At 67.1% G+C, this 55,765-nt stretch carries 54 protein-coding genes and 3 tRNA genes (1 of these 57 cut by a window edge); 43 read left to right on the top strand and 14 right to left on the bottom strand.

What is annotated here, in order from left to right; genetic code table 11:
- Positions 1–200, bottom strand: partial view of a hypothetical protein gene (locus B0W80_RS19215; RefSeq protein ID WP_077000759.1) — the beginning only. Its footprint begins 385 nt before the window's first position; only the first 200 of its 585 coding nucleotides appear in the window; it begins with the start codon at positions 198–200; the stop codon falls past the left edge of the window.
- Positions 201–281: 81 nt separating this feature from the next.
- On the opposite strand from B0W80_RS19215, the gene tagH reads away from it, so the two are divergent.
- Both tagH and B0W80_RS19205 read left to right on the top strand, forming a co-directional pair.
- Positions 282–1,946, top strand: coding sequence for a type VI secretion system-associated FHA domain protein TagH (gene tagH / locus B0W80_RS19210; RefSeq protein ID WP_077000758.1), 1,665 nt, complete (start codon positions 282–284; stop codon positions 1,944–1,946).
- A gap of 41 nt (positions 1,947–1,987) precedes the next feature.
- The gene (locus B0W80_RS19205; RefSeq protein WP_077000757.1) at positions 1,988–2,764 is read left to right on the top strand and encodes a PP2C family serine/threonine-protein phosphatase; all 777 of its coding nucleotides are present in this window, start codon (positions 1,988–1,990) and stop codon (positions 2,762–2,764) included.
- Positions 2,765–2,939: 175 nt separating this feature from the next.
- Here B0W80_RS19205 and B0W80_RS19200 read toward each other — a convergent pair whose 3' ends face one another.
- From B0W80_RS19200 to tssA, 4 genes are all read right to left on the bottom strand, one after another.
- On the bottom strand, positions 2,940–3,425 hold the full coding sequence (locus B0W80_RS19200) for a type VI secretion system tube protein Hcp (protein WP_077000756.1): 486 nt from the start codon (positions 3,423–3,425) through the stop codon (positions 2,940–2,942).
- Positions 3,426–3,572: 147 nt separating this feature from the next.
- On the bottom strand, positions 3,573–5,060 hold the full coding sequence (tssC, locus tag B0W80_RS19195; RefSeq protein ID WP_077000755.1) for a type VI secretion system contractile sheath large subunit: 1,488 nt from the start codon (positions 5,058–5,060) through the stop codon (positions 3,573–3,575).
- 46 nt (positions 5,061–5,106) lie between these two features.
- Entirely contained in the window at positions 5,107–5,625 is a 519-nt protein-coding gene (gene tssB / locus B0W80_RS19190) for a type VI secretion system contractile sheath small subunit (protein WP_077000754.1), read from the bottom strand.
- Positions 5,626–5,695: 70 nt separating this feature from the next.
- A complete protein-coding gene (gene tssA / locus B0W80_RS19185) occupies positions 5,696–6,736 on the bottom strand; it encodes a type VI secretion system protein TssA (RefSeq protein ID WP_077000753.1) in 1,041 nt (346 codons plus the stop codon).
- Positions 6,737–6,882: 146 nt separating this feature from the next.
- Between tssA and tssJ the strand changes: the two genes are divergently transcribed.
- The gene (tssJ, locus tag B0W80_RS19180) at positions 6,883–7,413 is read left to right on the top strand and encodes a type VI secretion system lipoprotein TssJ (RefSeq protein WP_077000752.1); all 531 of its coding nucleotides are present in this window, start codon (positions 6,883–6,885) and stop codon (positions 7,411–7,413) included.
- Between the two features lie 12 nt (positions 7,414–7,425).
- Here the strand turns inward: tssJ and B0W80_RS19175 are convergent, their stop codons facing one another.
- On the bottom strand, positions 7,426–8,502 hold the full coding sequence (locus B0W80_RS19175) for a type VI secretion protein IcmF/TssM N-terminal domain-containing protein (RefSeq protein ID WP_077000751.1): 1,077 nt from the start codon (positions 8,500–8,502) through the stop codon (positions 7,426–7,428).
- 21 nt (positions 8,503–8,523) lie between these two features.
- A complete protein-coding gene (locus B0W80_RS19170) occupies positions 8,524–9,852 on the bottom strand; it encodes a DotU family type IV/VI secretion system protein (protein WP_077000750.1) in 1,329 nt (442 codons plus the stop codon).
- A 255-nt stretch (positions 9,853–10,107) separates the two neighbouring features.
- Here B0W80_RS19170 and B0W80_RS19165 point away from each other — a divergent pair, with 255 nt between their 5' ends.
- Both B0W80_RS19165 and B0W80_RS19155 read left to right on the top strand, forming a co-directional pair.
- A complete protein-coding gene (locus B0W80_RS19165; RefSeq protein WP_077000749.1) occupies positions 10,108–10,788 on the top strand; it encodes a response regulator transcription factor in 681 nt (226 codons plus the stop codon).
- Positions 10,789–11,009: 221 nt separating this feature from the next.
- Positions 11,010–11,891, top strand: a complete 882-nt coding sequence (locus B0W80_RS19155; protein ID WP_143684692.1) for a response regulator transcription factor — start codon at positions 11,010–11,012, stop codon at positions 11,889–11,891.
- Here the strand turns inward: B0W80_RS19155 and B0W80_RS19150 are convergent.
- From B0W80_RS19150 to B0W80_RS19120, 6 genes are all read right to left on the bottom strand, one after another.
- Positions 11,888–13,717, bottom strand: coding sequence for a HAMP domain-containing sensor histidine kinase (locus tag B0W80_RS19150; protein ID WP_143684691.1), 1,830 nt, complete (start codon positions 13,715–13,717; stop codon positions 11,888–11,890). The two genes, B0W80_RS19155 and B0W80_RS19150, sit on opposite strands and share 4 nt — an antisense overlap.
- Positions 13,718–13,930: 213 nt before the next feature.
- Complete coding sequence (locus B0W80_RS19140; RefSeq protein WP_077000744.1) at positions 13,931–14,743, bottom strand: response regulator transcription factor; 813 nt, start codon at positions 14,741–14,743, stop codon at positions 13,931–13,933.
- Positions 14,744–15,003: 260 nt separating this feature from the next.
- A complete protein-coding gene (locus B0W80_RS19135; protein ID WP_143684690.1) occupies positions 15,004–15,837 on the bottom strand; it encodes a hypothetical protein in 834 nt (277 codons plus the stop codon).
- An 11-nt stretch (positions 15,838–15,848) separates the two neighbouring features.
- Positions 15,849–16,400: an acyl-homoserine-lactone synthase gene (locus B0W80_RS19130; protein WP_077000742.1), complete on the bottom strand. Its 552-nt coding sequence runs from the start codon at positions 16,398–16,400 to the stop codon at positions 15,849–15,851.
- Positions 16,401–16,489: 89 nt separating this feature from the next.
- Entirely contained in the window at positions 16,490–16,918 is a 429-nt protein-coding gene (locus B0W80_RS19125; protein ID WP_077000741.1) for a DUF4902 domain-containing protein, read from the bottom strand.
- 63 nt (positions 16,919–16,981) lie between these two features.
- Complete coding sequence (locus B0W80_RS19120) at positions 16,982–17,695, bottom strand: autoinducer binding domain-containing protein (protein WP_077000740.1); 714 nt, start codon at positions 17,693–17,695, stop codon at positions 16,982–16,984.
- Between the two features lie 99 nt (positions 17,696–17,794).
- On the opposite strand from B0W80_RS19120, the gene B0W80_RS19115 reads away from it, so the two are divergent.
- From B0W80_RS19115 to B0W80_RS19095, 5 genes are all read left to right on the top strand, one after another.
- On the top strand, positions 17,795–18,499 hold the full coding sequence (locus B0W80_RS19115; RefSeq protein ID WP_077000739.1) for a phosphoglycolate phosphatase: 705 nt from the start codon (positions 17,795–17,797) through the stop codon (positions 18,497–18,499).
- 93 nt (positions 18,500–18,592) lie between these two features.
- Complete coding sequence (locus tag B0W80_RS19110) at positions 18,593–19,666, top strand: NAD/NADP-dependent octopine/nopaline dehydrogenase family protein (RefSeq protein WP_077000738.1); 1,074 nt, start codon at positions 18,593–18,595, stop codon at positions 19,664–19,666.
- Entirely contained in the window at positions 19,656–20,660 is a 1,005-nt protein-coding gene (locus tag B0W80_RS19105; RefSeq protein WP_077000737.1) for a 3-hydroxybutyryl-CoA dehydrogenase, read from the top strand. The genes B0W80_RS19110 and B0W80_RS19105 overlap by 11 nt, the downstream gene beginning before the upstream one ends.
- Positions 20,657–21,460: an alpha/beta fold hydrolase gene (locus tag B0W80_RS19100; RefSeq protein WP_077000736.1), complete on the top strand. Its 804-nt coding sequence runs from the start codon at positions 20,657–20,659 to the stop codon at positions 21,458–21,460. Before B0W80_RS19105 ends, B0W80_RS19100 begins: the two co-directional genes overlap by 4 nt.
- On the top strand, positions 21,457–22,326 hold the full coding sequence (locus B0W80_RS19095; RefSeq protein ID WP_077000735.1) for a zinc-binding alcohol dehydrogenase family protein: 870 nt from the start codon (positions 21,457–21,459) through the stop codon (positions 22,324–22,326). Before B0W80_RS19100 ends, B0W80_RS19095 begins: the two co-directional genes overlap by 4 nt.
- Positions 22,327–22,374: 48 nt before the next feature.
- Here B0W80_RS19095 and B0W80_RS19090 read toward each other — a convergent pair whose 3' ends face one another.
- A complete protein-coding gene (locus B0W80_RS19090; RefSeq protein WP_077000734.1) occupies positions 22,375–22,860 on the bottom strand; it encodes a MarR family winged helix-turn-helix transcriptional regulator in 486 nt (161 codons plus the stop codon).
- A gap of 138 nt (positions 22,861–22,998) precedes the next feature.
- Between B0W80_RS19090 and B0W80_RS19085 the strand changes: the two genes are divergently transcribed.
- From B0W80_RS19085 to B0W80_RS18925, 33 genes are all read left to right on the top strand, one after another.
- Positions 22,999–25,182, top strand: a complete 2,184-nt coding sequence (locus B0W80_RS19085) for an indolepyruvate ferredoxin oxidoreductase subunit alpha (RefSeq protein ID WP_077000733.1) — start codon at positions 22,999–23,001, stop codon at positions 25,180–25,182.
- 4 nt (positions 25,183–25,186) lie between these two features.
- Positions 25,187–26,686 carry an indolepyruvate oxidoreductase subunit beta family protein gene (locus B0W80_RS19080; protein ID WP_077000732.1) on the top strand — a complete coding sequence of 500 codons (1,500 nt, stop codon included), beginning with the start codon at positions 25,187–25,189 and terminating at the stop codon, positions 26,684–26,686.
- A gap of 58 nt (positions 26,687–26,744) precedes the next feature.
- Positions 26,745–27,728 carry a PDR/VanB family oxidoreductase gene (locus B0W80_RS19075; RefSeq protein WP_077000731.1) on the top strand — a complete coding sequence of 328 codons (984 nt, stop codon included), beginning with the start codon at positions 26,745–26,747 and terminating at the stop codon, positions 27,726–27,728.
- A gap of 13 nt (positions 27,729–27,741) precedes the next feature.
- Positions 27,742–29,055 carry an aromatic ring-hydroxylating dioxygenase subunit alpha gene (locus B0W80_RS19070; RefSeq protein WP_077000730.1) on the top strand — a complete coding sequence of 438 codons (1,314 nt, stop codon included), beginning with the start codon at positions 27,742–27,744 and terminating at the stop codon, positions 29,053–29,055.
- A complete protein-coding gene (locus B0W80_RS19065; protein WP_077000729.1) occupies positions 29,055–29,537 on the top strand; it encodes an aromatic-ring-hydroxylating dioxygenase subunit beta in 483 nt (160 codons plus the stop codon). Before B0W80_RS19070 ends, B0W80_RS19065 begins: the two co-directional genes overlap by 1 nt.
- On the top strand, positions 29,537–31,162 hold the full coding sequence (locus tag B0W80_RS19060; protein ID WP_077000728.1) for an AMP-binding protein: 1,626 nt from the start codon (positions 29,537–29,539) through the stop codon (positions 31,160–31,162). The genes B0W80_RS19065 and B0W80_RS19060 overlap by 1 nt, the downstream gene beginning before the upstream one ends.
- Positions 31,159–32,334 carry a thiolase family protein gene (locus B0W80_RS19055; protein ID WP_077000727.1) on the top strand — a complete coding sequence of 392 codons (1,176 nt, stop codon included), beginning with the start codon at positions 31,159–31,161 and terminating at the stop codon, positions 32,332–32,334. The genes B0W80_RS19060 and B0W80_RS19055 overlap by 4 nt, the downstream gene beginning before the upstream one ends.
- Positions 32,331–33,581, top strand: coding sequence for an SDR family NAD(P)-dependent oxidoreductase (locus B0W80_RS19050; protein ID WP_077000726.1), 1,251 nt, complete (start codon positions 32,331–32,333; stop codon positions 33,579–33,581). The genes B0W80_RS19055 and B0W80_RS19050 overlap by 4 nt, the downstream gene beginning before the upstream one ends.
- 4 nt (positions 33,582–33,585) lie before the next feature.
- Entirely contained in the window at positions 33,586–34,398 is an 813-nt protein-coding gene (locus B0W80_RS19045) for a cyclase family protein (RefSeq protein WP_077000725.1), read from the top strand.
- Positions 34,395–35,126, top strand: coding sequence for an SDR family oxidoreductase (locus B0W80_RS19040; RefSeq protein WP_077000724.1), 732 nt, complete (start codon positions 34,395–34,397; stop codon positions 35,124–35,126). Before B0W80_RS19045 ends, B0W80_RS19040 begins: the two co-directional genes overlap by 4 nt.
- 159 nt (positions 35,127–35,285) lie before the next feature.
- The gene (locus B0W80_RS19035) at positions 35,286–36,434 is read left to right on the top strand and encodes an ABC transporter substrate-binding protein (RefSeq protein WP_077000723.1); all 1,149 of its coding nucleotides are present in this window, start codon (positions 35,286–35,288) and stop codon (positions 36,432–36,434) included.
- A gap of 123 nt (positions 36,435–36,557) precedes the next feature.
- Positions 36,558–37,703, top strand: a complete 1,146-nt coding sequence (locus B0W80_RS19030) for an ABC transporter substrate-binding protein (protein ID WP_077000722.1) — start codon at positions 36,558–36,560, stop codon at positions 37,701–37,703.
- 28 nt (positions 37,704–37,731) lie between these two features.
- Positions 37,732–39,048 (top strand): aromatic ring-hydroxylating dioxygenase subunit alpha, encoded by a 1,317-nt coding sequence (locus B0W80_RS19025; RefSeq protein WP_077000721.1) that lies wholly within the window; start codon positions 37,732–37,734, stop codon positions 39,046–39,048.
- Complete coding sequence (locus B0W80_RS19020) at positions 39,045–39,509, top strand: aromatic-ring-hydroxylating dioxygenase subunit beta (RefSeq protein WP_077000720.1); 465 nt, start codon at positions 39,045–39,047, stop codon at positions 39,507–39,509. The genes B0W80_RS19025 and B0W80_RS19020 overlap by 4 nt, the downstream gene beginning before the upstream one ends.
- A gap of 26 nt (positions 39,510–39,535) precedes the next feature.
- The gene (locus B0W80_RS19015) at positions 39,536–40,696 is read left to right on the top strand and encodes an ABC transporter substrate-binding protein (protein WP_077000719.1); all 1,161 of its coding nucleotides are present in this window, start codon (positions 39,536–39,538) and stop codon (positions 40,694–40,696) included.
- A 55-nt stretch (positions 40,697–40,751) separates the two neighbouring features.
- On the top strand, positions 40,752–41,807 hold the full coding sequence (locus B0W80_RS19010; RefSeq protein ID WP_077000718.1) for a branched-chain amino acid ABC transporter permease: 1,056 nt from the start codon (positions 40,752–40,754) through the stop codon (positions 41,805–41,807).
- Between the two features lie 122 nt (positions 41,808–41,929).
- Positions 41,930–43,645 (top strand): ATP-binding cassette domain-containing protein, encoded by a 1,716-nt coding sequence (locus B0W80_RS19005; RefSeq protein ID WP_256856624.1) that lies wholly within the window; start codon positions 41,930–41,932, stop codon positions 43,643–43,645.
- Positions 43,642–44,373 (top strand): ABC transporter ATP-binding protein, encoded by a 732-nt coding sequence (locus tag B0W80_RS19000; protein ID WP_077000717.1) that lies wholly within the window; start codon positions 43,642–43,644, stop codon positions 44,371–44,373. Before B0W80_RS19005 ends, B0W80_RS19000 begins: the two co-directional genes overlap by 4 nt.
- Positions 44,363–45,970, top strand: a complete 1,608-nt coding sequence (locus B0W80_RS18995; RefSeq protein ID WP_077000716.1) for an ATP-dependent acyl-CoA ligase — start codon at positions 44,363–44,365, stop codon at positions 45,968–45,970. Before B0W80_RS19000 ends, B0W80_RS18995 begins: the two co-directional genes overlap by 11 nt.
- 5 nt (positions 45,971–45,975) lie before the next feature.
- The gene (locus B0W80_RS18990) at positions 45,976–46,743 is read left to right on the top strand and encodes an SDR family NAD(P)-dependent oxidoreductase (RefSeq protein ID WP_077000715.1); all 768 of its coding nucleotides are present in this window, start codon (positions 45,976–45,978) and stop codon (positions 46,741–46,743) included.
- A gap of 71 nt (positions 46,744–46,814) precedes the next feature.
- A complete protein-coding gene (locus B0W80_RS18985; protein WP_077000714.1) occupies positions 46,815–47,591 on the top strand; it encodes an SDR family NAD(P)-dependent oxidoreductase in 777 nt (258 codons plus the stop codon).
- Positions 47,588–48,097, top strand: a complete 510-nt coding sequence (locus tag B0W80_RS18980; protein ID WP_077000713.1) for a MarR family winged helix-turn-helix transcriptional regulator — start codon at positions 47,588–47,590, stop codon at positions 48,095–48,097. Before B0W80_RS18985 ends, B0W80_RS18980 begins: the two co-directional genes overlap by 4 nt.
- Before the next feature lie 269 nt (positions 48,098–48,366).
- Complete coding sequence (gene trpE / locus B0W80_RS18975; RefSeq protein WP_077000712.1) at positions 48,367–49,869, top strand: anthranilate synthase component I; 1,503 nt, start codon at positions 48,367–48,369, stop codon at positions 49,867–49,869.
- A complete protein-coding gene (locus B0W80_RS18970) occupies positions 49,866–50,258 on the top strand; it encodes a GxxExxY protein (protein WP_077000711.1) in 393 nt (130 codons plus the stop codon). The genes trpE and B0W80_RS18970 overlap by 4 nt, the downstream gene beginning before the upstream one ends.
- Positions 50,255–50,839 carry an aminodeoxychorismate/anthranilate synthase component II gene (locus B0W80_RS18965; RefSeq protein WP_077000710.1) on the top strand — a complete coding sequence of 195 codons (585 nt, stop codon included), beginning with the start codon at positions 50,255–50,257 and terminating at the stop codon, positions 50,837–50,839. The genes B0W80_RS18970 and B0W80_RS18965 overlap by 4 nt, the downstream gene beginning before the upstream one ends.
- A 7-nt stretch (positions 50,840–50,846) precedes the next feature.
- Positions 50,847–51,905, top strand: a complete 1,059-nt coding sequence (gene ltaE / locus B0W80_RS18960) for a low-specificity L-threonine aldolase (RefSeq protein ID WP_077000709.1) — start codon at positions 50,847–50,849, stop codon at positions 51,903–51,905.
- Positions 51,906–51,921: 16 nt separating this feature from the next.
- Positions 51,922–52,584 (top strand): LysE family translocator, encoded by a 663-nt coding sequence (locus B0W80_RS18955; protein ID WP_077000708.1) that lies wholly within the window; start codon positions 51,922–51,924, stop codon positions 52,582–52,584.
- Between the two features lie 43 nt (positions 52,585–52,627).
- Positions 52,628–53,650, top strand: a complete 1,023-nt coding sequence (gene trpD, locus B0W80_RS18950; RefSeq protein WP_077000707.1) for an anthranilate phosphoribosyltransferase — start codon at positions 52,628–52,630, stop codon at positions 53,648–53,650.
- A gap of 14 nt (positions 53,651–53,664) precedes the next feature.
- Entirely contained in the window at positions 53,665–54,465 is an 801-nt protein-coding gene (gene trpC / locus B0W80_RS18945; protein ID WP_077000706.1) for an indole-3-glycerol phosphate synthase TrpC, read from the top strand.
- The gene (locus B0W80_RS18940) at positions 54,462–55,166 is read left to right on the top strand and encodes a uracil-DNA glycosylase (RefSeq protein ID WP_077000705.1); all 705 of its coding nucleotides are present in this window, start codon (positions 54,462–54,464) and stop codon (positions 55,164–55,166) included. Before trpC ends, B0W80_RS18940 begins: the two co-directional genes overlap by 4 nt.
- A gap of 136 nt (positions 55,167–55,302) precedes the next feature.
- A tRNA-Tyr gene (locus tag B0W80_RS18935) sits at positions 55,303–55,388 on the top strand.
- Between the two features lie 118 nt (positions 55,389–55,506).
- Positions 55,507–55,580 (top strand) — tRNA-Gly (locus B0W80_RS18930).
- Between the two features lie 40 nt (positions 55,581–55,620).
- Positions 55,621–55,695: transfer RNA gene (locus B0W80_RS18925), tRNA-Thr, on the top strand.
- Positions 55,696–55,765 lie beyond the last annotated feature (70 nt).

Raw genomic sequence — 55,765 nt, 5'->3', positions numbered from 1 at the left:
TCGTCGCCCGACTGCGGCAGCAGGCCGGGCAGCAGGGCGGGGTTCATGCCGGCGATCTCGCGTGCGAGCGCTGCGTCGACCAGTTCGACGAGCTTCGGGTTCGGCGTGTCGCCGGGTTGCTCGGGCGTGCGTCCGGTGCAGGCGGAAAGGTAGGCAGCGAGCATCGCCAGGATCATGATGTGGGCCTTGCCATTCAGCATGGGAGATCGAAGCATGGCAGCCATTAGACGATCGATCGGGGCCTGGTCTCAAGCACTGCCGCGCGCGCAGGGAGGTATTTCGTGATTCGTATCGCCGTCGTATCGCACCAGGGGGCGCCGGCCCCGCGCAGCCTGGCCGCGCAGTTCGGCGCCGATGGCGGCACCATCGGCCGCGCCGCCACCAATGCGCTGGTGCTCGACGATCCGGAGCGCACCGTGTCACGCGTGCATGCGCAGGTGCTGTGCCGCGACGGGCGCTTCTTCGTCATCGATCGCGGCAGCAATCCGATGCTGTGCAACGGGCGTCCGCTGGGTGCGGGGCAGGAGGCGGCCTTGTCCCAGGGCGACCGGCTGGTGATCGGCGGGTTCGAACTGGCGGTGGAGGCTGCATCGGCGCAGTCGGCTGCGCGGCCGATGGGCGCGGCGTCGGCACCGGCGCGAGCACCGGCGCCGATCCCGACCGACGACGATCCGTTCGCGGACCTCATGGCCGGCCTCGGCCCCGCGGCACCCGCGCCGTCGCCCGCAGCGCCGGCCATGGCGCCTTCGATGGCGCCGACACCGGCCGGACCCTTCGCCGATCCGCTCGGCACTGGGGGCGTCATGTCCGCGTCGGCGGACGATCCTTTCGCGGACCTGCTCGGTCCGGCGCCGACGCCTGCGCCGGCGGCGTCATCGTCATCTTCATCGTCATCCGCGCGCGGCCTGCCGCTGGACGACTTCTCCGATCTCGGCATCGGATCGTCGTCCTCGAAAGGGCCCGGCATCGACGAGCTGTTCGGCATCGGTGCGACCAAGGGCGGCGATCCGCTCGCGCAATCGCCGCTGGGCGATCCGATGCGGCAGCCGAACACCGCGTCGGTGTCCGATCCGATGGCCGCGCTGCAGAGCGCGCCGCCGCCGGTCGTGGCGCCGCGTGGCGACCATCTGCAGATCGGAAACTTCGCGTACACGCCGCCGCGCGAGGTGGCAGCGCCGGCCGCACCGCGCTTCGACGACATGACGGGCGAGCCGGTCGCGGCGCCGGTGGCGGTGCAGGTGGCGATACCGGTGCCCGTGCCCGTGCCCGTGCCGGTGCCAGCGGCGGCAGCGCCCGTGTCGGTGTCCGTGTCCGTCACCGCGCCGGTGGCCGCGCCTGCCGTCGGCGGCGCTGCAGCCGACGCGCTGCTGGCCGCCTTCCTGCGGGGTCTTGGCACCACGTACCAGGCACCGGAACGCCTCACGCCCGAACTCATGGAGCGCATCGGCGTGCTGCTGCGTTCGTCGACCGAGGGAACGCTGCAATTGCTGCTGGCACGGCAGACGCTCAAGCGCGAGGTGCGTGCCGAGGTCACGATGATCGCGGCCCAGGCCAACAACCCGCTGAAGTTCTCGCCCACGGCCGAGGTCGCGTTGTCGCACCTGCTCGGCCCCGGCATGCGCGGCTTCATGCCGGCCGAGGCGGCGATGCGCGACGCCTTCGACGACCTGCGCGCGCACGAGTTCGGCGTGATGGTCGGCATGCGCGCCGCGCTCGCGCACGTGATCGAGCGCTTCGCACCCGACGAGCTTGAGAAGCGGATCGCGGCGAAGTCGGCGCTCGACAGCCTGTTCACGTCCAACCGCAAGGCCAAGCTCTGGGACCAGTTCGTCGCGCTCTATGCCGGCATCGCCGCCGAGGCGGAAGACGACTTCCACACGCTGTTCGGCAAGGCCTTCCTGGAGGCCTACGACGCGCAGATGCAGCGGCTGAAGACCGGCAATTGAGCGACACCGAAGCGACACGGAACACCAACGGGAGAGGGAACGTGGAAATCGAGATCGTCACCTTGTCGAGGCAGGGCGGCCGCAGCTACAACGAAGACGTGTTCGGGCAATGGAACGACGGGCATTTCGTCGCCTGCCTGGTGGCCGATGGTGCGGGCGGGCATGGCGGCGGAGACGTGGCGGCGGCCATCGTCCGCAGCAGCGTGCTCGAAGGCTTCGCAGCCCGGCCTGGGCTCGATGCGGGACTGCTGCGCGCACTGATGGAGCGCGCGAACCATGCCATCGTGGCGCGCCAGGCCGAGGGCGGCAAGCTCGCGGCGATGCGTTCGACGGCCGTGGTGGCGGCGATCGACCTGCTCGGGCACCAGGTAGCCTGGGTGCACAGCGGCGACAGCCGCGCCTACCTGTTCCGCGGCGGCGCGCTGGTCGCGCGCACCATCGACCACAGCCTGGTTCAGCAGATGGTGGCCGGCGGCATGATCGACGAGGAGGGCGCGCGGCTGCATCCGCAGCGCAACATGCTGCTGTCGGCACTCGGCTCCGAGCAGGACATGCCCGAGATCACCGTGTCAGCCGCGATTCCACTGGCGGTCGGCGATGCGATGCTGCTGTGCAGCGACGGCATCTGGGAGCCGCTCGGCGACGAGGTGTTGCGCGAGACGCTGCAGGCATCGCACACCCCCACCCAGTGGGTCGAACGACTCGACGCCGAGGTCAAGGCCCGCGCCAAGCCGGGCCATGACAATTACACGGCGCTGGCGCTGTGGGCTCGCGAAGATGATGAGACGACGAGGCCGATGCCGCCTGGCGCGCCCTGAGTCGAAACAATGAAGCGCCGAAGACCTTGAGAGTCTGCGGCGCCGTTCATGCTTCCTTGCCAAGCGCAGCGAGGGCCGTTCGGGAAACGCCGCGGAACCGGCTTTGCCGGGCCGCCGGTGTTGCCCCCTCGAGGGGGGAGGTGGCTACACGAAGTGAGCAAGCAACGGGGGTGGTTTAACCATACGGGACGTTTTCCGCGATGTTCCACGCGGCCGTCTTTACACCTTCGCCGCCGCCCTTCTTCGTCTGCGGGTCGTACTCGAACTTCACCTTGGCGAAGTTCAGCGTGACGTTCTCGGTCAGGCGGTCTTCGCCGCCGCTGCCGCCGGTGCTGACGCTGGTCACGATGAGGTCTTCCATCGTGATCTTGACGTACTCGAGCGGGTCGTCGCCGGCCTTGCGCACCACCAGCGTGGCCTTGTCGTAATGGGTGCCTTTGCAGCAGGCCAGCAGCAGCGCATGGGAGGCGGAATCGACGTACTTGGTGAAGGACAGGTCCTGCACATTGACCTTGCCGGCGCCGCCGCCTTGACCGACGTGCGTGGTGCCGCTCTGGGACGCGCCCCAGCTCCAGGCAAGGACGTCGATGTCCTTCTTGTGCTTGCTGTCGACCGATTCGCCGTCGACGGTACCGATCTTGATGAACATGTCTACTGCCATGGTGAACACCTTTCAGTTGGTGGTGGGTGAGAGATCCGGGGCTGCTTCGCGCACCGGCGCGGCAGCTGCCAGGAGAACGATGAAGGCCCTGCTTTTTTCAATCGGCTCGCAGGCTTTTCGAGTGGTTCTGGTGTCGTACTGGTCGTCTTATTTCTTGCCCGACGGCAGCTTCGACACCAGGCGCAGCGAAACGGTCAGGCCTTCGAGCTGGTAGTGCGGGCGCAGGAAGAACTTGGAGCTGTAGTAGCCCGGGTTGCCTTCCACTTCCTCGACCACCACTTCGGCTGCGGCCAGCGGCTTGCGGGCCTTGGTTTCTTCCGACGAGGTGGACGGGTCGCCGTCGACGTAGTTGGTGATCCACTTGTTGAGCCAGCGCTCCATGTCCGCCTTTTCCTTGAAGCTGCCGATCTTGTCGCGCACGATGCACTTGAGGTAATGCGCGAAGCGGTTGCAGGCGAACAGGTAGGGCAGGCGGGCCGCCAGGTTGGCGTTGGCAGTGGCGTCGGGGTCGTCGTACTCGGCGGGCTTGTGCAGCGACTGGGCGCCGATGAAGGCGGCGAAGTCGGAGTTCTTGCGGTGGATGAGCGACAGCAGCCCGGCCTTGGACAGCTCGGCCTCGCGGCGATCGCTGATGGCGATCTCGGTCGGGCACTTCTGGTCGACGCCGCCGTCGTCGCTCGGGAAGGTGTGCAGCGGCAGGTTCTCGACCGCGCCGCCCGACTCGATGCCGCGGATGCGCGAGCCCCAGCCGTAGAGCTTGTACGAGCGGTTGATGTTGGTGGCCATCGCGTAGGCCGCGTTGGCCCAGCTGTACTTGCTGTGGTCGGCGCCGGAGACGTCTTCCTCGAAGTCGAACTCTTCCACCGGATTGGTCTTGGCGCCGTAGGGCGTGCGGGCCAGGAAGCGCGGCATGCACAGGCCGATGTATTTGGAGTCGTCGGAATCGCGCAGGCTGCGCCAGCCGGCGTATTCGGGCGTGGAGAAGATCTTGGTCAGGTCGCGCGGGTTCGCGAGCTCCTGCCACGACTCCATCTGCATCAGGTTCGAGCTGGCGCCGGTGATGAAGGGCGCGTGGGCCGACGCCGCGATCTTGGCCATCTCGCCGAGCAGTTCCACGTCGGGCGGGCTCTGGTCGAAGTGGTAGTCGCCGACGATGGCGCCGAAGGGCTCGCCGCCGAACTGGCCGTATTCCTGCTCGTAGACCTTCTTGAACATCGGGCTCTGGTCCCAGGCCGCGCCCTTGAACTTCTTGAGCGTCTTGTGCAACTCCTTCTTGGAGACGTCCATGACGCGAATCTTGAGGTTCTCGTCGGTCTCGGTGTTGTTCACCATGTAGTGCAGGCCGCGCCACGCGCTTTCGAGCTGCTGGAACTCGGCGTTGTGCAGGATCTTGTTGACCTGCTCGGTGAGCTTGCGGTCGATCGCGGCGATCATGGCCTGGATCGACTGCGTGACGTCCTTGCCGATGACCTGCGTGTTGGCCAGCGCCTGCTGCGCCAGCGTGAGAACCGCGGCTTCGACGGCGCTCTTGGCCTCGTCGCTGCGGGGCTTGAATTCCTTCTGCAGGAGCGACGCGAAGTCGCTTCCTTCGTAGGCAACGTCCTTGAGTGCGCTCTGCTCGAGTGCTTCGGCCATGGTGCTATCTCCTCGTGTTCGGTGAAATGGACGTTCGGATCAACGTTCAGGCGGCCGGCGCGCCGCCTTCGTCCGCCGGCTTGGCGCTGGAGGCCAGCGTCTTCAGCAGCTCGGGGTTGTCGAGCACCTTGGCCAGCAGTTCCTCGGCACCGCCCTTGCCGTCCATGTAGGTGACCAGGTTCGACAGCTGGTTGCGGGCTTCGAGCAGCTTGTTGAGCGCGTCGACCTTGCGGGCGACGGCCGCGGGCGAGAAGTCGTCCATGTTCTCGAAGGTGATGTCGACCTTGAGCTCGCCTTCGCCGGTGAGCGTGTTGGGCACCGAGAAGGCTGCGCGCGGCTTCATGGCCTTCATGCGCGAGTCGAAGTTGTCGACGTCGAACTCGAGGAACTTGCGGTCCGCCACCGGTGCCAGCGGATCGGCCGGCTTGCCCGAGAGGTCGGCCAGCACACCCATCACGAAGGGCAGCTGGACCTTCTTCTCCGCGCCGTACAGCTCCACGTCGTATTCGATCTGGACCCGTGGCGCCCGATTGCGGGCGATGAACTTCTGGCTGCTCTTGGACATGGAAGGACTCCTTGGGGGGTGGAATGTCGATGGATGCGGGTGCGGGTGCGAAGGAGGGTCGGCGAATGCCTTATTCGCTCGACGCCTGCCTGCCGGTCACGGTCTCGATGGTGTCGAGCGCGTTCGGTGCGAGGTCGGCCATGATCTCGAGGAAGCTCACGCCGATCAGCTTCTTGGCGCGTGCGATCAGGAGCGGTGCCGGGTTGCCGGGCTCGGACTGCTCGAGGTAGCGGATCACGCGGTCCAGTGTCTGCAGCACGTCCTGGCGGCTGCGCAGTTCGCCGGGCGCGGCGGCCCGCGCAGGGGCGCCGCCCGAGGCCGATGCCTCGGAGCCGTCGCCTTCGCCTGCCGCATCCCCGCCCGATTCGGGCGCGCCGGCCACGGCCGCGCAGGCCTTCTGCACCACCAGGCCGATGGCGCGCACGCGGGACAGGTCGATGGCGCCGATACGGCCGCTGCGTTCGTCGAGCAGAGACTGCAGCGCGGCGACACGTGCCGGAACGTCCATGGCGGTGCGCAGCAGCCCGGGCGACTCGGCATGGATCTCCTCGAGGCCGCCCTGGATCTGCGACAGCGACAGCGTGGCCTCGTTGCCCATCGGTGCCATGGCGTTGTAGGCGATGGCGATGTCGCGCACCCGGATCGGCCCGATGCCGCGCGCCACGCCGAGCGAAGCGTCGTACAGGTCGCGCAGCACCATGCCCTCGTCGGCCAGCGGCGCGAGTGCATTCAGGCGCATGGTGGGGTCGTTGTCGTCGTCGGCATCCAGCTTTGGATGTATGCCGTCCCAGTAGTTGCCAAGCAGGCCAGACAGCAGTTGCACGCCGAGCACGAAGCCGGGGAGGCCCTGCTTGCGCGTGCTGGCGCGCAGCAGCAGCACGGCCGGCCGGACGTCCTTGCTGCGCGTGAGCAGGGCCTGCGACTGCTCGGCGACCTCGCGCCATTCGGGATCGACGGCGGCAATGACGGTGTCGCCGAACTGCTGCTCGGGCTTGCCCTGTGCCGCCGTCTCCAGCGCGGTGAAGGCCAGGTCGTACTCCAGGTCGTCGCCGCACGGCGAGGCTTCGCTGACGGGAGCCAGCAGTTCGTCGACGAGTTCGGTTGTCAGCATGTGGCCTGTTCGAATGGGATAGGGTCTGCTGGCACCTTCGTCCGGGTGCGTCCTCCCCACCCGGCCGTCCGGCTGATTCATGTTCGGCAGACCCTGCTGATAATCAAAGATGCCCCCAGACGGGTCAATGCAACGAAGGGAATAGCATGAGCAAGCCGGGTACAAGCCGTTCGTCCTATGGACGCCTTCGCGCGGGCGGGCGTCGTCGCGCGCTGCAGGGCCTCGGCCTGATGGCCGCGGGCTTGCTGCTCGCCGGTTGCGCCAAGCCGCCACCGCCCCCGCTCCCACCGGTCACCACGCCGGTGGCCATGACGCTGGTGGCGGGCGCCGATGCCAATCCGGACGCGCGCGGCAGGGCCTCGCCGCTCACCGTGCGCGTGTATGCACTGAAGACCAGCGCCGCGTTCGAATCGGCCGACTTCTTCTCGCTGTTCGAAAAAGACCAGGCGACCCTGGGCGGCGAAATGGCGCAGCGCGAGGAAATGCTGCTGCGCCCTGGCGACAGCAAGAAGCTCGACATGGTGCTGGCTGCCGACATCAAGGCCATCGGCGTGATGGCCGCCTACCGCGACCTGGACCGCGCGCGCTGGCGCGAGGTGCGCCCGGTCGAGCCCGGCAAGCCGCTGGTGCTGACCACCAGCTTCGGCGCGCGCCAGATCCGCATCGAGACGAAGTAGGCAGGCCGCGCGCTACCTCGCCAGTGGCTGGTCGGCTGGCAGGAAGCGTTGGAACAGGTCGGCGACGAAAGCCGCCTCGGCCGTGTCGGCCGGCGCTGCGACCAGGTAGAGGCCGCGCCAGCGCGCATGGCCCTGGTTCGAGCCGGGGCCGAAGAGTTGCTCCACGGCGTGGCGCAGCCCGGGCTGCAAGGCGCGCACCTGCTCGATGAAGGCGTGAATGGCCTCGCGGCGCGCCGACCCTGCATGCTGCCGCAGCAGGCTCATGCGCAGCGCATGCAATCGCTGCACCAGTGGCTCGAATATCACGTCGGGGCGAGTCGACGCCGAGTCGCCGTGTGGGACGCGATGGCCCAGGGCCTGGGCAAGCACGGCATCGGGCAGCGCGCTGCGCAGCGCGGCATAACCCGGCAGCCGCTCGAGCCCGGTGACCAGCAGGTAGACCGGCAGCTGCTGCAGGCGCAAAAATGCCACGACCTCGTCGACACGCCGACGCAGGCGTTGCGCATCGGCGAGCAACTGCGACCCATCGCCCAGCAGGGACGCCGCACCGATGCACACGGCGATGCCGTTGAGCGGCAAGCGCTCGCGCTGGTCGGCCAGGGCCAGCATGGCGTGGAGCCAGAGCCCGCGCTGAAGCGGCGTCGCGGGCTCCCGCAGCGCGGCGGGAAGAGTCTCGATGGCCACCATCGCCGGCAGCAGGTGCCAGCGCCAGAAGGCCGTGGTGTCGGTCGATGCAGCTGCACCGGCGTCGCCGTTGCGCGCTGCCGTCAGCAGCGCCGGGAGCCCCGCATCCTCATGGCCGATGAGCAGCACCCAGGGCAGGTCGTACAGCGGCTGATGCAGTCCGCGCAGCGGCGCCGCACGAAGCAGCGCTTCACGGGCGTGCTGTGCGGCCGCACGGGTCGCGATGAAGGCAGCCTGGTCTTCCGCGTTCGCTGAAAGGCCCAGCGCTTCGATGCGGCGCTGCAGCAGGCGCAGGCGCGGTATGTGGCGCGACCCGAGCATGAACCACCACAGTGCCAGCAGCCCGGCCAGGCAGATGCCGAGCAGGATTCCGTAATGCGTGGGCAGCGGATGCGGGGCATTCATCGAATCGACGTGTCGGCCTCTTCAGCGCGAGACCGTTTCGAGAAAGAGGAAATCGGCAACCGGCCGTCCTGCAGACTCGCTGGATGCCAGTGCCTCGCGCAGGCGTTGCAGATAGGCCGAGGCCAGCTCGAACGGCGGGGCGCCGGCCGTTTCGCGCAAGGGAATCGTCGAGGAGAGCGCGGTGATCAGCACGGCGCCGAAAGGGGGACTCACGAGCCAGCTCGACGGAATGTCGTCGCCCAGTTCGATCGTCTCGCCCGCTCGCAACCGTGCCGCGCTGCGGTTCGCATCCAGGTGCATGACGGCGCCGTCGGCGGTGTAGTAGTCGACACGCACGTAGCCTTCCTCGTCGGCCTGGCTGAGTCGCACCACCACCGCGTCGCCTTCGCGCAGGCGCGCGTCGTGCGCACTCGGCACGCTGAGCTTCAGCGGTTGCCGCAGGGTCTGATTGCGGGCGCGATAGGGTTTGAGAATGGCGACCACCTCGCAATGGGGCCAGACGCGCAGACGCAGGTCGAAGCTGGAGGCATTCACGCCGGGCATGGCGCGAACCTCGCGCTCGACGCGTCCGATGTCGTCGGGCGTGGGGACGAAGCCGCTGACGCGCACTGTGCCGTCGGGCGCCGGCAAGGCCAGCAGGTCTGCGCAGGTGATGGATTGCAATCGCTGCTCGACCTGCTGCGCGAGCGTGGGGGACGGCTGGCGCGGGCCGCCGAGCATGGCCCACAGCAGGTACACCACGGGAATCAGCAATGCGAGTGCGCCGGCCGCGCGCAGCAAGGCGCGTTCGCGCCGCTCGGGCACGCGCGGGCCCGGCGGGTCGGCCACGCCGTAGGGCTGCGGTGTGATGCGTTCTTCGGCCAGCGTCTCGAACGTCAGCGGCGGCACCGGCAACTGGCGCCCGTGGAGATCCTTCAGCTTGCCGAGTTCGCCGCCGTCGCCCTCTTCGAAGTAGTACTGGCCCTTGAAGCCATGGGCCAGCGCGTGCCAGTAGACCTCGCGAACCTCGCCGTCGTCCGGCCGCAGCGCCGACAGGTGATGGAAGAACTCGCTTTGAGCGTTGTTGGAATTGAAGAGCTGCGCCTGCAGCGGCTGCAGGCCGCTGCCGCTCCAGGCCGGGTGGCGCGCAATCAACTCGTCGAGCCAGGCCACGGTGGCGAAGGATGCCGACTCGATGTGCCCGTCCGAACTGCCCACCGTGCGCGCCGCGGTGCGCGCCTGCTCGAGCAGCAGCAGCGCCTGGCGCTGGGCCGCATCCGGCGCATGGGTGGGGCGACCCGCGGCAATCGATGCATCCAGCTCGAGGCCGAACGAGAACAACGCGCTGAAGCAGTCGAACAGCCGAGCCATGAAGCGACCGCGCTATCGCCTGCTGACGCCGGGAGCCCTGGGATTGCGCCTGCTGCAGTGGCACATGCCGATGTCCCCGTGGAGCGTTGAAGGTCGGATCGATTCTTTCAATGCCCCTTGGGCCTCGCCATACCGCTTGGGAACTATGTCGTTCGGGGAGCCGGGGAGCCTTGCTGCGCATGGCGATCGACGTTATCTTTGGTGCTACTCGCCGAGTTCATCGCTCTGCTACGCTTAATTCTTTTGGGGCCTGTCATGAAAATCCTGATCGCCGACGACCACCGGCTCGTCATCGAGGCGGTCAAAGCCAAGCTGGCGGAGATCGAGCCCGGCATCGAGTTCGTGCTGGCGATGAGCGTCGACGAACTGCTCGCCAGCGCATCCGACGACATCGATCTGGCCATGATCGACCTGAACATGCCCGGTGCCGAAGGCCAGGCGCATGTCGAAGAGATGCGGCGCCGCCATCCGGCCGTGCCGGTCATCGTGCTGTCGGGATACGAAGACCCGGCCGTCATGCGCGCCGCGCTGGAGCGTGGCGTGCTGGGCTTCATTCCAAAAGCTTATTCGCCGGAGGTCATGCTGTCGGCCGTGCGCCTGGTGCTGGCCGGCGGCGTCTACGTGCCGCCGATGCTGCTGTCGGCCGTGCCGCCCGGGGTCACCGCCGGCGCGCCTCCCGGGGCCGGCGAAGCGGCACAACGCGCTTCTACCGCCGCCACGGCGCAAACGCTCGAGCACCTGCGCAGTGTGCTGACCGACAGGCAGGTCGAGGTGCTGCAGCTGCTGTCGCAGGGCAAGCCGAACAAGCTGATCGGGCGCGCGCTCGGCATCAGCGAAGGCACGGTGAAGATCCATCTCGCGGCCATCTTCCGCGCGCTCAACGTGCGCAACCGCACCGAGGCCGTGGTGGCGGCGCAGTCGCTGACCGAGGCCTGAGCCTGCCGCACCTGTCGGGTTGCGCGCCGTGGGCGACACGGGCGGCGCAGTGACCTTCGCCCCCTCTGCGGGGCGAGTCTGTCAAGAAGTTCACCATCCTGGCTCCCGCCGGGTTTGATCCTGATCAATTGTCGCGACGCCGCCAAGCGGCCAAGGGCGCTCGGCACCATGGCAAGCCTTAAGTCTTACCACTGTGCAGTGCGACCGAGAAGGCCTGAGCCATGGCTTCCCTGAGCGCCCCGCCATCCTTGGAGCTCCGTGACATGCCAGATGGAACCCACTTGCGCCGCCGCGTTGTCGTGATCGACCCCGTCCTTCGTACCCGTGAGCATCTTCGCCGCGCGGTCCGGGCACTCGGACATGCACCGCTGGTCTTCAACGAGTTGGAAGAACTGCTCACCCTGCGCGAGGGGCTGACGCGATGTTCGATCCTCTGCCTCGGTGTTCCGCACGATCAGTCGCAGGTCCACTCCTGGGTTCGCGTCGCCCGATCCGTGGTGGGCGCCGACGTGCCGGTGCTCTTCATCACGCGAGACAACCCCATGAAGGCGCCCGGCGTGCTCCGGTGCACCGAGCGAGACCTCCTGATCGCCGCCCCGGTCTGCTTCGCAGACGTCCACGAAGGGCTGAAGTCATTCCTGATCCAGCACGGCATCCCCACCGATCCTGCGGGCCTCACTTGGGGCGGCTACCGATTCGTACCCTCCCGGGAGTCCGTCGCGTTCGACGACACCGAGATCCACATGCGCCCGATGGACTTCGAGATTGCCCTCGAGCTCTTCCACAACATCAACAGCGTGCTGTCGCGCGAGTGGCTGCGGTCCATGTCGGCAGGTCTGTCACCCGAGACCGGTGGCCGCTGGCTCGATGCTGCCGTGTCGCGCCTGCGTTCGCAGCTCGTGCTGGGTGCGTTCGAAGGCTGCGAATGGCAACTCAGCACGATCCGATACGGCGGCTTCAAGCTCAGTCGCGTGCAGGGCAAAAAGACTGCCAAGCTGATCCTGCTTCCGGACGCGCGTCCGCAGCGTCCGCCTTCCGCCGCGATCCGCGAGTTGCCTGTGACGCCGCAGCGCCTGTTGATGTCGCCCGCCGCTCCGACCTAATCCGCATCGAGCGCCGCGTCGTCGGGGCCGAGCGGCAGGCCGATCAGGAAAGTCGTCCCTGCCATCTCTGCGCTCATGATGTCGAGCCAGCCACCGTGCCGTGCAATGACGGTTCGGACGATCGCCATGCCCACGCCCCAGCCATGGCCCGCCTCCGGATTGGCGCCGCCGTTCGCCCTGCGCACCCCATCTGTTTTCTGTTCTTCTACGGCCATCAGTTTGTCGAGCTTTGCTGCATCCATGCCGCTGCCTTCGTCCTGCACCGAGATCAGCATCTCGCCATGAGGCGAGTCGGTGTCCGGATTCGATTCGACGCAGATGTAGATCGTGCCACCGACAGGGCTGTGGCGAATGGCGTTGCTCAGCAAATTCGAGAGCCCGCGCGTGATCAACGAGGGGTCGGCCCAGAGTGATCGCTCCGCCGTGCCCAGGCGTGGCACGACCGTCACTTTCCGGGCCTTGGCGGCGGACCAGATCGAATCGATTGCATCCAGCACCACGGCGCCCGCCACGGTCGACTGGAAGCTGTACACCTGGGTCTCTGCCTCGAGCATGTCCATGAAGCTTTCAGTCAGGTTGATGGTGCGGCGTGCCTCGCGGCCGATGCCATCGAACATGAGCTTCAGATCGCCGTCGGAGCCACCATCGAGATGCAGCGCGAGCATGCTGAGAATCGACACCTGCGGGCTGCGAACGTCATGCGACAAAAAGCTGAACCACTGTTCGCGCTCGCGCTGCGCCCGGCGTTCCGTCGTGATGTCGTTGAGCACCACGACCCAGGCCCGCGATGAAGTACCCGCGGCCTCCGACGCATCCAGCGAAACGGCGCGCAGGGTGAAGATGCTGCCCTGTTCGGTGGTGAATTCATGGCCCAAGGCCCTGTCCCAGATCGTCCGGGGCCGGGCCTGCGCCAGGTGTGCAGGCTCGATCTCGGTTTTGCGCAGCCCGGCGATCAGCTCCGGCAAGTTCGCGCCCTGGAGTCGGTCGGTGCCACTGTCCGGCTGGCTCGGTTGGGTGTCTCCTGGTGCCGATGGAATCGGCGCCAACAGTGTCTGAGCGGCCGCGTTGCTCTGGCTGACGACACCGTTGTCACGGCATATCAACACCGGGACCGGCAGCATCCACATGCCTTGGGTCAGCAGCGCTTGCAGCCGTGTCAGCCGTTCGATCGCCAGGTCCAGCATGTTGGTTCGGCGCGCCACCGAGTCCAGCGTCGGCGGCCGAGCTGACAGCGGTGGCTCGAAAGCGCCGGCCGGCACGGCGTTCAAGCGTTCCGCGCGCTCGCGGAAGAACAGCAGCAACGCGTTCATGCGCCGCCAACTCCACAACACGTAGGCTGCCACGATCCCGCACAGCGGCGAAGCCAAAGGCAGCGCGACGCCGAACTGCTTCACCACCGCATAGCTGATCCCGCTGCAGACCGCCGTAGCCGCAAGGGTCCAAGCCACCGAGTGGCTGCCATTGATCAGGAACAGCAGCAGCGCAGCCCAGACGGGCAGCGAGATCCATAGAACCCTGAGCATGCCGGTCGACAACTCGACGGCGTGGCCAGCGTGGTCAGCGTGGCCGGCGGGGTCAGAGTGGCCAGCGGGGTCAAGGTTTGCGCGCTCGGCATCCCAGCCGGGGGTCGTGTGGGCTTGGGTGTCGTTGGCTCGTCCCGAGAGCATTCGCTCGGCGATGGCGGCATTGGCCTCCAACAGGCCAGGCTGTCTGTCCAACCACACCATGGCGGACGGCAGCAGCAACAACATCAGTATCCATTCGATCAGGTACCGACGCTGCAGCCAATGCTTGGACTCCTCTTTGAGCTCGGTCTTTTTTTTCAAGAAGAAGCACCTAAAGTTGCTGCTGCGAAGGCGGCAATGCCACCTCTTCCTCCGTCTCGGGCGGCAGAGTCACGCGAGCCCCGAGGAAGTATGGGCTGTGGTTCGACGCGTTGTCCAGCGAGTATTCCGTTTGCGCTTGCACTTGCGCCTGTGCCTGTGCCTGTGCCTGTGCCTGTGCCTGTGCCTGTGCTTGTTTCGTGAGCCGCGCCCGATCTAGGCGAAGGTGTCGCCATCGACGTTGTGGGAGGGCTCGAAGTCGCTGGCTTCGTTCTGGTTCGCGCTGCTGGTCGGCACCTGGTCATCGGCGTCGATGACTTGTTCCAGCCGGTAACCGCGGCCGTAGACGGTTTGAAGGCGCAGGCCGCTGGCGCTGTGCAAGCCCAACTTGCTGCGCAGACGATAAATGTGGCTGTCCAGTGCGCGCGATGGCATCTCGTTGCCGTGGACGCCCAGCTTTTCGAGCAGGTAGGTGCGGGAGACCGGATGCCCCATGTGGCGGAACAGCGCCAGGGCGAGCCGGAATTCCCTGTCGGTGAGAGGAATGCGTGTGGTGGAGCCGTCGGCGTCTTTGAAATGCACGCAGAGGTTCGGCTGATCGAAGCGCCAGTTGCCGAAACGCTCCTGCTCCGACGACGCCATGAGGTGAGGTTTTCGAGCCAGGAGCCGGCGGATCCGCGCACAGAGCTCCATCGTTCGGAAGGGCTTCACCACATAGTCGTCGGCACCGATGCCCAGTGCGCCGGCCACGTCGCGTTCAGCGCTGCGCGAACTCAGCATGATGACCGGCACATCGCTCTTCTGGAAGTTGCGGAGCCAGTGGAGCAATTCCACCCCATCCAGATCCGGCACATTCCAGTCGAGCACCAGGATGTCGAAAGTCTCTTGCCGCAGCGACTTTCGCAGTGCCTCGCCCTTGTCGAAGGGTACGCAACTGACGGCTTCGTCGCCGTTGTCGAGTCCTCGCTTCAGCGCGTGCACTAGGTAGCCCATTTGGGTCGGATCGTCGTCGAGTACAGCGATGCGCATGGTGAGTTTCTCGTGCTCGGAAGATGGGCGGATTCTTCCTCTTTTTTCAGGCATGAATCTCGTAAATTGTCGCGGAGAGATTCTTTGGGGATGGTCGGCGCGAGATTTCTCACGCCGGAAGTCGGTGGATCGGCCCGTGCCTGGATGGCTGTTCTCTGGAATTGACCGCGCGGTCAGGAGCGCGCGGCGCGCGGCTCGTCGAGTTCCGTCTTTTCCGGACGTAGTCGAGGTCGCGGCGCGCTGCGGGCTTGCGGTCGTCGTCAGACAGGTCGGTTGTAGTGGCTCAGCTCATTGGCCCGTGCACCGACGAGGTCCATGAACGGCTGGCAGGTGCGCTCGTAGTGACCTTCCTTGCCGATCATCGCGCCTTCAGCGTGACCCAATGCGTCGTAGATGTTGCGCGCCAAGCGAATTGAACTGGTCTGTTGATGGCCTGCAGCCTCGAGCAGCCGATTCAGGTTGAAATGTTGCTTGAGCAAATGGGCTTCGGTCCGGCCGAACGCGGATCGGACCTGACCCTTCGGGTCGTCGACTTCCGACAAGCGACAGAGCCGGTCGATCAAGGCGCGATGAAGTTGTTCACTGCGCTCGAATAGCATGGATACCGTTTCTGCGTGCGCGTGGCAAGCTTCACGCGCCACATAAACGGCCGGAGGGATGGCGTCAAAAGCATCCGTCGCAGCGCCTTGAATGGTCCGCAATACGTCAAGGCGATAAAAGTCGATCGATGCTTGCAATGCGCGCCGGATCGACTCGTCGAGCGTCGGCTGCGGATGATCCAGAAATCTGTCCGGCACACCGACCATCAATGCCTGATTGTTGCGAAACAGGCGCTGCAGTCGATGGAGGTAGGTCTGCGCGGAGGTGATCGCTCCGCGATTCAGGTTGCCAATGCTGTCGGCGATCTGGATCAGGATTCGGTGGATCATGCGCGCGTTCTCATGTGCCTTCTCGAGTCTGGCGCGGTGCTTCCGGTCGCCGTCGTCGGGCAGTCGAACCATCAGGTCGCACAGGCGAGCGACGCAGTGGGTCACAGGACGCATGGCGTCGTTCACCATACGTGATGGGCGATTTGGTTGGTAGCCGTTTTTCATGGGTGCTTCCCTTACTTGCTTGGTTGAAGTTCGATCCAGCAGGCCAGCACTGGTTGTCCGTCGACAACCTGTGGCGGGCCGGCGCGGTAGACGCAGTAGCCGGCGTTGCGGAGTAGCCGTTCGACCCCCAAGGCCGTAACCATGATGAGCCGGCTAGCTCCCTGCCTGAGAGCGCAATCCTGGACAGCACGCAACAGCTCTAGTGCCGTGGTGGAAAGGTGTCCTGAAGGCACACGTGACTGGCAGCCGACGGCTGCAAAGCGAGACAGTTCCCAAACTTCTGCGGACTTGGGCGGACGGGCGTCGCCCATCAGATGAGGGAAGACCTCGTCAAGCAGGTAAGGGCGCAACGTCGGCAGGAGTCTGGCGACTCCGACCAGCTTGCCGTGGTTTCGCGCTAAGACGTAGATGGTGTCCGGTCTGTCGAACTGGTCGAGTTCCAGTCCGGCTCGTGTCGGGACATCCCAACCAAGCGTTTCGACGAAGACTTTGTGTCTATATTGGCCGAGCCCGACAAATTGGGCTTCGGAAAGGCATTGAGAGGTTCCTGCAGTGAACTCCACCCTGGCTCCATTTCGTTGGTTGGAATGGACGCCATTTCACCCGCGCCTCGGCGGCATGTAACTAGCAAGGTTTGTAGGTTAAGAAAAGATCAGGATTCGGAGGCTCCGGCATACCTGATGCGCAAAGCCTCGCAGGCCGGCCCGGACCAAGCCAACGTGTCGATCCAACTGCCGAGGCATTCCAGGCTGCGTTGCCAAGGAAGATCCTGACGGTCGCCCCCGACCAGCAACAGGTTTGTAAAGGGTAGACCGACGCGATGCCAGCGGATAAGTCCGCCCGCGCAGCCGATCTCCCAGTCCCAACCCAGGGTTACGACCGTGCGATCTCCGTCGGTCCACTCCGTGTAGCCGCGGATATTCGTAAGCTGTCCGCAGTCGTGGAGCCGATCTTCAAAAGGGTCTTCATGAAGCCCCGAAACAAGGTGAACGGGACGAAGCGTGCGCAGTGCCTGCATCGGGACTCGCAGGAGGCCATCTGGGGACCGGATCGTCGCTTTGTCGGCAGCAGGTGTTGTCATCGAATGGATTCCGGATCTCGTGGGCGCGAATGCTCCGAGCCCGGTGGCAATGCGCCGGGCAACTCAGTTCAGCAGGCCGAGCAGAGCTGCCTTGACCGCGGCAGCAGTCTTGTTGGTAGCGTCAAGCTTTTCCAGTACATGGCGCACATGAAAATTGACCGTGTGTGAGGTAAGCGAGAGGATGTCAGCGACCTCCGAAGCGGTCTTGCCGTCTGCGGTCCACTTGAGCACCTCCGTCTCGCGACTCGTGAGGTCAAGGGACTGCTTGTCAAAAATCTTGGAGGAAAGCGCGCGCGTCATCGACGCGTGCGCAATGGAGACGAGCCATTGCATCCGCTCCCCTTTGGCCGTGAGTTCGCTCACGTCGAGCTTCTCTTGCGCCCGCGACAAGGTCAGCATGCCGAAAGAGCCGCCAAAATCAATGCTTGACTGAGCCCATCCCACGCGAACCCCAAACGAGCGGACCTCATCCCACAAGTCGGGCGTCTCGGCAAACACCGAGTCGGTCCATATGAGGGGGGCCGTGCTGCGCTGACCGTGCAGGACTGTGGGGTCGACGGCGACGTACCCGGCGTCACGGTAGCGCTCGGCCCAACCGCTTGGATAGTTGAAGTTCATAAACACCTTGGGCGAGACCAGTGGCACCGTGCAGCGAAGCCCGTAGCTGCAATATTCGAAGCCCAGCCTTCGTGCCTCCACGACGATCTTGTCGAAGATCGCCTGCTCATCCAGCGGAAGGCTAAGAATGCTCAGCAACTCCTCCTGCCAATTCTTCATTTGATTTTTCCCCGATGATTGGATCGCGGCGAGTGTGCCAGAACACCCCAACATGTAACAAGGGGTTCGGCGGCAGCCGATGCCAACCCTGGAGCTCCAGTGCAACTTCGCAACGCAACACCCTCCCGCGCCTTCAAGTTCCAAGCCGCCATCGTCGACCTCGACGGCACCATGGTCGACACGCTCGGCGACTTCATCGTGGCGCTCGATCGCATGCTCGGTGAACTGGCGCTGCCAAGCATCGCGGCCGACACCATCGTCGAGATGATCGGCAAAGGTTCGGAGCATCTGATCCGCTCGGTACTGCGGCACGTGCGCGATGGGCAAGAGGCCGACGACGCTCTTTTCAATCGCGCGTGGGACCGCTACGTGCACCACTACCTGGCCATCAACGGCCAGCATGCCGAGGTGTATGCCGGCGTCGTCGCCGGACTCGCAGCATTGAGGGCGCAAGGGCTTCGACTGGCCTGCCTCACCAACAAGCCCACTGCATTCGCGCGTCCACTCCTGGCAGCGAAAGGACTCGACGTTTACTTCGAGCACATCTTCGGCGGCGAGGCATTCGAGCGAAAGAAGCCCGATCCGCTGCCGCTGCTGAAGACATGCGAGGCGCTCGGCACGCAGCCTTCGTGCACGCTGATGATCGGCGACTCGAGCAACGACGCGCAGGCCGCACGTGCTGCCGGCTGCCCGATCGTGCTGGTCAGCTATGGCTACAACCACGGCCGACCCATTCGCGAAGTGGACGCCGATGGCTACGTGGACTCATTGGCCGAAGTCGCGGGCGCACTCGGCACGGGTTGACGATAGTTGACAGACGAATTGATGAAAAGTAATGTAATGTCGAGCCCGCCGAATTGATCGGCGGCCCCGCGGCCCTCATTACCTTTCATCACCATGAACATCGCGATCCTGGGTGGCGGCCATGGCTGCTACGCTGCAGCCGCCGACCTTTCCGAAGCCGGTCATTCGGTGCGACTCTGGCGGCGGGATGCCGACGCACTGGCGTCCGTGCGCCAGGCGGGCTCCATTCGATTGAAGGATGCGAAGGGCGCGCGCGACGTGCCGATTGCGCTGGCCACGGCCGACATCGGCGAAGCGCTTCGCGGCGCGGCGCTGATCGTGATTCCCTCGCCGGCCATCGCGCAGGAAGACATCGCACGCGCCATGGCGCCGCACCTCGTCGACGGGCAGGTCGTCTTCCTTCCACCCGGTACCTTCGGCAGTTACGTGATGGCCCGCATCGTCAAGGCCTCGGGCAACCACGCCGACGTGGCCTGGGCGGAGACGGGCACGCTGCCCTACCTGGCGCGCAAGCATGGCGATCGCGAAGTCAACGTGACCATTCGTGCGATCCGCTTGCCCACAGGCGTGTACCCGGCGCGCAAGGCGACCGAGGCGCTGGAGGTGATCCGCCAGGCTTACCCCAGCGTGCATGGCTGTGGCGATGCACTGTCGGGCGCATTGATGAACGCCGGGCCGGTCATCCATCCGCCGCTGATGGTGATGAACGCGGCGCCGCTGCAGCACTTCGAGCGATGGGACATCCACAACGAAGGCACGCAGCGCGCGGTACGCGACGTGACCGATCGACTCGACCAGGAGCGCATCGCGGTGCGCGAAGCCTTCGGCCAGGGCGCACCGCACTATCCGCTGGCCGACCATTACAACAACGACCAGTGGATGTACGGCGACGCACACAAGCAACTGGTGAAGTCCGGCGACTGGCGCGAGAACATCGACCTGTACGCACATCGCTATATCACCGAGGACACCGAGTTGGGCTTGGCCTTCCTGGCCTCGGCTGCGCGGCATGCGGGCGTGGATGCGCCGATCGGGCATGGGCTGTTGGCCATCGTCGGCGGATTCCTCGGTCGCGATTTGCGCAAGGGGCCACGCACCTTCGAGGCGCTGGGCCTGGCCGAGCTCACCCGCGACCAACTGAACAAGAGGCTGCACGATGGCGAATGATGCCAAGCCCCCGCGCTTTGCGGCCGTCGGCGCAGGGCGCATGGGGCGCGGCATCGCGATCGCATTCGCGTACGCGGGCCATCGCATCGCGCTGGTCGACTTGCGCGTGCGCAGCGACGAGGCATGGCAGAAGCTGCGTGACGAGGTTCGCGCGGAAGTCGACGCAAGCCTCGCGGGTCTTGCCCAGCTCGGCGTGCTCGAAGCGGCGCAGGTGCCGTCGATCGCCGTGCGCGTCGAACTCGTGCGCTTGGACGAGGCACCGCGCGCGCTGTCGGGCGCCGAGCTGGTGTTCGAAGGCGTGCCCGAAACGATGGACGCCAAGCGCGATGCCTTCGAGCACATCAACCGCCATTGCAGGGATGACGCGATCCTCACATCGACCACCAGCAGCATCCTCGTCACGCAGATCGCGGCACTGGTCAAGAAGCCCGAGCGCTTTCTGAACATGCACTGGCTCAACCCCGCGTACGTGATTCCAGTGGTGGAGCTCAGCACGCACGCGGGCACCGACGCCGCGGTGCTGGCGCGCACGAAGGCGCTGATGGAGCAGATCGGCAAGCTCCCCGTGGTCTGCGGGCCCACGCCCGGCTACATCGTGCCGCGCCTGCAAGCGCTGGTGATGAACGAGGCCGCGCGCATGGTGGAGGAGGGCGCTGCCACCGCGGAAGAGATCGACAAGGCCACGCGCTACGGCCTGGGTCTGCGCTTCGCTGCGCTCGGCGTCGTGGAGTTCATCGACTTCGGCGGCGCGGACATCCTGCACCATGCCAGCCGCGAGATGTCGGCATCGATCGACCCGGCGCGCTATGCCGCACCGGCCATCCTCGACCGGATGATGGCTTCGGGCCAACTGGGGCTGAAGAGCGGCAGCGGCTTCTACGACTATGCCGATCGCGACCTTGGCGCTTACCGCCGCGACGTGCTCGCGCGCACGCTCGGCATGCTCAGGCACGCGGGCCTGTGGCGGCCGCCGGCCGACGAGACGCAGCCATGAACAAGATTCGCCGTGCCTTCGCGGATCTGTCGGTCGGGCAGGTTCACTATGCGAGCTGCGGCGACCCGCGTGCCGAGACGGTGCTGTTGCTGCATCAATCGCCGCGCAGCTGGGCCGAGTACCGCCAGGTGCTTCCATTGCTCGGCCGGCGCTTCCGCGCCGTCGCCATGGACACGGCCGGCTTCGGCGATTCCGAAGACGGGGGTGTGCCGGCGAGCATCGAACAATGGGCGCGCATTGCCATCGAACTGCTCGATGCACTGGGCATTTCACGTGCGCATGTGGTGGGACACCATACGGGCGGCGTCATTGCAATCGAATTGGCGAGTGCATTTGCGAAGCGCGTGCATGGATTGGTGCTGTCTTCGACGCCTTACACGGATGAAGCGTTTCGGCGTGCACGTGCCGAACGACCGCCGATCGACGAAGTGGAAATGAGCAATGACGGCAGTCACCTCGCGGCGTTGTGGGGCAAGCGCCAGGGCTTCTATCCCCGCGACCGGCCCGAATTGCTCGAAGCCTTCGTGCTCGACGCGCTCAAGGTCAGCAGCCGCATGGAAGAAGGCCACCGCGCCGTGGCCTCCTACCGCATGGAGGATCGCGTCGCCAAGGTGCGGCAGCCCACGCTGATCCTGCGCGCGACCGACGATCCGTTCGCCGCGCCGCATGCGGCCGAGTTTCTGGCGCATGTTCCGCATGCCCGCATCGTCGACATCGCCGGCGGCATGGTGCCCTTGCCCGACCAGATGCCGGCGGCCTTTGCCACGGCGGTGCTCGACTTTCTGGACGCATTGCCATGAAGGCAGTGCGCATCGCCGGCTTCGACGCGCCGCCGCAACTGGTCGACTTGCCAGACCCGCAGCCGCGCATCGGCCGCACGCTGGTGCGCATGGAGGCCGCCACGGTCGGCCACATCGACCGCACGGTGTGGAGCGGCAACTTTCTGCGGCATCCGCCCCTGCCCTACGTGCCGGGCGTCGAGGCCGCGGGCACCGTGGTCGCGAGCCGCTTCCATGCGCCCGGGCAGCGTGTCTGGGTGCGCGGCAGCGGCCTGGGCACTCAGGAGAACGGCACCTGGTGCGAGCTGATCGATGCGCCCGACGAGGCCGTCGGCCTCTTGCCCGAGGGCATCGACATGGCCCTGGGTTCGGCCTTCTTCTCGCCCTGCACCTCGGCCTGGGTCGCACTGCACGATGTGGCGAAGCTGCGGACCGGCGAGCGTGTGCTGGTGACCGGTTCGACCGGCGCCGTCGGGTCGATGACGGTGCAACTGGCGCGCGACGCCGGTGCCGTCGTCACGACGCAGATCGAAGAAGCCGCGCAGCAGCATGTGGATCTGCTCGTCGACACCGTGGGCGGATCGGTGCTGGAATCGGCCTTGCCCCACATTGCGCCTGGCGGCCGCGTCGTGCTCGTGGGATATACGGCCGGCAATCTGCTGCCCTTGAACATCGCCCATTTCCTGCAGCGGGACGTGGCACTGTTGCCACTCAACATGTTCAGGCGCGAGCCGGCAGGACGTGCTGCGGTGCCAGAACTGCTCGCGCGCCTGGCGGACGGCCGGTTGACGCTCGAGGTCAAGCGCTTCGGCCTGGCAGAGGCTGCCGTCGCGCTGGGGTGGATCGCGCAACGCGGACATCGCGGCCGCGCCGTGCTGGTGCCTTGACGCTGACGCGCGCCGCCGCTGCGGTACCGGCTGCCGAGCGCCAGGCGGCTACTCGTCTTCCCCGTCGTCGCTGTCCTGCGGCGCGTTGGCGTGGAGCTCGATCATCTGGCGCAGCGTGGTCTTCAGCTCCTCGGCACGCAGCAGGCCGAAGGGTTCCAGCACACGCAATTCGTGCTCGCGGGCCAACTCCATCAACTGCTCCACCGTCTTCGCGCCTTTGCGCGTGATGCGCACCAGCGTGATGCGGCGGTCACTGTCGTGGGGCAGCCGCTCGACCTGACCCTTCGACTCCATGCGGTCCAGGAGGCGTGTCACCGTGGGCTGCTTGGTCACCGTCACCTGCGCCAGCTGCCCGATGCTGATCGGGTCGCCGCCCGCCAGCGACGCCATCACCCGCCATTCCGACACCGAAAAGCCGTGCTGCCGGGCCACCGCGTGGAACTCCGACGAGATCAACTGGCTGGCCTGGGCGAGCAGCGCCGGCAGGTAGTCGTCGACGAAGCGCAGCGACTTCTTAGAAGCGTTCGATGGCATGAGACGTCCCCGGAGCAGTGGCAGGCACGCGGCTTGCGTGTCTAGGGTAATTCATGATTGTGGATACATTCACTTGTGAACATTATAGGAACCACACGATGAGGCGGCCCATCGCCGTCACGGGAAAGAAACGACATCATGGCTGAACGATCATTCGTTGAGGAGGTCAAGAAGCTCCGACTTTCGGAGGGAGAGCTTTTTCGAGGCGAGGGCATCCTGGCGGTGACCAAGGCGCTGCTCGAATCCGGCGTCTCCTACGTGGCCGGCTACCAGGGCGCGCCCATCTCGCATTTGATGGACGTGCTGGCCGACGCCCAGGACATTCTGGCCGAACAGGGCATCCGCTTCGAAAACAGCGCGAGCGAGGCGACGGCGGCCGCCACCCTGGCGGCATCGGTCAACTACCCGCTGCGCGGCGCCGTCACCTTCAAGGCGACCGTCGGCACCAACGTCGCGTCCGATGCGCTGGCCAACCTGGCATCGGGCGGCGTGACCGGCGGCGCGCTGATCATCGTCGGCGAGGACTACGGCGAGGGCTCGTCGATCATGCAGGAGCGCAGCCATGCCTTCGCGATGAAATCGCAGATCTGGCTGCTCGACCCGCGGCCCAACCTGCCCTCGATCGTCGAGGCGGTGAAGGTGGGCTTCGAACTCTCCGAGGCCAGCCACACGCCCGTGATGCTGCAGCTGCGCATCCGCGCCTGCCATGTGCACGGCCAGTTCGTCGCCGGCGCCAACCGGCGCGCCGACTTCACGCTCAAGGATGCGCTGGAGAACCCGCAACGCGACGTCAGCCGCATCGTGCTGCCGCCCGCGAGCTTCGTGCACGAACAAGAGAAGGTGAAGGAGCGCTGGCCCGCCGCGGTGCGCTTCATCGAAGAGCGAGGGCTCAACGAGTTCTTTTCCGAAGACGCCGACGACATCGGCATCATCGTCCAGGGCGGCAGCTACAACACGCTGCTGCGCGCGCTCGAGCGCCTGGGCCTGGCCGATGTGTACGGCAACACGCAGGTGCCGCTGTACGTGATGAACGTCGCCTACCCGCTGGTCGACAACGAAGTGCTGCGCTTCTGCAAAGGCAAGCGCGCCGTGATGGTGGTGGAAGAAGGCCAGCCCAACTTCGTCGAGCAGAACCTCGCCACCATCCTGCGCCAGGCTGGCTCCACCACTGCGCTGCACGGCAAGGACATGCTGCCGGTCGCCGGCGAATACACCGCGGCCGAATTGCTGAAGGGCGTGCGTGCCTTCGCCGAGCGCTACGAGCGGCTGGCGCCGCTGCCCGTGCCCGCGCCGGTGCGCAAGATCATTCCGCTCAAGGAAGTCGCGGCCATCGGCGTCGATGCCGCGCCCGAGCCCGCCTTGCCGTTGGGCGACAGCGTGCATGCGCGGCCGCCCGGCTTCTGCACCGGCTGCCCCGAGCGTCCCATCTTCAGTGCGATGAAGCTGGTCGAGCGCGAACTCGGCCCGCACCACGTGAGCGCGGACATCGGCTGCCACCTGTTTTCCATTCTTCCGCCCTTCAACATCGGCAACACCACCATGGGCTACGGCCTCGGTGGCGCCGGCGCAGCAGCACTCAATGCACCGGCCGGCAAGCGTGCGATCTCGATGATGGGCGACGGCGGCTTCTGGCACAACGGCCTGACCAGCGGCGTGGCCAACGCCGTGTTCAACCAGAGCGACAACCTGACCATCGTGGTCGACAACAACTACACATCGGCCACCGGTGGGCAGGACATCCTGTCGTCGAAGGCGCGCAACGCCACGCGCAGCACCGGCCACGCGATCGAGCGAGCCGTGCGCGGCGTCGGCGTGGAGTGGATCAGGACCATGCGCCGCACCTACGACGTGGCCGGCATGCGCGATGTGATCAAGGAAGCGCTGACGACCCAGCAGAAGGGCCCTAAGGTCCTGATCGCGCAGTCCGAATGCATGCTCAACAAGCAGCGTCGCGAGAAGCCGCTGGTGCGCAAGGCGATCGCCGACGGCAAGCGCATGGTGCGCGACAAGTTCGGCGTCGACGCCGACACCTGCACGGGCGACCATTCCTGCATCCGCCTGTCGGGTTGCCCGTCGCTGTCGATCAAGCCCAACCCCGATCCGCTGCGCACCGACCCGGTCGCGACCGTGCTCGAAAGCTGTGTCGGCTGCGGCAACTGCGGCGACGTGTCGCATGCCGCCGTGCTGTGCCCTTCGTTCTACAAGGCGCAGATCGTCAGCAACCCCACGGGCTGGGACCGCTTCCGCCAGCGGGTGCGCACCGGCGTGATCGGCTGGCTGCAACGTGGCGACGCCAAGCGTCAAGAGGCCTACGCGTTCTGAACCCATGAGCAAGACACAACCTATCAAAATTGCGATTCTTGCCATGGGCGGCGAGGGCGGCGGCGTGCTGGCCGACTGGATCGTCGACATGGGCGAAGCCAACGGCTACGTCGCGCAGACCACCTCGGTGCCCGGTGTGGCGCAGCGCACCGGCGCCACCATCTACTACGTCGAGCTCTATCCGTTGGCCCAGGCCGATGCCGACGGCGGCCGCCCTGTACTCGCGCTGATGCCGCTGCCCGGCGACGTGGACGTGGTGCTCGCTTCCGAACTCATGGAAGCCGGCCGGGCCGTGCAGCGCGGCTTGGTCACTGCCGACCGCACGACGCTGGTCGCGTCCACCCACCGCGTCTACTCCATTGCCGAGAAGAGTGCGATGGGCGACGGACGCGTCGACAGTGGCGAATTGCTGGCGCACGCCGAGCGCGCTGCGGCTCGCTTCATTCACTTCGACATGGCCCGCGCGGCCGAGGCGGCGGGCAGCGTGATCAGCGCAGTGCTGTTCGGTGCACTCGCCGGCGCGGGCGTGCTGCCCTTCAGCCGTGCGCAGTTCGAGGCCACCATCGAACGGGGCGGCGTCGGCGTCAAGCCCAGCCTCAAGGCCTTCGGCGCTGCGTTCGACAAGGTGCAGCAAGGTTCGGGCGACACCCCCGTCGTGCCCGCACCGGCAGTCGCGCCGCAGCCGCGCCATCCCGCCGTGCGCGCCCTGGTCGACCGCGTGCAGCGCGACTTCTCTGCACCGCTGCACGGCGTGCTGTTCGAGGGCGTCCGCCGGCTGGTCGACTACCAGGACACGGACTACGCCGGCCTCTACCTCGACCGCATGGCCGCCATCGCCACGCTGCCCCAGGCCGGCGAGCAACGCCTGCAGTACGAGACCGCGCGCCACCTGGCGCTGTGGATGTCCTACGAAGACACGGCCCGCGTCGCCGCGCTCAAGACGCGCGCCACCCGTTTCGAGCGCGTTCGCGGCGAGGCCAATGTGCAAGACGGGCAACTGCTCGCCATCCAGGAATACATGCACCCGCGCCTGCAGGAGATCTGCGAGACGCTGCCCGGTGGCCTCGGCCGCTGGTTGTCGAACTCGGGTGCCCCGCGCCGGCTGGTGGAGCGCATGACGCAGAAGGGTCGCGTGATTCGCACCAGTTCGCTGCGCGGCTATCTGATGCTGCGCATGGTCGCCTCGGCCCGGCGTTGGCGCCGCAGCACCACGCGCTATGCCGACGAGAACCGGCGCATCGAAGCTTGGCTGCAGCGCATCGCGGCCACTGCGCAGCAGAACCCGGAGCTCGCCGTCGAGCTGGCCCAGTGCCAACGCCTGGTCAAAGGCTACAGCGACACCCACGAGCGCGGCCTGCGCAACTACGACACCGTCATGGCTGCCTTCGAGCGGGCCGGCAACCGCATCGCACCGGCCACCTTGCGCGAGCTGCGCGATGCGGCGCTGGCTGACGAGCACGGGAAGAAGCTGCAGGCCGCACTCGCGCGGCATGCGCTCGCGTGACGAAGTTCAGGAAGCCCAGGAAGCCCACGACGTCCACAGAGACACCGGAGACACACGCATGACCGCCACCCTGCAACTGCGCGTCGCCGAGGCGCACCAGCTCAATCCGCTGATCCGCATGTTCCGCCTGCGCGCCGCCGACGGCCGTGCGCTGCCGGGCTTCAGCGCCGGCGCGCACATCCGCATCCAGGTCGAACTGGCCGGCGGTGCCAAGGACTGGCGCCACTATTCACTGATCAATTTCGCCACCGAGCGCAATGCGACGGTCGCGCCCACCGAATACACGATCGCCGTGCGCAAGGAAGACGAAGGCCGCGGCGGCTCGCGCTTCATGCACGAGCGTCTGCAGCCTGGCGACGAGGTCACCATCGAGCTGCCGAAGAACGACTTCCCGCTGCACACCGGCCCGGGTGGCAGCGTGCTGCTGGCAGGCGGCATCGGCATCACGCCGCTGGCCAGCATGGCGGCGCGCCGCCGCGCCGAAGGCGAACGCGTACAGCTGAACTACGCCGGCCGCAGCCGCGAGCTGATGGCCTTCCTGCCTGAGCTGCAAGCGCTGCTCGCGGACGACCTGCGCGTGCATGCCGACGTCGAGGCCGGTGGCCCGCTCGACATCGATGCGGTGCTCGATGGCGTTCCGGCCGGCGACCGTCTCTACGTCTGCGGCCCCAAGGTCATGCTCGATGCCGTCCTGGCCCGCACGCAGGCCCGCGGCTGGGCGCACGACCGCGTGCATTTCGAACTCTTCACCGAGGCTGTCGTCGAAGAAGGCGACCAGGCCTTCGAGGTCGAGCTCGCGCAGTCGGGCCAGCGCTTTACGGTGCCTGCCGATCAGAGCATCCTCGACTGTCTGATCGAGCATGGCTGCGACCCCCTGTTCGACTGCAAGCGCGGCGAATGCGGCGTGTGTGCGACGCCGGTGCTCGAAGGCGACATCGACCACCGCGACTACGTGCTGAGCGCGCGCGAGAAGGCCGAGGGCAATGTCATGCAGATATGCATCTCGCGCGCCAAGGGGGCGCGGCTGGTGCTCGACATCTGAAGGAGACCACACGATGACTTCCTACCGGGGCAATCCAGCGGCGGTGCGCGCGCTGGTGCAGAACGACCGCGTTCATCGCGACCTGTACATCAGCCAGGACCTGTTCGAACTCGAACAGGAGCACTTCTTCGCCAACACCTGGAATTACGTCGGCCATGAAAGCCAGATCCCGAAGCCCGGCGACTACCTGAGCGAGCAGGTCGCGGGCCGTCCGATCATCGTGGTGCGGCACACCGACGGCACCGTGCGCGCCATGATGAACCGCTGCGCGCACAAGGGCTCGCGCCTGGTGAGTGCGCCCTGCGGCAACACCGGCAAGTTCTTTCGCTGTCCCTATCACGCGTGGACCTTCAAGACCGATGGGTCGCCGCTCGCGATTCCGCTGAAAAACGGCTACGAGGGCACGCAACTGCACGAGTGCGAGGCATCCAAGGGACTCACCACCATTCCCAATGTGCGCAGTCACCGCGGCTTCATCTTCGTGAAGATCAACGACGCCGGGCCGGGCTTCGACGAGTATTTCGGGGACTCGCTGAGTTCCATCGACAACATGGCCGACCGTTCGCCCGAGGGCGAGCTGGAAATTGCAGGCGGCTGCCTGCGCTTCATGCACCAGTGCAACTGGAAGATGTTCGTCGAGAACCTCAACGACACCATGCATCCGATGGTGGCGCACGAGTCTTCCGCCGGCACCGCCAAGCGCATGTGGGCCGACAAGCCGGAAGACGCGCCCAAGCCCATGGCGGTCGAGCAGTTCGTGCCCTTCATGTCCGACTACAAGTTCTTCGAGGACATGGGCATTCGCACTTACGACAACGGCCACAGTTTCACCGGCGTGCATTTCAGCATTCACAGCAAGTACAAGGCGATCCCCGCCTATGACGATGCGATGCATGCGCGCTACGGCGAAGAGCGCACGGCGCAGATCCTGGGCATGGCGCGTCACAACACGGTCTATTACCCCAATCTCACGATCAAAGGCGCGATCCAGGCCATCCGCGTGGTCAAGCCCATTTCGGCGGACAAGACCCTGATCGAGAGCTGGACCTTCCGCCTCAAGGGTGCGCCGCCCGAGTTGCTGCAGCGCACCGCGATGTACAACCGTCTCATCAACTCGCCTTTCTCGGTGGTCGGCCACGACGACCTGCAGGCCTACCGCGGCATCCAGGCCGGGCTGCATGCATCCGGCAATGAATGGGTGAGCCTGCACCGTAATTACGACCCGGCCGAATTGAAAGGCGGCGAAATGACGACGGGCGGCACCAATGAATTGCCCATGCGCAACCAGTACCGCGCCTGGGCCGAGCGCATGACGGAGACCATGTGATGGCCAGCCCGACCCGCCAGGACCTGATCGACTTCGTGGTGCAGGAGTCGCGGCTGCTCGACGCGCGGCGCTACGAAGATTGGAACGCGCTCTTCACCGACGACGCCTTCTATTGGGTGCCGGCAGTGCCCGGCCAGGAAGATGGCCTCAATCACTGCTCGCACATGTACGAAGACAAGCTGCTGCGCGAACTGCGCATCGAGCGTCTCAAGAGCCCGCGGGCTTTTTCGCAGCAGCCGCCCAGCCGGTGCCACCACCTGCTGCAGGTGCCGACCGTCGAGCAATTCGATGAAGCAGGCAATGAGTTCGTCGTGCGCACGGAGTTCCATTACACCGAGTCGCAGGGCGATGAACTGCAGTTCTACGTCGGCACCTTCTTCCACCACCTGAAGCAGGTGGACGGCGCACTGCGCATGACGCTCAAGCGCGTGAACATCCTCAACTGCGACGCCGCGCTGCCGGCCGTGCAGCTCTTCATCTGATGACGATGCGCACCGTTCACCAATGTTTTGTGGCGACGGCGGCACGCACGCCCGATGCCGAATTCCTGTTCACCGAATCGGTGACGGCAAAGGCCTATGGGATCGAGGCCGGCGCCATCCGCTGGGGCGAGGCGGCTTCGGGAGTCGAGCGCCTGCGCCAGGCCTATGCCACTGCGGGCTACGGCCACGGCCATCGCGTCGGCCTGCTCCTGGAAAACCGGCCCGCCTTTCTGCTGCACTGGTTGGCGCTCAACGCCCTGGGCGTGAGCGTGGTGCCGATCAACGCCGAGATGCGTTCTGCCGAGCTCGTGTACCTGATCGGCCACAGCGAGATCACGCTGGCCGTGACCTTGCCCGAGCGCGCGGCCGATCTGCGCGCAGCCGCGGTGCAGGCCGGCGTTGCCTTCCAGACGATGGGCCCGGACGATGCGGTGCCTGCTGCGGCCACGCCCGCGCCGCGCGCGCAGGATGCGATCGGCACGGACACCGAGTGCGCGTTGCTCTACACCTCCGGCACCACCGGCCGGCCGAAGGGTTGCATCCTGGCGAACGAGTACTTCCTGCGCGCTGGCGAGTGGTATGCGGCACTCGACGGCGTCTGCGGTATCCGGCCCGATACCGAAAGAGTCATCACGCCGCTGCCGCTCAATCACATGAATGCGATGGCCTTCTCCACCATGGTGGTGCTGACGGCCGGCGGCTGCCTGGTGCAGCTGGATCGCTTTCATCCGAAGAGCTGGCTCGCGAGTGCGCGCGAGAGCCGGGCCACCATCGTCCACTACCTGGGCGTGATGCCGGCGATGCTGCTGGGCGCACCGGAATCCGCGGCCGACCGCGACCATGCGATTCGCTGGGGCTTCGGGGCCGGCGTGGACCGCAAGAACCACGCGCCCTTCGAGGCCCGCTTCGGCTTTCCGCTGGTCGAGGCCTGGGCCATGACCGAGACCGGTGCCGGCGCCTGCATCATGGCCAACCGCGAACCGCGCCAGGTCGGCACCAGCTGCTTCGGCCGCTCGCAGGATTACGTCGAGGTGCGGCTGGTGGACGAGGCCGGCGAGCAGGTCGCGGGAGACCAGCCCGGCGAGCTGCTCGTGCGTTCGGCCGGCGACGACCCGCGGCGCTACTTCTTCTCCGGCTACTTGAAAGACGAGGCTGCGACACGCGACGCGTGGGAAGGCGGCTGGTTCCACACCGGCGACCTGGTGCGCCGCGATGCCGACGGCAACTTCTTCTTCGTCGATCGCAAGAAGAACGTGATTCGCCGCAGTGGAGAGAACATCTCGGCCGTGGAAGTGGAGAGCGTGCTCAACCAGCATCCGGCGGTGAAGGCGTCGGCCGTCGCCGCCACGCCCGACCCGGTGCGCGGCGACGAGGTTCTGGCTTGCGTCGTGCTGAACGAAGACGCCGGCGCGGCGGAGCGCGAGCGCATCGCTGCCGGCATCGTCGAGCATGCGCTGGCCCAACTGGCCTATTACAAGGCGCCGGGTTACGTCGCATTCGTCGACGCGCTGCCCTTGACGCCCTCGCAGAAGATCCAGCGCGGGCAGTTGCGCGAGCTGGCTCACGCGCTGCCGGGGCAGGCGCACTGCATCGACACGCGGTCGATGAAGAAAAGGCAGCCATGACCAGGTCATCGCGGCAGTCTTATGAAGGCGTGGCGGTCGCGGTGCCGGTCACGGTGCCCTACGTCCGCTATTCGACGCACAGTGCGCATTGGTTCATCGGCCAGGCGATCGAGGCGCTGGTCAAGGCCAGCGGCGTGCGCAAGGAAGACATCGACGGGCTGAGCCTCAGCAGCTTTTCGCTGGCACCGGACACGGCCGTCGGTGTGACGCAGCACCTGGGCCTGAGCCCGCGCTGGCTGGACCACGTGCCCACCGGCGGCGCTTCGGGCGTGATGTGCCTGCGCCGCGCCGCGCGGGCCGTGCAGGCCGGCGATGCCGACATCGTCGCCTGCGTGGGTGCCGACACCAACCACGTCGACTCTTTCCGCCTGACGCTCGGCAGCTTCAGCAACTTCGCGCGCGATGCGAGTTACCCGTATGGCTCGGGTGGCCCGAATTCCATCTTCGCGATGATCACTGCGAATTACATGCGGACATTTGGTGCGAAGCGCGAGGACTTCGGCCGCATCGCGGTCGACCAGCGCACCAATGCGCTCGGCAATCCGAATGCCGTGTTCAAGAAGCCGCTGACGCTCGACGAATACATGGATGCGCGGCCGATCTCGGACCCGATCCACCTGTTCGACTGCGTGATGCCCTGCGCGGGCGCCGATGCCTTCCTGGTGATGAGCGAGGCGCGCGCCCGCGACCTGGGCCTGCCGCATGCGGTGATCCGCGGTGCGATCGAGCGGCACAACGCCTATGCCGAAGACCCGGTGATGGTGCAGGGCGGCTGGCGCAAGGACCGCGACGACCTCTATGCACAGGCCGGTGTCAAGCCCGCCGACCTGGACTTCGTGCAGACCTATGACGACTACCCGGTGATCGTGATGATGCAGTTCGAGGACCTGGGCTTCTGCGAAAAGGGCGAGGGTCCCGACTTCGTGCGCGCGAACACCACGACCTTCGACGGCAGCTTTCCCAACAACACGAGCGGCGGGCAGTTGTCCGGCGGGCAGGCCGGTGCGGCGGGCGGCTTTCTGGGCATGGTGGAGGCGATTCGGCAGCTCACGGATGCAGCGGATTCGCGTGCAGTGCCCGACGCAAAGCTGGGCCTGGTCGCCGGCTTCGGCATGGTCACCTACGACCGCTGCCTGTGCACCGGTGCCGTCATTCTCGGGAGGTCGGAATGACCATGCCGTTGATGCGCCCCAAGCGCAAGAACCCCGTGCTTCGCACCCGGCAGATGAACCTGCCGCCGGGCTCCCGCGGCCGCGTCGCGCTCAACATGACGGCGGCCGCCGCCGAGGGCCGCTTCGAGCTGCAGACCTGCAAGGACTGCGGCACCGTGCAGTACCCGCCGCGCGAGGCCTGCCACAAGTGCCTGTCGCCGCGCCTGCAATGGCGCGAGCAGAGCGGCGCGGGCGAACTGCTCGCGACGACGACCCTGCACCACAGCAACGACCTGTTCTTCCGCGAGCGCCTGCCATGGCGACTGGGCCTGGTTCATCTCGACAGCGGGCCCACGCTGATGGTGCACCTGCACGGCGAGGTCGGCGATGCGCCCGCGGACGTGCGCGTGGGTGCGCGGCTGGACCGCGCCGGACAGGCGGTTCTGATCGGATTTCCCAAGGAAGGAAGTGCCCATATGGCCGACGACAAGATGCTGCGTGAAATGACCAGCGACCCCAAGTTCCGCAAGGCGCTCGTGACCGACGGCAAGACCGAGGTCGGCCAGGCGATCGTGCGCGCACTGGTGAAGGCCGGCGCCGACATCGTCTGGGTCGGCCATGCCGAGCCCTGGAAGAAGCTGGGCGGACTGGAGGACATCACGGCGCTGCCGCAGGTGACGCTGGTGCCGCTGGACTTGACCAACGGCCGCTCCGTCACCGAGCTGGCCGGCGAGATCGGCGGCAAGGTCGACATCGTGATCAACAACGCCGAGGTGCACCGCACCTTCGGCATCGGCGCACGCCGCGGCACCGACGTCGCCAAGGCCGAGATGGACATCAACTACTTCGGCTTCCTGCGCCTCGCGCAGGAATTCGGCCCGGCGCTCAAGGGCCGCTCGGCCGACGGCGTGACCGGTGCCACGGCCTGGGTCAATCTGCTGTCGATCTATGCGCTCGCCAACTACCCGCCGCACGGCACCTTCAGCGCCTCGAAGGCTGCGGCGTACTCGCTCGCGCAGTGCCTGCGCGCCGAGATGCGGCCGGCTGGCATCCGCGTGGTCAACGTGTTCCCGGGCCCGATCGACGACGAATGGAACCAGCACCAGCCGCCGCCCAAGCTGGCACCGAGCGCGCTGGCCAATGCCATCGTGAAGGCGCTGCGCGATGGCATCGAGGACGTGTACCCCGGCGACGTGGCGCAGGAGTGGCTCGAGCGCTGGCGCGACAACCCCAAGGTGCTCGAACGCGAACTCGCAGCAGGAGGCTGAACAGATGACGACGACAACCGAACTCATGTCCACCGCCGAGATCCTCGGCAGCCTGGTCGGCGCGATGGCCAGCGGCCGCATTCGCGTGGTCGACCTCACGCAGACGCTGACGCCCGAGTTCCCGCAGATCGCGCTGCCGCCCGAGATGGGCCAGTGCTGGCCTTTCCGCATCGAGGAGGTGTCGAAGTACGACGAGCGCGGGCCCGGCTGGTATTGGAACAACTTCTCTTGCGGCGAGCACACCGGCACGCACTTCGATGCGCCCATCCATTGGATCTCGGGCCGCGACCTGCCGCACAACTCGGTCGACACGATCCCTGTGCAGGACTTCGTGGCTGCGGCTTGCGTCATCGACTGCTCGAAGGACGTGGCGGCCAATCCGGACTACCTGATGACGGTCGAAGACATCGAGCGCTTCGAGGCCGAACACGGACGCATCCCCAAAGGCGCCTGGGTGCTGATGCGCACCGACTGGTCCAAGCGCGCCGACCCCGAGGCCTACCAGAACTTCGACGAGACCGGCCAGCACACGCCGGGCCCGAGCGCCGAGGCGGTTCGCTTCCTGGTCGAGCAGCGCGACGTGCTGGGCTTCGGCTCGGAAGCCATCGGCACCGATGCGGGCCAGGGCTACCACCTGCGGCCGCCGTACCCCTGTCACTACTACATGCACGGTGCCGGTCGCTATGGGCTGCAGTGCCTGAGCAACCTAGACCTGTTGCCGCCCACCGGCGCGGTGCTGATCTGCCCGCCGCTTAAGATCGAAAAGGGCAGCGGCAGCCCGCTGCGCGTGCTCGCCCTGGTAGGAGCCACACCATGAACCTGACCCATCCCGTGGCGGCCGTGACCGGCGGCAGCGCCGGCATCGGCAAGGCGATCTGCGCGGACCTGCTCGCGCAAGGCTACGAGGTGGTGTCGCTCGCGCGGCGCCGCTGCGAGATCAACCATCCCAAGCTCTACAACATCGAGGTCGACCTGATGGACCGCGCGGCCACGGCCCAGGCCGCGCAGGAGATGGTCAAGCGCTTCGAGGTGCGCACGGTGGTCCACAACGCAGGCGTGATCCGGCCTGCGCTGCTGTCCGAGGTGAAGCTCGACGACCTTGATGCGCTGGTCGACCTGCACCTGGGTTGCGCCATTCAGCTGGTGCAGGCGGCGCTGCCTGCCATGCGCGAAGAGCGCTTCGGTCGCGTGGTGCTGCTGTCGTCGCGCGCGGCCGTGGGATTGGCCACGCGTACCAACTATTCCGCGACCAAGGCCGGGATGCTGGGCATGGCCCGCACCTGGGCACTGGAGCTGGCGGCCGAGGGCATCACCGTCAACGTGGTGGCCCCGGGGCCGATCCGCACCGACATGTTCCACGAGGTCGTGGAGGCCGGCAGCGACAAGGAACGCCAACTGGCCGCCTCGGTGCCCGTGCAGCGATTGGGCGAGGCGGGCGACGTGGCACGGGCCGTGCGTTTCTTCGTCGATCCGGCCAACAGCTTCATTACCGGACAGGTGCTGTACGTGTGCGGCGGCACCAGTGTGGGCAGTCTCGCGCTGTAGCGGTGCGTGCTTGCAAGGCCTGCACGCGATACCTGGAAAACCCCGCGTTGTTTCCCTTGTCATCGACGCACCGGCTCGCTAGCATTGTTTAGACCTAAACATTTCATAAATCATGTTCGACGTCCGCACGCGGACCCCGATCAACGAAGGAGCCCCGTCATGAAACTCACGACCTCGATCCGCGCCCTTGCAGGCGTCGCCTTCGCCCTGAGCGCCGCGGGCGCCTGGGCGGCCGACTACAAGGTCGGCTTCATCACGTCGTTGTCAGGGCCGGTGTCCTCGCTGGGCATTCCCTACGAAAAGGGCATGAAGGCCGCGCTGGCCTACAAGTCGGAAGTCAACGGCCGCAAGGTCCAGTTGGTGCAGCTCGACGATGCGTCCGATCCGTCGACCGCCGCGCGCAATGCCCGCAAGATGATCGACGAGGACAAGGTCGACGTCATCATCGGCACGGCCGGCTCGCCCGGCGCGCTGGCCATCGCGGCCGTGGCGCGCGAGACCAAGACGCCGCTGATCTCCATCGCCAACGCCAATCTGCCGGGCGAAGAGGGCGCTTGGATGGTCACGCTGCCGCAGCCCGCGCCGCTGATGCTCAGCGCGGTGGTCGACCAGATGAAGAAGTCCGGCGTGAAGACGGTGGGCTACATCGGCTTCTCCGACGCCTGGGGCGACCTGGTCTACGACGCGCTCACCAAGAGCGCGCCCGCCGCCGGCATCAAGGTGGTGAGCAACGAACGCTACGCACGCGCCGATGCCTCCGTCACTGGCCAGGTGCTGAAGATCGTGGCGCTCAAGCCCGACGCGGTGATCACCGGCACCTCGGGCACGCCCGGCGCGCTGCCTTACCTCGCACTGCAGGAGCGTGGCTACAAGGGCCAGATCTACGGCATGCATGCCCTGATCAACCCCGACTTCGTGCGCGTGGGCGGCAATGCGGTCGAAGGCCTGCTGGCACCCACCGGCCCGGTGATCGTGGCCGAGCAGCTGCCCGACTCGAACCCGATCCGCAAGATCTCGATGGACTTCCGCTCGGCCTACCAGAAGGCCAACGGCGCGGCGCCCACCGATGCCTTCTCGGCCTACAGCTTCGACGCCTGGCTGCTCTTCCTCGACGCCGCCCAGCGCACCAAGGGCGAGCCCGGCACGCCGGCCTTCCGCTCGGCGCTGCGCGACTCGATCGTCAGCACCAAGGAGCTGGTCGGCACGCACAGCGTCTACAACTTCAAGCCCACCGACCGCTATGGGTCGGACGACCGCTCGCGCGTGGTCGTGAAGTTGGAAAAGGGCCAATGGAAACTGGTTCCCTGACTCTCCCCCAGGCTTGCTCACTTCGTGTAGCCGCCAACCCCCTCACCGGGGGCAACACCAGCGGCCCGGCAAAGCCGGTTCCGCGGTGTTCCCCGCATAGCTCCGATTGATCGAAAGAATGTGATGAAGCGAACGCTCCTTCAGCTTGTCGGCCTCACGGCCATCGCCCTCGCGGCAGCCCAGGCCACCGCGGCCGACCTCAAGATCGGCTTCATCAGCTCGCTGTCGGGTCCGGTGTCGGCGCTCGGCATTCCGTACGAGAAGGGCATCCGCGCGGCCATCGCCGAGCACCCGCAGCTGGCCGGCCGCAAGGTCGAGCTGATCGTGCTCGACGACGCCTCCGACCCCACGACCGCCGGCCGCAACGCGCGCAAGCTGGTGGTGGAAGATAAGGTCGACGTGCTCATCGGCACCTCGGGCGTGCCCGGCGCCATGGCCATCGCGGCGGTCGCGCGTGAACTCAACACGCCACTGATCTCGCCCACCCCCGTGACCATCCCCGGGCCCGAGGGCGCATGGACGGTGACAGTGTCGCAGCCCTTCCCGTTGATGGTGGCGGGCGTGGTCGAGCGCATGAAGAAGTCGGGCGTGAAGACGGTCGCCTTCATCGGCTTCAGCGACGCGCTGGGCGACCTGGCCTACGACTCGCTGATGAAGAGCGCCGAAGCCGCCGGCATCAAGGTGGTGGCCAACGAGCGCTATGCGCGCAGCGATTCGTCGGTCGCCGGCCAGGTGCTGAAGATCATCGCCTCGCGTCCCGATGCGGTCTTCGCCGGCAACTCGGGCACGCCGGGTGCGCTGCCCTACCTGGGCCTGGCCGAGCGCGGCTACAAGGGGCAGATCTACGGCACGCACGGCCTGATCAACGCCGACTTCGTGCGCGTGGGCGGCGCCTCCATCGAAGGCCTGCAGGTGCCCAGCGGCCCGGTGCTCGTCGCCGACCAGCTGCCGGCCGACAACCCGATCAAGAAGGTGTCGATGAACTTCCGCAGCGCCTACCAGAAGGTGCACGGCGCGGCGCCCACCGATGCCTTCTCGTCCTACACCTACGACGCCTACTTGCTGCTGGCCGATGCGGCCTCGCGTACCAAGGGCGAGCCCGGCACGCCGGCCTACCGCACGGCTCTGCGCGACGCGATCGTGAGCACGAAGGAGCTGGTGGGCACGCACGGTGTCTACAACTTCAAGCCCGACAACCGCTACGGTTCGGACCAGCGCGCCGTGGTGGTGGTGCGCATGGAAAAGGGCCAGTGGAAGCTCGTCCCCTGATCGACGCATCGTCGAACGCACCTTCGCCATGAGCCGCTACCGCGACCGCCCCGACGCCATCCGCGCACTGGTGCAGGACGACCGAGTGCATCGCGACCTGTACCTCAGCGAGGAACTGTTCGCGCTGGAGCAGGAACGCTTCTTCGCCGGCACCTGGCTCTACGTGGGCCACGCCAGCCAGGTGCCGAACGCGGGCGACTACTGGTCGCTCGAACTGGCGGGCCGGCCGGTGATGATGGTGCGCCAGGCAGACGGCGCCGTGCGCGTGTTCTACAACCGCTGCGCCCACAAGGGCAGCCGCCTGGTCAGCGACGAGAGCGGCAACGTCGGCAAGTTCTTCCGCTGTCCGTACCACGCCTGGACCTACAAGCTCGACGGCGCGCCGCTCGCATTGCCCCTTAAGACTGGCTACGAAGGCACGCGGCTGAGGGAATGCGAGTCGGGTCAGGGCCTGGTCGAACTGAAGAACACGGCGGTCTACCGCGACTTCGTGTTCGTGCGCCTGGCCGAGCAGGGGCCGAGCTTCGAAGAATACTTCGGCGACGTGCTCGGTGCGGTCGACAACATGGTCGACCGCTCGCCCGAGGGCAAGCTCACCGTCGGCGGCGGCGTGCTGCGCAGCATCATCCACTGCAACTGGAAGATGTACCTCGAGAACATCAACGACACGGTGCATCCGATGTCGACGCACGAGTCGGCCACGCAAGCGGCGAACGGGCTGTGGCAAGGGCGCTCGCCGGACGAGCCCAAGCCGATGGCGATGGAGCAGATCCTGCCCTTCGGCGCCGGCTACGACTTCTTCGACAAGATGGGCGGCCGCGTGTTCGCCAACGGCCATAGCGTGCTGGGCGTCAACTTCAGCATTCACTCGAATTACGCGCAATTGGCGGATTACGAAGCGGCGATGCGCGAGGCCCACGGCGCCGAGCGCGCCACCGAGATCCTGGAGCGTTCGCCGCAGAACTCGGTGCTCTTTCCCAGCCTCTCGGTCAAGGGCTCGCCACAGGTCATTCGCGTGATCCGCCCGCTGGCGGCCAACCGCACGTTGATCGAAGCCTGGAGCTTCCGTGCGGCCGGTGCGCCCGACCTTTTATTCGAGCGTTCGATGACCTACAACCGTCTGGTCTTCTCGCCCATGTCGGTGGTGGCGCACGACGACGTTCACTTGTTCGAGAGCATGCAGCGCGGGCTCGCGGCGGAGGGCAACGAGTGGGTGAGCCTGCATCGCGACTTCGACCCGGCCGAACTCGAACAGAGCACCATCACCACCAACGGCACCAACGAGCTGCTCATGCGCAACCAGTTCCGCGCGTGGGCCAAGTTCATGACGGAACCTTCGGCATGACGGATGCCGTCGACTTCATCGTCGCCGAAGCCGCGCTGCTCGACGCGGGCCGCTTCGACGACTGGCTCGCGCTCTTCGCCGACGACGGACGCTACTGGGTGCCCTTGCAGGGAGCGGAGCAGGCCGATGCGCTGTCGCACAACTCGCTGGCCTACGAAGACCGGCTGCTGCTGCAGCTGCGCGTCGACCGCCTCAAGAACCCGCGTGCCCACTCGCAGCATCCGCGCAGCCACTGCCAGCACGTGCTGCAGCGCCCGGCGCTCGAACGCGAGGACGGAGACGAACTCGCGCTCGCCACGCCCTTCATCTACATCGAAGCCCGCGGCGACGAGCAGCAGATGCTCGCCGGCACCTGCCGGCACCGGCTCGTGCGCCACGGCGGCGGCTGGCTGATCCGCGAGAAGCGCATCGACCTTCTCAATGCCGGCCGGGCGCTGCCGGCGATCCAGTTGTTCATCTGATCCATCCCACCTCCAGGAGCCTTGACATGAAGAAGAGCTTGATCCAGACCTTGGCGCGCACCGCGCTGGTAGCGTCCCTTGCCATCGGGCTGGCGATCCACGCCCAGGCGGCCGACTTCAAGGTGGGCCTGAGCGTCTCGCTCTCCGGCCCCAACTCGTCGCTCGGCGTGCCTTACGTCAAGGGCATGCAGGCCGCGCAAGCCTACAAGGGCGAGATCAACGGCCGCAAGATCCAGCTGGTCGTGCTCGACGACGGCTCCGACCCGACCACCGCCGGCCGCAATGCGCGCAAGCTGGTCGACGAGGAAAAGGTCGACGTGCTGATGGGCACGTCCGGCGTGCCGGCTGCCATTGCGATGGCGCAGGTGGGCCGCGATGCCAAGGTGCCGATGATCGGCCTCACGCCGATCCAGCTCGACCCGGCCGAGAACCCGTGGGTCTTCACCGTCGCGCAGCCGACGCAGCTGATGATCGACGCCGTGGTGCAGCGCATGCAGAAGGACGGCATCAAGACGGTCGGCTACATCGGCTTCTCCGACGCCTGGGGCGACCTGGTCTACAACGCGCTGATGAAGGCGGCCCCCGCGGCCGGCATCAAGGTGCTGGGCAACGAGCGCTATGCGCGCGCCGACGCGTCCGTCACGGGCCAGATCCTCAAGCTGCTCGCGCTCAAGCCCGATGCGGTGATGACGGGCGGCGCCGGCACGCCCGGCGCGCTGCCCTTCCTGGCCTTGCAGGAGCGCGGCTTCAAGGGGCCGGTGTATGGCCAGCACGGCCTGATCAACCCTGACTTCGTTCGCGTGGTCGGCGCGTCCGGCCAGGGTGCGCTGATGCCCACCGGCCCGGTGATCGTGGCGGAGCAGCTGCCGAACGACTACCCGACCAAGAAGATCGCGATGGACTTCCGCGCGGCTTTCCAGAAGGTCAACAACGCGGCGACCAGCGACGCCTTCTCGGCCTATTCCTTCGACGGCTGGCTGGTGTTCCTCGATGCCGCCGCGCGCGCCAAGGGCGAGCCGGGCACGCCCGAGTTCCGCCAGTCGCTGCGCGACGCGATCGCCAGCACCAAGGAAGTGGTCGGCACGCACGGCGTCTACAACTTCAAGCCGGGCGACCTCTACGGCGTGGACCAGCGCGCACGGGTGATCGTGAAGCTCGAGAACGGCCAGTGGAAGCTGGCGAACTGAGCCCGCACCGGCGATCACCCGAAACCCCACGAGCATTGAGCGGAGGAACTTCTTCATGACACCGGACGTGGCACTGATCCTGGGCATCGACGGCCTGGCGAACGGCGCTATCTATCTTCTGGCCGGGCTGGGACTGGTGCTGATCTTCTCGGTCACGCGCGTGGTCTTCGTGCCCTTCGGCGACGTCGCGGCATTCGCCGCGCTGACGCTGGCCGCCTTCGAAACCGGCCGCGTGCCGCCCACCATCGGCATGGTGATCGTGCTCACGGTCCTGGCCCTGCTGACCGAGATCGGCAGCCTGCTGCGGCGCGGCGAGGCCGCGCGCATTCCCAAGGCCCTGCTGGCCTGGGGCGTGCTGCCGCTGGTGCCCTGCCTGCTGGCCTGGCTGGCCGCCCGCCCCGGCGTGCCGGCGCCGGTGCACATCGCCACGGCCGTGCTGCTGGTGGTGCCGATCGCGCCGCTGCTGGCGCGCGTGGTGTTCCAGCCGATCGCCGATGCCTCGGTGCTGGTGCTGCTGATCGTCTCGCTGGCGCTGCACTTCCTGCTGTCGGGCCTGGGCCTGCTGTTCTTCGGCCCCGAGGGCTCGCGCACGCAGCCGCTGGCCGGTGGCACGCTGCCGCTGGGCGACGGGTTCACGGTGAGCGGGCAGGTGGTGCTGATGGTGAGCGCGGCGATCGTGCTCAGCGGCCTGTTCTTCCTGGTCTTCGAGCGCACGATCGCCGGCAAGGCGCTGCGCGCGACCGCGGTCAACCGCGTCGGCGCACGGCTGGTCGGCATTCGCCCGGCCCGCACGGCACTGCTGGCCTACGGCTGCGCGTCGCTGCTGGCGGGCCTGATCGGCGTGCTGATCGCGCCGGTGACCACCATGTACTACGACTCCGGCTTCATCATCGGCCTCAAGGCCTTCGTGGCCGCGATCATCGGCGGGCTGGTCAGCTACCCGATGACGGCCATCGGTGCGCTGGCGGTCGGCGTCGTCGAAAGCTTCGCATCGTTCTGGAGCGGCGCGCTGAAGGATGTGATCGTCTTCAGCCTGCTGATCCCGGTGCTGATGCTGCGCTCGTTCATGAGCGTGCATTCGGAAGAGGAAGAAGAGGAGGTGGACCAATGAGCGCAGCACCCACACCCGGCGTGTTCGCCGAGTCTGCAGCGCCGGCCACCGCACCCGTGCGGCGGACGTCGAGGCGACCGCTGTGGATCGGCCTGCTGGTCGTCGTGCTGGCACTCGTGCCGATGCTGGCCGGCAACTTCACCGTCTCGCTGCTCAACGACATCGGCATCGGCGCGCTGGTCGCGCTGGGACTGGTGCTGCTCACCGGCATCGGCGGCGCCACGTCCTTCGGGCAGGCGGCTTTCGTCGGCATCGCGGCCTATGCCACGGCGTGGCTGAGCACGACCCAGGGCATGTCGCCGTGGATCGGCCTGGCCTTCGCGCTGGCGCTCACGGGGCTGTCGGCGCTGGCCATCGGGCTGCTCACGCTGCGCCTGGGCGGGCACTTCCTGCCGCTGTCGACCATCGCCTGGGGGCTGTCGATCGCGATGCTGTTCGGCAACGTCGACGCGCTGGGCCGCCACACGGGCTTGTCGAACATTCCGCCGCTCACGATCGGCGGGCTGTCGCTGGCCGATCCGCGCTCGATCTATTACCTGATCTGGGCATTGGTCGGCCTGGCGCTGCTCTTCAGCCACAACCTGCTGCAGTCGCGGCCGGGCCGTGCCATCCGCAGCCTGCGCGGCGGCGCGATCCTCCTGGCCAGCGTCGGCGAGGATGCCTATCGCGTGCGCCTGACGCTCTTCGTGACGGCCGCCCTGTTCGCGGGGCTCGCGGGCTGGCTCTATGCGCACATGAACCGCTTCGTCAGCCCCTCGCCCTTCGACGTGCGTGCCAGCATCGAGTACCTGCTGATGGCGGTGGCCGGCGGGCTCGGCCACCTGGCAGGTGCGCTGGTGGGTGCGGCGCTGGTGCTGATCCTCAAGAACGGCCTGCAGGACGTGCTGCCGCTGCTGACGCAGCGTGCAGGCCAGTTGGAAGCCGTGGCTTTCGCGACGCTCTTCATCCTGCTGCTGCACTTCGCGCGCGGCGGGCTGATGGGCTTCGTGCGGCGCTTCACGCGCAAGCGCGCCGCCGCGCCGCCGCGTGAACTGGATACGCCCGTCGAGCCGCTGCCGCATCGCACGCTGCCGGAGCGCGGCACGCCGATCCTGTCGGTGAACGGTGCGGTCAAGCGCTTCGGCGGGCTGGTGGCCGTCAACGACGTGAGCTTCGAAGTGAAGGCGGGCGAGATCATGGGCCTGATCGGTCCCAACGGCGCCGGCAAGTCGACCATGTTCAACCTGCTGACCTGCACGCTGCCGATGACGGCCGGGCAGGTGCGCTTCCTGGGCCACGACATCGCCGGCATGCCGCAGCGCAAGGTGGCGCGGCTGGGGCTGGCGCGCACCTTCCAGCACGTGAAGCTGCGGCCGCACATGACGCTGCTGGACAACGTGGCGCTGGGCGCGCATTCGCGCACCAACGCGGGCGTGCTGAAGGCGGGCCTACGGCTCGACCGCGCGGAAGAGCGCCAGATCCTGCAGGAGGCGCAGCGCCAGCTCGACCGCATCGGCCTGGGCGACCGCGCGCACGAACTCGCCGGCAGCCTGCCGCTGGGCACGCAGCGCATTCTCGAGATCGCGCGTGCACTCGCCGCCGACCCGGTGCTGCTGGTGCTCGACGAGCCCGCCGCCGGCCTGCGCCGCAAGGAAAAGATGGCCCTGGGCGACCTGCTGCGCAGGCTGCGCGAGGAGGGCGTGACCATCCTGATCGTCGAGCACGACATGGACTTCGTGATGAAACTCGTGGACCGGCTGGTGGTGATGAACTTCGGATCGAAGCTGGTCGAGGGCGTGCCTTCTTCTGTGCGGGCGGACGAGCGGGTGCAGGCGGCCTATCTCGGGAGCGTCGTATGACCGCCATGCTCGAGATCGGTGATCTTCACGTCTCCTACGGTCAAGTCGACGCCGTGCGCGGCGTGTCGCTGAACCTCGAACACGGCCAGATCATCTCGGTCATCGGCCCCAACGGCGCCGGCAAGACCACGCTGCTGGCCGCGGCCATGGGCCTGCTTCCCTGCAAGGGCACGCTGCGCTTCGAGGGCGAGGACCTGCACGGCCTGGACGTGGAAGCCCGCGTGGAGCGCGGCCTGTGCCTGGTGCCCGAGAAGCGCGAGCTCTTCGGCGAACTCAGCGTGCTCGACAACCTGCAGCTCGGCGCCTTCGGCAGCAAGCTGCGCAGCGATGCTTTGAAGAAGCGTCTGCAATCGGTGTACGACCGCTTCCCGCGCCTGGCCGAACGCCGCAGTCAGCGCGCCGACACGCTGTCGGGCGGCGAGCGGCAGATGCTGGCCGTGGGCCGTGCGCTGATGTCGGCGCCGCGCCTGCTGATGCTCGACGAGCCCAGCCTGGGCCTGGCGCCGCTGATCGTGCGCGACATCCTGGCCATCGTGCGCAAGCTGCGCGAAGACGGCGTCTCGATCCTGCTGGTGGAGCAGAACGCGCGCGCCGCGCTGGAAAGCTCGGACCACGGCTACGTGCTGGAGACCGGTGAGATCGCGCTGACCGGCGCCTCGCAGGAACTGGCCAACGACCCGCGCGTGCAGGCCACCTACCTGGGCGGGGGCACGCACGATGACGACTGAGCGCCACGCGATGGCGCTGCCGCCGTCGCAGCGCACGCTGCCGGCGATGCTGGTGCACCAGGCCGAGCGCTTCGGCGCACGGCCGCTGCTGCGCATCGCGGGCCGCACGTGGACGCATGCGGATGCACAGCAGGCGGCGGCCGGGCGCGCGGGCGCGTTCGCGAAGGCTGGCGTGCAGCGCGGCGACCGCGTGGCCGTGATGAGCGGCAACCGCATCGAGTTCCTCGAAGTCTTTCTCGGGTGCGGCTGGATGGGTGCTGCCACGGTGCCCATCAACACCGCGTCCATGGGGCCGCAGATCGGCTACTTCCTGCGCAACAGCGAGGCGAAGCTGCTCGTGATCGAGGCGGCTTTCGTCGAGCGCCTGGAGGCGGCCGACCTGGCCGACCTGGCGGGTACGAGCCTGCGCGAGATCTGGGTGCTCGACGGCGAGGCGGGCGAGATTGCCGGCGTGCCGAGCGTCCCGTACCCCATGCCCGGCGATGCGGCAGAGTCGGCCCCGGTGCAGCCCGGCGATCCCATCGCCATCCTGTACACCTCCGGCACCACCGGCCCTGCCAAGGGCGTGGTGTGTCCGCACGCGCAGTACCACTGGTGGGGCGTCAACAGCGCCGACGTGCTGGGCGTGGGGCCGACGGACGTGCTGTGCACCACGCTGCCGCTCTTTCACATCAACGCGCTCAATACCTTCGCGCAGGCCGCGATCACCGGCTGCGAGGTGGTGTTCGAGCAGCGCTTCTCGGCCTCCGGTTTCTGGGCCTCGATGCGGGCTTCGGGAGCGACCGTGGTGTACCTGCTGGGCGCGATGGTGCCGATCCTGCTGGCACAGCCCGAGGGGCCGGGCGAGCGCGACCACCGCGTGCGCGTCGGCCTGGGGCCGGGCGTGCCGGAGTCGGCGGGCCACGCCTTCCTCGCGCGCACGGGCGTCCGTCTGCTGGAGGGCTACGGGTCGACCGAAACCAATTTCGCGATCGCCACCGCACCCGATTCGCCGCGCGGCGGCGTGATGGGCTGGTTGCGCCCCGGCTTCGAAGCACGGGTGGCGGATGAAGACGACGTCGCGCTGCCCGACGGCGAAGCCGGCGAACTGCTGCTGCGCGCCGACGAGCCCTACGCCTTCGCGAGCGGCTACTTCAACATGCCCGGAAAGACCGTCGAGGCCTGGCGCAACCTGTGGTTCCACACCGGCGACCGCGTGGTGCGCGAGGCCGACGGCGCCTTCCGCTTCGTCGATCGCATCAAGGATGCGATCCGGCGGCGTGGCGAGAACATCTCGTCCTTCGAGGTCGAGCAGGTGCTGTTGAGCCATCCCGGCGTGGCGGCGTGCGCGGTCTACCCGGTGCGTTCCGAACTGGCCGAGGACGAAGTGATGGCCGCGCTGGTCTCGCGCGAGGGCCTGCGCATCGATCCGGCGGAATTGCTCGCCTTTTGCGAAAGCCGGCTGCCTTACTTCGCGCTGCCGCGCTACGTCGACCTGCTGGAGGATCTGCCGCGCACCGAGAACGGCAAGGTGCAGAAATACAAGCTGCGCGAGCGCGGCGTGACGACGATCACCTGGGACCGCGGGCCGGGTGGGCGCCCGCAGGCCAAGGGCTGAACGTCATGGCCACAGGCCCCGAGCTGTTCTCGCTGGCCGGTCGCACGGCCTTCGTGACCGGTGCGGGGCAGGGGTTGGGCGCGGCCATTTCGCTGGGGCTTGCGCAGGCCGATGTCCGGCTTGTGCTGACCGACGTCGACGCCGCAAAGGTCGAGGATGTCGCGGCCCGCTTGAGAAGCGCTGGGCACGAGGCGATCGCCATGCCACTGGACGTGCGCGACGAGTCCGCCTTTCTCCGGTGCTTCGACTCGGCGATCGATCGCCTGGGCAGCGTGGACGTGATGGTGAACAACGCCGCCCGCACGCCGTCGACCTCGCTCTGGGACATCAGTGCAGCGGAATGGGACGAAGTGCTGGCCGTCAACCTGCGCGGCAGCTTCTTCGGCTGCCGCATCGCCGGGCGCCACATGCGCGAGCGCGGCGCCGGGCGCATCGTCAACCTGGCCTCGATCGCCGGGCAGCAGGCGAGCGCCGCCACGGGTGCGCACTACGCGGCGTCGAAGGCAGGATTGGTTGCGCTGACGCGGGCCTTCGCGCAGGAACTCGCGCCGCATGGGGTCACGGTCAATGCACTGGCGCCGGCGGCGGTGCGCAGTCCGCTGCTCGATGCGATGGATGCGGAGAAGCAGGGCCGGCTGATGGCCGCCGTGCCGGTCGGGCGTTTCGGCGAGCCGGAGGAAGTGGCTGCGGCGGTGCTTTACCTGGCGTCGCCGGGCGCGGCCTTCGTGACGGGCGCCACGCTGGACCTCAACGGCGGCCGGCTGATGCGCTGAGCGGGACCGCGTGCGAGCAGAGGGTGAGCAGGGCGTGTGAATAAAATCATTCAGAACTAAACATTTCAGGCATGCAAGCAAATTCATTGACTGGCCGCCATGCGCTCGTGACCGGCGCGGCGCGCGGCATCGGCGCCGAGATCGCCCGCACGCTGGCCGCGGAAGGCGCCGTGCTGACTCTGCTGGGGCGCGACCGCGCGAGCCTTCTGCGGGTGGCGGAATCGCTGACCGGCAGCGGCCATGGCGTGGTGGCGGCCGACGTGGCCGGCCCGGAAGCGGTGGCGGCTGCCTTCGCGCAGGCGCGGGCCGAGCGAGGCCCGGTCGCGATCTTGGTCAACAACGCGGGCGCGGCCGAGAGCGCGCCCTTCCTGAAGACATCGACCGAGCTGTGGCAGCGCATGCTGGCCGTCAATTTGACCGGCAGCTTTCTCTGTGCGCAGGCCGCGCTGCCGGGCATGCTGGAGGCCGGCTGGGGCCGCATCGTCAACATCGCCAGCACGGCGGGACAGAAGGGCTATGCCTACGTCAGCGCCTACAGCGCCGCGAAGCACGGCGTGATCGGCCTCACGCGTTCGCTGGCGCTGGAAGTGGCGCGCAAGGGCGTGACCGTGAATGCCGTCTGCCCCGGCTACACCGATACCGACATCCTGCGCGACAGCGTCGCGAACGTGGTCGGCAAGACCGGCCGCAGCGAAGAGGAAGCGCTGGCCGAGTTCGCCTCGGTCAATCCGCAGCGGCGCATCGTGCAGCCTTCGGAGGTGGCGGATGCCGTGCGCTGGCTGTGCGGCGAGGGTGCGGCATCGGTCACCGGGCAGTCGATTTCGGTGTCGGGCGGCGAGGTCACATGAAGCAGCACGACGACGACTCGCACGCGCTGCTCAGCGACGCCCAGGAGCTGGGTCACGAGGCGCGTGCCGGCATCGGCGACCATGCGGTGCTCAAGCTCTGGCTGCGCATGCTGGCCAGCACGGCCCAGGTCGAATCGGAAATCCGCAAGCGGCTGCGCGAGAACTTCGACATCTCGCTGGCCCGCTTCGACTACATGGCCCAGCTCTACCGCTACCGCGAGGGGCTGAAGATGCGCGTGCTGTCGCGCTACCTGATGGTGACCGGCGGCAACGTCACGGGGCTCACCGATGAACTGGAGCGCGAGGGCATGGTGCAGCGCTCGGCCAGCCCGGAAGACCGCCGCGCCTGGATCGTCAGCCTCACGGCCAAGGGCCGGCGCAGCTTCGAGGCCATGGCCAAGGCGCACGAGGAATGGCTGCTGGAACTGTTCGGCGGGCTGGACGAAAAGGCAGTGCAGCAGGTCTATGCCCACCTGGGCGCGTTGCGCGTGCACCTGGTCAGCTGACCCCGCCAGCGGCGACCTGTTCGAACGCCGTCGTTTGTGCGGCACGCGATCCGTGGGATAAACTCGCGCTCCCATGTTCATTCATCACGTCATTCAGACAGGTCAAGGCGGCCGGGGAGCCTGGCCTTGGCGCACGCCATCGTTGCAGCCTGTTTGAACGCACGGCGCACGCCGTGCGCCCGCGGCCGAGGTCCATGCCGACCCGGCCAACCCCCATGTGAATGACACCGGCGGCCACGAGTCGTCGCCGGCCGACGGAGACCCCACCCGTGATCACCGAACTCGAATTCAAGAGCCTCAGCGCGCAGGGCTACAACCGCATCCCGCTGATGGTCGAGGCCTTCGCGGACCTCGAAACGCCCCTTTCCCTGTATCTCAAGCTGGCCCACACCAAGGAGGGCGGCCGCCACAGCTTCCTTCTCGAATCGGTGGTCGGCGGCGAGCGCTTCGGGCGCTACAGCTTCATCGGCCTGCCGGCGCGCACGCTGCTGCGTGCCAGTGGCTTCGGCGCCGAGGCGCTGACCCAGGTGGTCACCGCCGGCAAGGTGGTCGAGGAAGTCAAAGGCAATCCCCTGGACTTCATCGCGGCCTATCAGAAGCGCTTCAAGGTGGCGCTGCGGCCGGGCTTGCCGCGCTTCTGCGGCGGCCTGGCCGGCTACTTCGGCTACGACGCTGTGCGCCACATCGAGAAGAAGCTCGAGAAGAGCTGCCCGCCCGACACGCTGGGCTGCCCGGACATCCTGCTTCTGCAGTGCGAGGAGCTGGCAGTCATCGACAACCTGTCGGGCAAGCTGTACCTGATCGTCTATGCCGACCCGTCCCAGCCCGAGGCCTACGCCAACGCCAAGCGGCGCCTGCGCGAATTGCGCGATCAGCTCAAGTATTCGGTGAGCGCGCCGCAGGTGCGGCCGACCCAGGCGCATCCGGCCGAGCGCAGCTTCGCGAAGACGGACTACATCGCCGCCGTGGAGCGCGCCAAGGAGCTGATCGCCGCGGGCGACTTCATGCAGGTGCAGGTGGGCCAGCGCATCAGCAAGCGCTATACGGAGTCGCCGCTGTCGCTCTATCGCGCGCTGCGCTCGCTCAATCCCTCGCCCTACATGTATTACTACGACATGGGCGACTTCCACGTCGTGGGCGCCTCGCCCGAGATCCTGGTGCGTCAGGAGCACACGGGCGAAGGCGAACAGAAGATCACCATTCGCCCGCTGGCCGGCACCCGCCCGCGCGGCGCATCGCCCGAGCTGGACAAGGCGGCCGAGGTCGAGCTGATCAACGACCCGAAGGAGCGCGCCGAGCACGTGATGCTGATCGACCTGGCGCGCAACGACATCGGCCGCATCGCGAAGATCGGCAGCGTGAAGGTGACCGAGGCCTTCGCGATCGAACGCTACAGCCACGTGATGCACATCGTGAGCAACGTCGAAGGCATCCTGCAGGACGGCATGACCGCCATCGACGTGCTCAAGGCCACCTTTCCGGCCGGCACGCTGACCGGCGCGCCCAAGGTGCATGCGATGGAGTTGATCGACCAGCTCGAACCGACCAAGCGCGGCCTCTACGGCGGCGCCTGCGGCTACATCAGCTATGCGGGCGACATGGACGTCGCGATCGCGATCCGCACCGGCATCGTGAAAGACCAGATGCTGCACGTGCAGGCCGCCGCCGGGGTGGTGGCGGATTCGGTGCCGGAACTGGAGTGGAAGGAAACCGAGGCCAAGGCCCGGGCCTTGTTGCGCGCGGCCGAACTGGTTGAAGAGGGCCTGGAATGAGCGCCGCGCCCGACGTCCAGAACGACTTCACGCACGAGATCATCGGCGCGGCGGTCGAGGTTCAGCGCGTGCTGGGCACGGGACTCGACGAAGGCGCTTACGCCGCGGCGCTGGCGATCGAGCTCGCCGAGCGCGAGATCGGCTTCGCGCGCGACGTGGCGCTGTCGGCCAGCTACAAGGGCCGCTCGCTCGGCGAGGCGTACCGCGCGGGCTTCGTGGTCGAGCACTCGGTCGTCGTCGAACTCAGGGCGGTCGACGTGCTGACCGACCTGCACCGCGCGCAGGTCCAGGCCGCGTTGCGCCTGTCTGGCCTCAAGCTGGGCCTCCTGATCAACTTCAACGTGTTCCCCGTCGTCAAGGGCGTGCACCGGATTGCGAGCAAGCCATGAAATTGCTGATGATCGACAACTACGACAGCTTCACCTACAACATCGTCCAGTACTTCGGCGAGCTGGGTGCGGAGGTGCAGGTGCATCGCAACGACGAGATCACGGTGGCGCAGATCGGCGAGGCGATCGCTTCGGGCGTGACCCGGCTCGTCGTGTCGCCCGGGCCCTGCTCGCCGGCGGAAGCGGGTGTGTCGGTGGCCGCCATCGAGGCCTTCGCGGGCAAGCTGCCGATCCTCGGCGTGTGCCTGGGTCATCAAGCCATCGGCGCAGCCTTCGGCGGCAAGATCATCCGTGCGCGCCAGCTGATGCACGGCAAGACCAGCGAGATCACGACCACGCAGGAGGGCGTCTTCGCGGGGCTGCCCCGCAAGTTCGTCGTCAACCGGTACCACTCGCTCGCGATCGAGCCCGAGAGCTGCCCGGAGGCCCTGGCGGTCACGGCCTGGACCGACGACAAGGAAATCATGGGCGTGCGGCACACCGGATTCGCACACGAGGTGCGCATCGAAGGCGTGCAGTTCCACCCCGAATCGATCTTGACGGAACATGGCCATGCCATGCTCAAGAACTTCCTGGACTGATCCCACCATGACCGAAAAATCTTCCGTCGTCGACCTGCGCAGCGATACCGTCACGCAGCCCTCGCGCGGCATGCGCGAAGCCATGATGAGCGCGCCGCTGGGCGACGACGTCTTCAGCGCCGATCCGAGCGTCAATGCGCTGCAGGAAAAGATCGCCGCGCTGCTGGGCTTCGAGGCTGCGCTGTTCGTGCCGACCGGCACCCAGAGCAACCTCTGCGGCATCCTTTCGCACTGCGGACGCGGCGACGAATACATCGTGGGCCAGCAGGCCCACTGCTACCGCTGGGAAGGCGGCGGCGCCGCGGTGTTCGGCAGCGTGCAGCCGCAGCCGCTCGACCACGCGCCAGACGGCACGCTGCCGCTCGCGCAGATCGAGGCGTCGATCAAGCCCGACGACGCGCACTTCGCGCGCACGCGGCTGCTGGCGCTCGAGAACACATTGGGCGGCAAGCTGCTGCCCTTCGACTACGTGCAAGCCGCCACGGCGCTCGCCAGGCGCAAGGGCGTGCAGTCGCATCTGGATGGCGCGCGGCTCTTCAACGCGGCGACCGCGCAGGCGGCGCTGACCGACAGCAGCGACGTGCGTGCCGAGGCGCGCCGCATCGCGCAGTGCTTCGACAGCGTGTCGGTGTGCTTCAGCAAGGGGCTCGGTGCGCCGATCGGTTCGGCGCTGGTCGGTTCGCGCGATTTCATCGCACGCGCCCACCGCATCCGCAAGATGGCAGGCGGCGGCATGCGGCAGGCCGGCCTGCTCGCGGCGGCGGCGGCATACGCGCTCGATCAGCACGTCGATCGCCTCGCGGACGACCACGCGCTGGCAGTGCGGCTCGCGCACGGGCTCCAGGGCATCGAGGGGCTGACGGTCGAGACGCCGCACACGAACATCGTGTTCGTCGACCTGACAGGTGCGGCGCAATCGCGCTCGGCCGAACTGCTGGCGCAACTCAACGCGCAGGGCATCCTGGCGACCGGGCTGTACCGCCTGCGCTTCGTGACGCATCTCGACGTCGACGCGGCGGGCGTCGATCGCGCCGTGGCCGCGATCCGCGCGTTCTTCAAGGCCTGACAGGAGCGCATCCGCCATGCCCGATCTGCCGCACCTGCTCGCGTTCATCGCGGCGGGCTTGTTGCTCAACCTGACGCCGGGGCCCGACGTGCTCTACGTGGTGACGAACTCGCTGCGTTCCGGCACGCGCGCCGGCATCGTCGCCGGACTCGGCATCACGGCCGGCTGCTTCGTCCACATCTTCGCCGCAGCCGCAGGCGTGGGTGCCTTGTTGTCCGCTTCCGTGACCGCGTTCACCGTCCTCAAGTACATCGGCGCGGCGTACCTGCTGTATCTGGGGGCGCGCATGCTGCTGTCGCGCGCGGCGTCGCCGACCGACCTGGATGCGACGGTCGCCGCGGGCCCGCAGCGCAGCTTGAGGGCGATCTTTCTCGGGGGCTTCTGGAGCAACGTGCTCAATCCGAAGGTCGTGCTGTTCTTCCTGGCATTCGTGCCGCAGTTCATCCAGCCCGAGGCCGGCAACAAGGCGCTGGCCTTCGTGCTGCTGGGCATGCTGTTCAACTTCAATGCGATCCCGGTCAACGTGGCGTGGGCGCTGGCCGCGGGCTGGATGGCGCGCCGACGCACCGTTCAGCGAGGCATGCAATGGTTCGAGCGCGTGGCAGGCGTACTGTTCATCGGCTTCGGCCTCAAGCTCGCGCTCGCGGACGCACCGGGAGCGGTCCGCGTCGGCCGCTGACTCAAGACACCCCAAGACACCCCCAGTTACCCAGGAGACTTCCATGATCACCCCGCAAGAAGCACTGCAGCGCACCATCGAGCACCGCGAGGTGTTCCACGACGAAATGCTGCATATCGTGCGCCTCATCATGAGCGGCGAATGCTCGCCCGTGATGATGGCGGCGCTGATCACCGGCCTGCGCGTCAAGAAGGAAACCATCGGCGAAATCACCGCCGCGGCTCAGGTGATGCGCGAGGTCTCGACCAAGGTGCCCGTGGCCGACACCCGTCATCTGGTCGACATCGTCGGCACGGGAGGCGACGGATCGCACACCTTCAACATCTCGACCTGCGCCATGTTCGTGGCGGCCGCGGCGGGGGCGAAGGTCAGCAAGCATGGCGGCCGCAGCGTGAGCAGCAAGTCCGGCAGCGCCGACGTGCTGGAGTCGCTGGGCATCAACATCAACTTGAAGCCCGAGCAGATTGCCAAGAGCATCGCGGAGGTCGGCATCGGCTTCATGTTCGCCCCCAACCACCATCCGGCCATGAAGAACGTGGCGCCGGTGCGCAAGGAGCTGGGCATCAAGACCATCTTCAACATCCTGGGGCCGCTGACCAACCCGGCGGGCGCGCCGAACATCCTGATGGGTGTGTTCCATCCGGACCTGGTCGGCATCCAGGTGCGGGCGCTGCAGCGCCTGGGCGCCCAGCATGCGCTGGTGGTCTACGGACGCGACGGCATGGACGAGATCTCGCTCGGCGCTGCCACCATGGTCGGCGAGCTGAAGAACGGCGAGGTGCGCGAGTACGAGCTGCATCCCGAGGACTTCGGCTTCGCGATGTCGAGCAATCGCACACTGCGCGTCGAGACGCCGGAGCAGTCCAAGGCCATGCTATTGGGCGTGCTGGACAACGAAGCCGGAGCGGCGCGCGACATCGTGATCTTCAATGCGGGCGCCGCGCTCTACGCGGCGGACTTGGTCGACTCGATGGCTGCGGGCATCGAGCGCGCTCGCGGCGCGATCGAGTCGGGCGCCGCCAAGGGCAAGTTGGCCGAGTTGATTCGCTTCAGCAGCGCAGCTTGAAAGGAGGCGCCAGCATGTCCGACATTCTCGAGAAGATCGTTGCCGTCAAGCGCGAGGAAGTGGCCGCCGCACGCAAGAGGACCGCACTGGAGGCGATGCGCCAGGATGCCGAAGGCCGCGTCCTGACGCGCGACTTCGTCGGCGCCCTGCGCGCCAAGATTGCCGCCGGGCAGGCGGCCGTGATCGCCGAGATCAAGAAGGCCAGCCCGAGCAAGGGCGTGCTGCGCGCGGAATTCGAGCCGGCCGATATCGCCCAGAGCTACGCCGAGGGCGACGGCACGATCACCGCGGCCTGCCTCTCCGTGCTGACCGACCGCCAGTTTTTTCAGGGTGGCGTCGACTACCTGAAGCAGGCGCGTGCGTCGTGCGACCTGCCGGTGCTGCGCAAGGATTTCATCGTCGACGCCTACCAGGTCTACGAGTCTCGCGCGATCGGCGCCGATGCCATTCTGCTGATCGCGGCGTGCCTGGACGACGCACAGATGCGCGACTTCGAGGAGATCGCCGTCGGGCTGGGCATGGCGGTGCTGGTGGAGGTGCACGACGCGGGCGAGCTCGAGCGGGCGCTCAAGCTCCGCACGCCGCTCATCGGCGTCAACAACCGCAACCTGCGGACCTTCGAGGTGTCGGTGCAGACCACGCTCGACCTGCTTCCGGGGCTGCCCGAGGGGCGGTTGCTCGTCACCGAATCGGGCATCACCCTGCGCGAAGACATCGCCCGACTGCGCGCCGCGGGCGTCCATGCCTTCCTGGTCGGCGAGGCCTTCATGCGGGCCGACGAACCGGGCGAGGCGCTCGCCGACTTGTTCCGATGAGCGCGGTGGCCACCCAGTTGCAGAGCGCCGATCCGGCCGATTGGCCGGTGGCTGAAGGCTGGCAATTGCTGGTCGACGAATTCTTCGGCGCGGCTTCGGGGCTGAAACTGGTCGATTTCCTGCACGAGCGGCTGAAGTCGGGTGCGGTGATCTTCCCGCCGCGCCCTCTGCGGGCGCTGGAGCTCACGCCGCCGGAGGCGGTGCGCGTCGTGATCCTGGGCCAGGACCCGTACCACGGACGCGGCCAGGCCGAAGGGCTGGCTTTTTCCGTCGCGCCGGGCGTGGCGTTGCCGCCCTCCCTGCGCAACATCTTCAAGGAACTTCAGCGCGACCTGGGGATGCCGCCGCCTCGATTTCCCGACCCTGGCGGCAGCTTGGTGAAGTGGGCCACGCACGGCGTGCTGTTGCTCAACACCTGTTTGACGGTGGAAGAGGGGCAGCCGGCCAGCCATTCGGGTCGCGGCTGGGAAGTGCTGACCGATGCCGTGATCCGGCATGTCGCCCATTCGGAGCGGCCTGTGGTGTTCATGCTTTGGGGTTCCCACGCGCAAAGCAAGAAGGCGCTGATCGATGGGAATAGGCACAAGGTGCTGACGGCAAACCACCCCTCGCCGCTGTCGGCCCTGCGTCCGCCGGTGCCCTTCATCGGCTGCGGCCACTTCAGCCAGGCTCGCGCTTGGCGCGAAACGCAAGGTTTGTGATTTGGCCCGGGCAAAATTGCCGCGGTTGATTCGGAGGAGACGGCATGAGCAACTCCCGCCCCAGTGCGACGCCTCGACTTTCCCACCCCGGCTCGACGACCGGCCCTTCCAACCGTGCTATATTTCGAGGTTCGCCGGAGAGGTGGCCGAGTGGTTAATGGCAGCAGACTGTAAATCTGCCCTCTTACGAGTACGCTGGTTCGAATCCAGCCCTCTCCACCAGCGAAGAATGGATTTGCAGAGCGTTTGAATGGCGGGGCTTGGTGTGGCGCTGGAAGGCAAAACACGAGGCCCGGACCGTGCTGCAATGTGGCCCGAGTCGTTGGGGCTGCGATGCGATGCGGGAGTAGTTCAATGGTAGAACCCTAGCCTTCCAAGCTAATGACGCGGGTTCGATTCCCGTCTCCCGCTCCAGCGATCCAGTCGACGCAAGGCACGGTTAGTCAAGAATTTCGCCCATTTGGCTCAGTGGTAGAGCACTCCCTTGGTAAGGGAGAGGTCGCGGGTCCGATTCCCGCAATGGGCACCAGTTTTGGGGTTGCAGTCGGTCGGGTGCAGTCTCACGTCAGTGTGTTGATCTAGTTATTTTTCGGAGTCGA

It is taken from the genome of Variovorax sp. KK3, assembly GCF_001984055.1.
In the GTDB taxonomy this organism is placed as follows: domain Bacteria; phylum Pseudomonadota; class Gammaproteobacteria; order Burkholderiales; family Burkholderiaceae_C; genus Variovorax.
The sequence above is the reverse complement of the archived record's forward strand: the minus strand, read 5'-3'. Positions and strand labels throughout refer to the sequence as shown.

Excerpts from the sequence above, each read along its gene's own strand:
- B0W80_RS19050 (WP_077000726.1), top strand. The coding sequence starts at position 32,331 with ATGACCATGCCGTTGATGCGCCCCAAGCGCAAGAACCCCGTGCTTCGC.
- B0W80_RS19075 (WP_077000731.1), top strand. The coding sequence starts at position 26,745 with ATGACCGCCACCCTGCAACTGCGCGTCGCCGAGGCGCACCAGCTCAAT.
- B0W80_RS19120 (WP_077000740.1), bottom strand. The coding sequence starts at position 17,695 with ATGAAGAATTGGCAGGAGGAGTTGCTGAGCATTCTTAGCCTTCCGCTG.
- B0W80_RS19105 (WP_077000737.1), top strand. The coding sequence starts at position 19,656 with ATGGCGAATGATGCCAAGCCCCCGCGCTTTGCGGCCGTCGGCGCAGGG.
- B0W80_RS19110 (WP_077000738.1), top strand. The coding sequence starts at position 18,593 with ATGAACATCGCGATCCTGGGTGGCGGCCATGGCTGCTACGCTGCAGCC.
- B0W80_RS19080 (WP_077000732.1), top strand. The coding sequence starts at position 25,187 with ATGAGCAAGACACAACCTATCAAAATTGCGATTCTTGCCATGGGCGGC.
- trpC (WP_077000706.1), top strand. The coding sequence starts at position 53,665 with ATGTCCGACATTCTCGAGAAGATCGTTGCCGTCAAGCGCGAGGAAGTG.
- B0W80_RS18955 (WP_077000708.1), top strand. The coding sequence starts at position 51,922 with ATGCCCGATCTGCCGCACCTGCTCGCGTTCATCGCGGCGGGCTTGTTG.
- tssJ (WP_077000752.1), top strand. The coding sequence starts at position 6,883 with ATGAGCAAGCCGGGTACAAGCCGTTCGTCCTATGGACGCCTTCGCGCG.
- B0W80_RS19000 (WP_077000717.1), top strand. The coding sequence starts at position 43,642 with ATGACCGCCATGCTCGAGATCGGTGATCTTCACGTCTCCTACGGTCAA.
- B0W80_RS19025 (WP_077000721.1), top strand. The coding sequence starts at position 37,732 with ATGAGCCGCTACCGCGACCGCCCCGACGCCATCCGCGCACTGGTGCAG.
- B0W80_RS18995 (WP_077000716.1), top strand. The coding sequence starts at position 44,363 with ATGACGACTGAGCGCCACGCGATGGCGCTGCCGCCGTCGCAGCGCACG.
- B0W80_RS19175 (WP_077000751.1), bottom strand. The coding sequence starts at position 8,502 with ATGAATGCCCCGCATCCGCTGCCCACGCATTACGGAATCCTGCTCGGC.
- B0W80_RS19040 (WP_077000724.1), top strand. The coding sequence starts at position 34,395 with ATGAACCTGACCCATCCCGTGGCGGCCGTGACCGGCGGCAGCGCCGGC.
- ltaE (WP_077000709.1), top strand. The coding sequence starts at position 50,847 with ATGACCGAAAAATCTTCCGTCGTCGACCTGCGCAGCGATACCGTCACG.
- B0W80_RS19200 (WP_077000756.1), bottom strand. The coding sequence starts at position 3,425 with ATGGCAGTAGACATGTTCATCAAGATCGGTACCGTCGACGGCGAATCG.
- trpD (WP_077000707.1), top strand. The coding sequence starts at position 52,628 with ATGATCACCCCGCAAGAAGCACTGCAGCGCACCATCGAGCACCGCGAG.
- B0W80_RS19045 (WP_077000725.1), top strand. The coding sequence starts at position 33,586 with ATGACGACGACAACCGAACTCATGTCCACCGCCGAGATCCTCGGCAGC.
- tssC (WP_077000755.1), bottom strand. The coding sequence starts at position 5,060 with ATGGCCGAAGCACTCGAGCAGAGCGCACTCAAGGACGTTGCCTACGAA.
- B0W80_RS19095 (WP_077000735.1), top strand. The coding sequence starts at position 21,457 with ATGAAGGCAGTGCGCATCGCCGGCTTCGACGCGCCGCCGCAACTGGTC.
- B0W80_RS19155 (WP_143684692.1), top strand. The coding sequence starts at position 11,010 with ATGGCTTCCCTGAGCGCCCCGCCATCCTTGGAGCTCCGTGACATGCCA.
- B0W80_RS18990 (WP_077000715.1), top strand. The coding sequence starts at position 45,976 with ATGGCCACAGGCCCCGAGCTGTTCTCGCTGGCCGGTCGCACGGCCTTC.
- B0W80_RS19030 (WP_077000722.1), top strand. The coding sequence starts at position 36,558 with ATGAAGCGAACGCTCCTTCAGCTTGTCGGCCTCACGGCCATCGCCCTC.
- B0W80_RS19090 (WP_077000734.1), bottom strand. The coding sequence starts at position 22,860 with ATGCCATCGAACGCTTCTAAGAAGTCGCTGCGCTTCGTCGACGACTAC.
- B0W80_RS19055 (WP_077000727.1), top strand. The coding sequence starts at position 31,159 with ATGACCAGGTCATCGCGGCAGTCTTATGAAGGCGTGGCGGTCGCGGTG.
- B0W80_RS19010 (WP_077000718.1), top strand. The coding sequence starts at position 40,752 with ATGACACCGGACGTGGCACTGATCCTGGGCATCGACGGCCTGGCGAAC.
- tssB (WP_077000754.1), bottom strand. The coding sequence starts at position 5,625 with ATGTCCAAGAGCAGCCAGAAGTTCATCGCCCGCAATCGGGCGCCACGG.
- B0W80_RS18980 (WP_077000713.1), top strand. The coding sequence starts at position 47,588 with ATGAAGCAGCACGACGACGACTCGCACGCGCTGCTCAGCGACGCCCAG.
- B0W80_RS19170 (WP_077000750.1), bottom strand. The coding sequence starts at position 9,852 with ATGGCTCGGCTGTTCGACTGCTTCAGCGCGTTGTTCTCGTTCGGCCTC.
- B0W80_RS19100 (WP_077000736.1), top strand. The coding sequence starts at position 20,657 with ATGAACAAGATTCGCCGTGCCTTCGCGGATCTGTCGGTCGGGCAGGTT.
- B0W80_RS19060 (WP_077000728.1), top strand. The coding sequence starts at position 29,537 with ATGACGATGCGCACCGTTCACCAATGTTTTGTGGCGACGGCGGCACGC.
- B0W80_RS19015 (WP_077000719.1), top strand. The coding sequence starts at position 39,536 with ATGAAGAAGAGCTTGATCCAGACCTTGGCGCGCACCGCGCTGGTAGCG.
- tssA (WP_077000753.1), bottom strand. The coding sequence starts at position 6,736 with ATGCTGACAACCGAACTCGTCGACGAACTGCTGGCTCCCGTCAGCGAA.
- B0W80_RS19135 (WP_143684690.1), bottom strand. The coding sequence starts at position 15,837 with ATGAAAAACGGCTACCAACCAAATCGCCCATCACGTATGGTGAACGAC.
- B0W80_RS19165 (WP_077000749.1), top strand. The coding sequence starts at position 10,108 with ATGAAAATCCTGATCGCCGACGACCACCGGCTCGTCATCGAGGCGGTC.
- B0W80_RS19020 (WP_077000720.1), top strand. The coding sequence starts at position 39,045 with ATGACGGATGCCGTCGACTTCATCGTCGCCGAAGCCGCGCTGCTCGAC.
- B0W80_RS18965 (WP_077000710.1), top strand. The coding sequence starts at position 50,255 with ATGAAATTGCTGATGATCGACAACTACGACAGCTTCACCTACAACATC.
- B0W80_RS19065 (WP_077000729.1), top strand. The coding sequence starts at position 29,055 with ATGGCCAGCCCGACCCGCCAGGACCTGATCGACTTCGTGGTGCAGGAG.
- B0W80_RS19005 (WP_256856624.1), top strand. The coding sequence starts at position 41,930 with ATGCTGGCCGGCAACTTCACCGTCTCGCTGCTCAACGACATCGGCATC.
- B0W80_RS18940 (WP_077000705.1), top strand. The coding sequence starts at position 54,462 with ATGAGCGCGGTGGCCACCCAGTTGCAGAGCGCCGATCCGGCCGATTGG.
- B0W80_RS18985 (WP_077000714.1), top strand. The coding sequence starts at position 46,815 with ATGCAAGCAAATTCATTGACTGGCCGCCATGCGCTCGTGACCGGCGCG.
- B0W80_RS19140 (WP_077000744.1), bottom strand. The coding sequence starts at position 14,743 with ATGCGCATCGCTGTACTCGACGACGATCCGACCCAAATGGGCTACCTA.
- B0W80_RS19085 (WP_077000733.1), top strand. The coding sequence starts at position 22,999 with ATGGCTGAACGATCATTCGTTGAGGAGGTCAAGAAGCTCCGACTTTCG.
- B0W80_RS19035 (WP_077000723.1), top strand. The coding sequence starts at position 35,286 with ATGAAACTCACGACCTCGATCCGCGCCCTTGCAGGCGTCGCCTTCGCC.
- B0W80_RS18970 (WP_077000711.1), top strand. The coding sequence starts at position 49,866 with ATGAGCGCCGCGCCCGACGTCCAGAACGACTTCACGCACGAGATCATC.
- B0W80_RS19070 (WP_077000730.1), top strand. The coding sequence starts at position 27,742 with ATGACTTCCTACCGGGGCAATCCAGCGGCGGTGCGCGCGCTGGTGCAG.
- B0W80_RS19125 (WP_077000741.1), bottom strand. The coding sequence starts at position 16,918 with ATGACAACACCTGCTGCCGACAAAGCGACGATCCGGTCCCCAGATGGC.